Below are 57,671 nucleotides of genomic sequence, written 5' to 3'. Positions count from 1 at the left end.
ATACCTAAATCGAACGCTGAATTCTTGAAAAATGAGCCAATCATTGATGCTGCAAATTACAGTCTGAAAAGTGATGGGAAGCGGCTCAGGCCAATCATAACGTGGTTCATGGGGGTTCGCGAATATAGATTAAATGAATCTGCAATTCTGCCGCTTCTGAAATCGTTGGAGTATATGCATACGGCATCCCTCATTTATGACGATCTGCCCTCCCAGGATAATGCGTCCATCCGACGAGGGAGACCAACCGTTCACGAGATGTATAATACTGCTACAGCAGAATTGACGGCTCTTCTCCTAACCCAGATGGCTGTATTTGAACAAGCATCTCTTCAGGGCTTCAGTCCGAAAAAGGTTCTTCATCTAATTCAATATTCGTCCCGAATGACGGTGGATATGTGTACAGGTCAGGCAATGGATCTGGATTCTAGAGGAAAACAATTGACACTGGAGGAATTGAATACGATGTCCTTGTATAAAACTGCATTTGGATTTGAAGCATCCCTGATTATGCCTGCCATCCTCGCAGGTGCGGACGAGTTGGAGATGAATGCCTTGAAAAAATTCGCGCATCATGCGGGTATTGCATTTCAGATTAAGGACGACTTACTGGATGTAGAGGGTGAACTTTCTACACTTGGAAAGCATGCGAGCAAAGATGTTGAAAACAATAATTCCACCTTTGTATCCATTCTTGGGAAAGATGGTGCCAGACGGGAAATGTGGGATCATTATTGTCTGGCAATTGAAGCGTTGCAAGAAAGGAAACAGGATACCCCGTTTCTAAAGCATTTATTAAATTATATCGTGAAGCGGGATAGTTAATGGTTTGTGAAACATTTTTTTAGCAGGTGAGAAAGCATAAACTTTCGAACCTGCTTCACCAAGTACAACAATTGAGTTGTAGAAGTTTCTGCCAAGCGTTTTCTACAGCAAACCGGCCCTTGTCACTATTCGACTGTCAATTGGAAACTTATTCTCTAATTTCTTACATAATCATCTTACCTTTAGAGATTCTAGAAATAGATAGGAATTTTAGAGGAGCTGAAACCGATGGAAGTTTGTCCTTTATGTAATGGGTTTGAAACGGTTACCATTGAATGTTCAGGTTGTAGTTCGATCCTGGAGGACCAGGGGAAGATAACCGATTATTTTGATGATTATAGTGCCTATATGGATATTGATATAATGAAGCTTTTTGATGGAGATCCTCAGTCACTGGAAAGCAAAGCGTGTTTACATTATTTTTACTGTGCGAACTGTCAACAGGAGGAGACGAGGGCTATGAAGGGATGAAATGGAAGTGTAAGAATGGAAGGGAAGTTTTCCATCTCACTTAGATAATCTGTATTTGAAAAGATCCTTCATGACGTGGGGGTATTCCCAAGAAAATACAGTTTGTTTTCTTTTTCTCTGAATAATTATTCGATTTTTATCAAAAATAGCTATATATGTGTTGATAGGAGGATAATGGATGAAAGAGAAAATGTTATTGTCACTTCTCGTGACAGTGTTGGTATGTTGTGTTCAACTTACAGACCCCATGACGATTCTTGCTTATAATCCAGCACCAGAAAATGGTGATGTGTTCGAGCAAGGATTGCAGGAAAAAGACAAACGGAACATCTCGGTGGAAGATTTTCCTGAACTTGAAGGGGGACCAGAAAATCCGGAAAGAGTTGCTCCAACCCCAATTGATATGACAATCTTACAGGAACGGTATCCAGATACGTTTATCTTACGTGGGCCTGCTAATCAGAATAGGATTGCACTAACCTTTGATGATGGACCAGATCCCCGTTTTACGGATGAAGTACTAAATGTATTAAATCAATATAATGTACCTGGCACGTTTTTCTTCATGGGATCCCGTGCCATTGCTTATCCTGAAATTGTAGAACGGACAAATATTGAAGGACATGTCATTGGTAACCATACATACTTCCATCCTAACCTTGTTAAAGAAGCCGATATTCCAACATTGGAGCGGGAAGTAACCAGAACAGAGGACGTTCTTTTTGACATTATTGGTTATCGAACGAGTCTATTCCGACCTCCATACGGCTTTTTATATAATGAATTGGTTGAAAAGCTTGGCGAAATGCAATATCTCATTATCGGCTGGTCCGTCGATTCGTTGGATTGGCAGGAAGATCCACCAGCAGTCATCGCTGCAAATGTGTTGGATAATGTTCATCCGGGAGCGATTATTCTCATGCATGACGGTGCAGATTGGGATGGGGACCGTACAAATACAATCGAGGCTCTTCACCAAATAATCCCGACATTGCAAGAACAAGGATATGAATTTGTGACAGTACCGGAATTGCTAACTATTCCATTTGCAAAATGAAATGCAAACGAACCGATAGTGTAGACGCTGTTGGTTCGTTTTTTATCTTGTAAAGAATTTCTTCCTATTTCTTCCTGCTCGCGTTTTCGAATCGATTAGATAGTATCTAGTTGCATACTTGATTGGTGTTAGGTAGGAATAGGGACATTATCCGAGAGCTGGTTACAAAAGAAATTCCTGCAGTTATTTAACTAGGACTTAAGTATTGCGACAAATTACACAAAAAAGTAAAGTTTTTATGGAAAAATTACGAAAAATGTGGCAAAATAAGATAGAAAATACATTTTATGACGCTTTAACGGGTAGTAAACGTAATATCGATAAGCGAGTGAAAACCAAAACGTGAAGTCGGCGAGGAGGACCTTATGGTATACCTTGTCGTGCTAACATTCAGTCAGGCTACAAAGGTAAACCCCACTATAGGTGGAATTTAACTGGACGATATCAAAACAATCTCACCTCAAGAAACCGTTCAAAATTGTTTTTGTTCGGTTTTTTTATGCAATTTTTTTCCTAGTGGATGAAGCAGTGCAGGTAATTAAAATCACGCTATCGCGATAGCTTAGCTTGATAAATAGATAAAAAATGAATAGAAAGGATGGATGACGTTGATAATTAACCAAAAAGTAAGCTTCGAAAAGATTTTCGAACAGAATGAAAGTAGGATGTACTATCATTTGCAGTGCCTTTACATTTACGATCCTCATCAGGAATTTTTTATGGAGGGGTTATACAGTATGTGGATTGCATACAAGAAATATCAGCCAGACAAAGGGCAACTTTCCACGTATTTTAACTACCATATTAAAAACCACATCATTGAAACACTTCGCAAGAAAACGAGTCAATAGGAAGAAGATGAAGATTAAACGTTGTCCATTGAAATTTAAATCGTTATTCGTTGGCACTAGCATAGATGCCGAACTGTCATGTATCCATGGTAATCAAAAAGTATTAATCCTCCTGAATTTGCTCATGATATGTAAAGAGGAGGTGTGATATATGGCTCAGGATGTTCTGTGTGAAGTCAATAACTGTCAATATTGGGGACCTGGGAACAGATGTCATGCAAAAGCAATCTATGTAGTCAGTCATAAGGGGAAGCAAGCATCTAAGAGTGAAGAAACAGACTGTAAAACATTTATACCAAAAGTTTAATTATAGAGGGATCCGTGCTGGTTTCCTATGCCTATTTAGAACAACAAAGGATGTCACCGTAAAGCTTGGTGACATCCTTCGTTTTTTTCTAACGTTACGAACACGAAGGAACTGGGTATGTAAGTCATACAGCCTCAACGTGAAGTTTTCCTTATGCGATTTCCTTATGCGTATCCGTGACTAATTTTGCCTGTATTAATCGTTGTCTGACAGTTATGCCAATCCAGCTTGCCAAGTAGGCTTTGATTAAGCCGACTACAATAAATGGATAAACCCCTGCTGCAAGAGCAGTATTCCATCCGAGATCCAAAACGAATTTCAGCTGGATGGTACCGAAAAACAATGTGACAATCATACCAACCGTGTTTGCAATCATCGCCATGCGAATGGTGAATTTTGTTTTTTCCAGGATCAGTCCTGTAACATATGCCGCAGCAACGAAACCGAAAATATACCCTCCAGAAGGTCCCACAAGTACTTGTGGACCACCGCTGAAACCTGCAAACACCGGAAGCCCCACTGCACCGATGGCAGCATAGCAAACCATTGCCAATGCACCTTGACGGCTTCCAAGAACAGTAGCAGCAATACCGACCGCCAACGTTTGTCCACTAATTGGAATGAGAGGCAGTGGAATTTCAACTTGCGCCAAAATTGCCGTGATAGCTGCGAAAATAGAACAATTGAGAATGACTCTTAATCTTTTACTTTTATTATCCATGTTAAATTCCATCTCCTTAAATCATATTATGTAGTTTTCTCATTGTTTGGATTATAAAATAGAGAGGAATCAATGTCAACCATTATTTTTTATGGGGTGACGTATGTTGTTTTGAAATCAATAAATAAGGGAAGGGGTTAGCTGTAAAAAAAAAATTGTATTTTTTGTGCCATTAAATCGTATTCAGGTACCAAAACTAAACGAAATATTAGCATTAGTCTAGATTATCACTGACAAGACTAATGGAAAAAGTAAGGCGTCATTTATGATAAATAGGAAATACTAGTTGGTAAAATCATTCTTTACTAGGAGTTTGACTATGAAAAAAGGAATTGTCATTGTCCTCATGTATTTACTTATCTTATATATGGCTTTTTTAAATCGTGAGCATTTAATGGCATGGTTGGAATATAGCGATTTATCACACCTTCCGCTAATGTTTTTCCTTTCTATATTCTTCGGTGTTATTCCAGTTATTCCCTTTTCTGTTTTTGCCGGGTTAATGGGTGTGAAGTATGGCGTCTTGCTTGGTACGATTATTAATTTGACAGGAACCGTTGGGTCTGCATTCATTTTTTTTGTGCTTGCCCGTTATTTGTTCATAAAGCAATTTCAAGCCTATATAGAAAGGTTTAAGAAGGTAAAAAGGTTTGATTATATTATAAGTCAGAACGCATTTGTAGCGGTATTATTCAGCAGGTTAATTCCGATTGTCCCTCCGCCAGTTGTCAATATTTATTCGGGATTAAGCAAGATGCAATTGAAGCTGTTTTTAGCTGCCACAGCCATCGGGCAAATTCCCGGAATGATTGTTTACGCCTACCTGGGTAACCAGCTTTTAATCTCATCCCAGTCGATTATTTTAGGGATTTCCATTTACGGGGGTTTCCTCTTTATCGTACTTCTTACATATCTCTGGTGGTATAAGAGGATACATAGGTTGTCAAATGTACAGAATACGCGGTAAAACGAAAGGCTTACCATCTTGGCTAATTCAAGATGGTAAGCCTTTTTCCTGATTTGAATGCAACTATTACTCGGCAAAAATCGGGGAGTGACAGGCCCCATTATATGCGAGAGAGATGGGGAATAGACCGGATTGGATTAAGTATATCTAATATTTAATATAATCAGATAACTTGTAACATTCTCTTAAACAAGCTGTAACCACAAATCGTTTTTGCTGTGATAACATTAAATTTGTCAATAATAAAAGGGGGACTACATAATGAAAAAGTTAGTAGCCGCATTTATAGGGTTGATCATGGTTAGTATTGCTGCGACGTCCGTATCAGCATCTGAATATGAAGTGGAAAAGGGAGATAACCTTTGGAACATTGCCATTGACAATAAAACAACTGTCGAAGAATTAATGGAGATAAATGATCTGAAATCTTCTTTGATTCATCCAAAACAGGTATTGAAAATAGAACAGACTGCAATAGAATATTATATGGTGCAGGAAGGTGACACCTTAAGCGAAATTAGAAAAGCTTATGGTGATGATATATCGGTAAAAGATCTGAAAGAATGGAATGACCTTTCTTCAGACCTGATCATTGTTGGCCAGCAGCTCATAGTGAGTGATCCTGGTCCTGGAGTAAAGCAGGAGGCTGAGGATCAATCGGAGCAAACAGCAAGTGTCGAGAATCAAGTCACGGAAACAGAACAGGCTGAAGAGACCGTATCAAGCATGGAAAACAATGAGCAGGAGGTAGATACGGCTGAAGTAAATACACAGAATACAGAAGAGAAAGCTGCTGCTCAAACGCAGGAAACACAAACAGAGGAGCCGGCTGGCAGGACATTTTCTGTGGAGGCAACGGCTTATACTGCAGGTTGTAACGGATGTTCCGGAATTACAGCTACTGGTATCAACTTGAATAATGACCCATATGCAAAAGTAATCGCAGTCGATCCGAACGTTATCCCTCTTGGTACAAATGTTTATGTTGAAGGTTATGGATATGCTGTTGCAGGAGATACCGGTGGTGCTATTAAAGGGAATAAAATTGATATTCATGTGCCGACGAAAACCGAAGCCTATAATTGGGGCAGAAGGACGGTGAAAATAACTATTTTAGAGTAATTAGGAAGCATGGGGACAGTTCTTCTGATGGAAGCAGAAGAACCGTCCCCATGCTTCTTTTTTTTGACATAATTTGGACATAAAGGGCTTCAAACAAGTGATGTAAATCACAGGTTGAAAACGCTTAACAATCTATACTTAAATTAAAGATAAGAGAAAAGCCATACCGCAAAACGTGGCTGATTCATTCATCTTATCTAAACTCTAATGAGGTGAGGATCATGCATTTAAGTAAACGTTTTGTTGGTTTAGCCACTGGTCTACTTTTAAGTACAGTTATATTATCAGCCTGTAATAGTGAGGAAGCCCTGGAAGTGAAGGATACAGTTAGTGCAGAAGAAAGTGAAGTAGCCGTCATTGGACCGCATGAAGACTTGAACCAGCCACCAGTTGCACCTGGAGTGGAACGCGATGGTAGCGATGTCTATATTAACATGACCGCACAGATTACCGACATTGAAATTGAAAAAGATTATAACTACAAAGCTTGGACATTTAACGGTGAAGCACCAGGTCCTGTCATTGTTGTCAACGAAGGGGATACACTTCATTTCACATTGGATAATCTGGATCCTTTAATTCCGCATAGTATGGATTTTCACGCTGTCCATACAGCACCTGATACTGGCTTTGCAGATGTAGGTCCTAATGAAGAAGGAACATTTGTATATCAAGCAAACAGCCCTGGAGTATTTATGTATCATTGTGGAACCGCACCAGTTTTATCACATATTGCAAATGGGATGCATGGAGTCATCATTGTTAAACCTGCTGATGGTTACCCAACAGATGATGAAATTGATAGTGAGTTCGTCATTATTCAAAATGAATGGTACAAATATAATGACCTGAATGATATGACAAATGGTGTACCATCCCAAGTTGTATTTTCTTCAAAAGTGCTTCCTGATGGAGATCAGCCAAATACGGACGGAACCGTGGGAGCATTGATTGATGAACCGCTTTACGCAAAAGAGGGAGATAAAGTAAGATTCTATATCGCCAACATGGGACCAAATGAGTTTTCAAGCTTCCATGTTATTGGAACAGTGTTTGATGATGTGTATATAGATGGACATCCATATAACCATCAAAAAGGAATGCAAACAGTCGGTTTACCGGCAAGTGGTGGTGCAGTTGTTGAATTTACTTTAAAAGAAGCTGGACAGTATAAATTTGTAACCCATCAATTTAACCACGTGGAAAAAGGAGCAGCAGGGAAAATTATCGTTGAATAAATCCACCATATAAAAACGTTCCATATTGCTACATGGAACGGCTATAATAGAACCCTAAGAAGAGGGTAGGCATATGTAAAGAAATAATCCCTCACGGCCTGGCTAAAGGACGTGAGGGATTATTTTTTTGGAAGTAAGAAAGCATAAACTTCCATACTTGCATAAATGCAACGAAAGCATTCACCCAAATGCTTAGGCAATTGGCAAGTTGGACTTCAGCAGATAGAAACGCTACTCTTTGCGTAAATAGGCTTCGGCCTTGGTCTTTGTTTTCTTAAGAAGAAGGTTAAAAAAAGCCCCAGTCCCTAAGTCTGGGACTTTTCACATTCTCTTTATTTTACTTTTTCTAATTCTTGACTTGTCTTGCCTTCAAGCGACTTGGTAAATCGCCCGATTCGATTCATTGCTTCCTGCAGCTGTTCAATGGAAGTTGCATAGGAACAACGTATATAACCTTCTCCTGATGCTCCAAATGCATTTCCTGGAACAACAGCAACTTTCTCCTGTTGAAGTAATTCTTCAGCGAACTGTTCGGAAGTAAGCCCGGTTTTTTTAATTGAAGGAAATACATAAAATGCTCCACCTGGCGTATGGCAGTCCAAACCGATTTTATTCAGTGACTGGACAGTGAAATTTCTTCTTCGCCAGTAATTTTGCTTCATTTTTTCTACATGGTCGGAACTGTTCCGCAATGCTTCAATTGCTCCGATCTGCAGCATATATGGTGCACACATCGTTGTGTATTGGTAAATTTTAATCATGACGCTTATGAATTCACTTGGGGCGGATAAAAATCCTAAACGCCAGCCGGTCATGGCAAAGCCTTTTGAGAAACCATTGATTAAAATGGTTCTTTCATACATCCCCGGAATTGCTGCAAAGCTGGTATACTCCTGGTCATAAGCCAATTCAGCATAAATTTCATCGGAAACGACGAGAAGATCATGTTTTAGAACAACGTTAGCAATTTCTGTAAGTTCATCCTTATTTAAACAGGTGCCTGTTGGGTTATTTGGTGAACATAGCAAAATTGCCTTTGTCTTGTCGGTGATTGCAGCTTCTAGTTGTTCAGGAGTTATTTTAAATCCGTTTTCTTCCTTTGTGGCAATCCTTACTGGTACACCGCCTGCCAATGTAACAAGTGAAGCATACGAAACAAATGCAGGTTCAATCACTAGAACTTCATCCCCGGGATTCAAAATCGCCCGAAATGCCAAATCCAGTGACTGACTGGCGCCAACGGTAACAATTACCTGGTCTTCAGCCCGATAATCGACGTGGAATTTCCTTTTAAGATACGCAGTGATTTCCTCACGCAGTTCAAGCAGTCCGGCATTGGCTGTATAGGATGTATATCCGTCCTGTAATGCTTCCATAGCAACTTCACGAATGTTCCATGGAGTGACAAAATCAGGCTCTCCTACCCCAAGGGAGATGACGCCTTCCATACTTGCTGCCAAATCAAAAAACTTACGAATGCCAGACGGTTCAATATCAATTGCTGTTTTGGAAAGGTAATTTTGATAATTCATGCTCATGGAGAAATCACCATTCTGCGATCTTTGTCATCATTTCCTTCAACAATCACACCATCGTGCTTATATTTTTTTAACATAAAGTGGGTTGTTGTGGAAACGACATTTTCAATCGAAGCTAATTTATTGGAGACGAACAAGGCAATTTCCTTCATTGTCTTACCTTCAACAGTGACCGAAAGATCATATGTACCTGACATGAGATACAGTGATGTGACCTCTGGGTAGCGGTAAATTTGTTCTGCGACTTCATTAAAACCAACGTTTCGCTGTGGTGTTACTTTCACATCAATCATCGCTACAACCGTTTCGTTACCCTCAATCTTGTTCCAGTCTATGAGGGTAGGGTAACTTACAATTATTTTTTCGTCTTCCAATTTTTTTATAAGCTTTGTTACATTTTCTTCACTCGTCTGCAGCTGCATGGCAATTGCTTCTGTCGAGACTTTATGATTTTCTTCAAGTATCGATAAAATGTTCAATTCTTCATTATTCAGTTTCACGACAGTCCTCCTTCCAGTTTTCCAAGCCTTATGAAAAACTGTAATGAAAAGATTATATCACAATCCGGTGCCTGCCACTACCCGATTTTTGTCGAATCTTGTCGGTTGGTTAGGCTAAAATAGAAGGCGGCAGCTGCAATTGCGAATAATATTATTTTAACGATGGTTCTTAGTGGTACTTCCAGACGGTAGGGTGCTTTCGGCGCAATGTAGTAACTCCAAAAAATAGAAACGAGTAGCGGTGTTCCAATACCAAATAGAATTTTTACAAATCGTCCTTTGTTTAACGAAAATCCCCAGTAGGCAAATGCAACAAGGGATGCCAACTCCATTAAAAATAGGAAAGCATATACAATAATCATCCTATTCATTTCCTTTCTTTAGCGTACTTATTTTCTTTCATTGCATACTAAATCTAGCCAATCCTCTTCAGTAATTCACTTTCCATTTTTTTCATATATTCATCCAATTGTTTTGCAGGTTGATAAACCGTATTGCCATGACAAACCTCTAACTGTTTCGGATTCAGCTGCTCTACAACAACACTGCTTTTAACAGCTTCCTTCATATCCCCGGTAAACATTGGCATCGGTCTATGAAGTTTCCCTCTTTTGCTCGTGAAAAGGTCTCCTGCCAGTAACACTTGATCTTCTTCGTGATAATAGACAACATGGCCAGGGGAGTGACCTGGAGTCAATATCGGGTGTAGTCCAGATACAGATAGTAACCGGTCTTGTTCATCTGATTGCAGTGGTTGGACAATCCCCTTTGCAACATTCTTTTCGTATTTCTTTCGCCTTGGATAGAGCTGATTTCCTTCCATAAACGGTATTTCGATTTCGTGTGCATAGACTGGTACATTGTTTTCTTGTAAAATTTTCGTCAATGCACCAACATGATCGCCATGTCCGTGCGTAAGCAGAATACGTTTAAGTGGACCGCTGTCCAGCTGATTTATAAATTTCAATATTCCACTTGCCAAAAACGGCATACCGGCGTCCACCAGCGTAACACCATCTTCTTCCTCCACAATCCATACATGAATAGGAATAAGCACCCAGCTTTTTATGCTCCAAATATGCTCGGAAACTCTTTTTATTTTCAATTTTCTCCCGCTCCTCGTTTCAGTTTTTCTTCAAATCCGTAAATAAGTACTTCAACCGCCGTATCAAATGTTGGGGTTAATCGTTCAATGAGAACTTCGGTTGGTTCATGCTGAAAAGAATAGGTGCTTAAAATTCCATACAGGTTGTAGAAGTAGATGCGCGAGAAATCGAGTAATTGTTCAGTGTCCTGTATAGAAAGGCATTGACCGAGAACTTGTTTCATGAATGTAAAAATCCTCAGGCGCATTTTATTGATTTCCAAATCGGGATTTGCTTCATCCACCCTCGTTGACTTCGCATTAATAAAGATGTTGTAAATGTTTTTGTTCCGTAAACAAAAGTGTATAAATTCATTGCTAATTTTTTTGAGTTTGACCTCAGGAGTATCGGACCGTGATTGAACAATATGCTGCATCTTTTCATGCAATGCTTCAAGGGAGGGCTTGGAAAACTGGTGAAGCAACTCCTCTTTATCCTTGTAATAAAGATAGATAGTTGTATGAGAGCAACCGGCTTCTTTAGCGATTTCTCTGATGGAAATTGCCTCATAACCTTTTTCCGAAAAAAGCTTTCCTGCCGCATCAAGAATCACCTTCTTCGTTTCTTCTGATCGTTTTCTTTTCATAAATTTGTTCACTCATTTCTATATTGGTAATGCAATAAAACTAACCACTGGTTATAATATAACCAGTGGTTAGTTAGGTGTCAAGATTATTTTTCTAAATACGAATAGATTCGTTCCCTTTCTATTTATTAATTAGAGAATGATGCTAAATGCAGGCAAAGATGAAGGGGATTGCGATATCGGTTTTGGTTGTCGCGGTGAAACGGGATCGGAGGGTAGGTCCACAAGTCCATCAGCTGATATTCAATCATTCTATTAACGTAAAATATCTATTAATTTTAACGAGCTATTTAGAGATTAAAACTTTAGTATGTTACTATATGATTGCAGGAAAGTGAATTCCTCGTTTCTCAGGTATAAAAGTATAAACGTACGAACCTGCTTACGTGCAACGAAGGCATAGGCAAAGCGATAGTTGCACGTATGCACTAATATGACAACAAGATAGGAGCATATGCATTGGCCAGTTTTAATGAACAGTTTATCTATTCAATTATTATCATAGCAGTAGGATATATCTTGAAGAGATCCACTGTTATAAAAGAGACAGACGGGGAAAGTCTGTCCAGAATCATATTTAATATTACACTCCCAGCACTTATTTTGGTTACTTTTAATGATATAACGATTGAGTATTCTCTATTTATGCTGATTATAATTGCATTTGTCTATGGATTGTTTGCAGCGGTTTTGGGTCTGCTCGTATTCAGAAAACAGTCGAGGGACGCAAAAGGGATGCTAGCTATGATGGTACCGGGCTTTAATATCGGTCTCTTTGCATATCCATTAGTGGAAGGAATTTGGGGAAGGGAAGGGATCCAGCATTTCGGCATGTTTGATGTCGGAAATTCCTTTATTGTGTTTGGGGTCTGTTACTTCATTGGTAGTTACTATGCCGGCGAGGGCGCAAAGTTAGATTTTAAAACCATGCTCGGAAAGATGAGTCGTTCGATTCCTCTACTGACTTACATTTTTGTCCTTATTCTAAATTTAGCGGGACTGAAGCTTCCGGCGGTTGTGATTGAAACTGCAGATATCATTTCATTTGCAAATATGCCACTGTCCCTATTACTTCTGGGTATCTATTTAAACTTTACGTTTGAACGGAAATACATCAATCTCATTTTCAAATATATGGCGGTCAAGTATATTCCGGGTATCATTATTGGTGTTATATTGTTTATCTACCTGCCATTTGATGACATGTTCAAATACACGGTACTAATAGGCTTGATTTTGCCTACTTCGATGTCGGTCCTGCCATATGCTGTTGAGTTTGAGTATGATAAACGATTTGTCGGCACAGTATCCAACATCACCATCATTGCCAGCTTCGTCCTCATGTGGATCGTAGCCAATTTCATGATTTAAGAGGAGGTGCCTGTCACTCCCCGAATATTGTCAGTTTTTGTCGATAGTTTACGAGTATTACTGCAGTTAATCGTTCGACAATTTTCAACATAAATCGGGCTGTGACAGGCACTTATTTGATGATTCTTTTTATGGTTTCCATGTGTAATGCTTCATGGTAAAAGCTGAATAGGAATGTTTCGCCGACAGTGTGGAATGTTATACCCATTCTGTTCGTATAAGGTGTAAGGAGTTTTTCTTCTAGGCCACCTTTGAGAGTTTCCCGTATTCTTCGTTTCTGTTCAGAGAGAACAATTGAAATTTCCCTCAGGGACGGAGGTGTCTGTTGCCAATCAGCAGGCTTTGTTCCCGGGCTGAATAATTCCTCGTATTCCTCAGGAAGCCCCATTTTTTTCCCTAGCACTCCGTAAACAAGATTCTCCTGTACAAATGCAATATGACCAAAGTTCCAGCGAATGTTGTTATTAAAGCCATTAGGAACGATATCGGCATCCTGTTCAGGTATACTATTTATTGCCTTTTCTGTAATGCCCCGGACTGTATCCATATGACGAAATATGATTTGCTCCATCTGAATCTTCTCCTTTTATTCTTCTCTCTAGTACTATTCTCGAAGATTCTTAAATTCCCTTTATTTTTCTGAAAAGATTTACAAGCTCTTTTCGGAAAGGTTAGCCTCTTACTAATCTAGTCCTTAGTTTGTTAGAAATGATCTCGACCAAAAGAATAAGTACAACAAGACCAATTAAAATAGAGCCAACTTCCTGCCAACGATAGGAATTCATTGCAAAAATCAGTGGTGCACCAATTCCACCGGCACCGACAAGTCCAAGAACAGCGGCATCACGCAGGTTCATATCAAAGCGATAGATCATAATGGACAAGAACATGGCAAATAATTGGGGAATGATTCCAAATCTTATTTTCTCAAAGGTTGTACAACCGATTGAACTCATCGATTCAAGCACACTAGTATCCAAATCTTCAACCGTGTCAGCATAAAGCTTGGAAAGCATCCCGATGGAAGTGAGTGACATCGTTAGTACACCTGCAAAAGGTCCTGGTCCTGTCACTCGGATAAACATTAGACCATATACAATTGCAGGTACGGTACGGATCATAATTAACAGTATTTTTGTTACAGAAGAAATTGGGGCGGGCACGATATTGGATGCCGACAGGAAGGCGAGCGGAATGGCCAATATCGATCCGATTATGGTTCCCAGGAATGCAATTGCTATCGTTTCAATCAATAAATAGGCAACACCACTTGAAGTGAAATTAAACAGGAGCTCCAGATCGGGATTTAAAATTCCGAGGATAATATTGGAAGCAATTATCAATCCACTGCTGTCCAATTGTCTTAATTCCACTGTTGATAATGACCATATAAAGAGGATGCACAAAATTATGGATACGGAAAATAAATATTTATAGTTTTTTGGTTCTGCAAGCATTTGTTTTTCAACAGCATTCACTACTAGTACCCCCATCAATTCAGTTTTTTTCTAAAATGTTCGCTTATGTTTTCGATAATGAATACGGTTATTACGAGCATAAGCAGGATTATGCCGACATTTGGATAATTCCGCCAGCCAAGTCCTTCGTTTAATAGAAGACCAATTCCACCAGCACCTACATATCCGAGAATCGCGGCATATCGGACGTTACCTTCAAAACAGAATAATGCCGTAGAAAGATAATTTGGCAGAATCTGAGGGATTATGGCGTAGCGAAAAGCTTGAATTCTAGTTAACCCCATAGACTCCATCGCTTCAAAAGCTCCCATATTCACATTTTCGATTTGTTCATATAATAGCTTTCCTACATATGCCAGGGTAAATAAAAAGATGGCAACCGTTCCCGCCATTGTTCCCAAGCCAAAAATAAATGTAGCGATCAATGCAGACACAAGTGTTGGCAGTGTGCGTAAGATGCTTAATGAAAATTTGGCAACCCCAGAAACGGCTTTGTTCCTTGTGATGTTTGAAGATGCCATTACAGCCGCAGGGACAGCAGCTGTAGCTCCAAGCAGAGAGCCAAGCAGTGACATTTTAATCGTATCCATTAATGGCCCCCATAGATGGGGTAAATACTCCCATGTAGGTGGAATCATCTGACCGATAATCACGAAGAATTGACTCCAGCGGTCCATAAGAATTTTCATGTCAAAACCAGTAATATTGACAGACACAATAATTGAAATTGTTATGAGAATCACGATTAGCGGAGTGCGTGATCTTTTTTCCTTAATTATTTTCCCATTGGGCAAGGTTAGTTTTTTTGGAAGAAAGATTTTATCATACATGTTCAGACACTTCCTCTTTATGTACGTTCTGTCTATTTCCGTATATTTCACTTAAGATTTCATCTGTTACTTGTGTTGATTTCCCGTCAAAAACGATTTCCCCATTGCGGATGCCGATAATCCGATCTGCATATTCCAGGGCCAGTTCAACGTGATGGATGTTCATAATTACAGAAATATTCGTTTCCTGATTGATTTTTTTGAAATCATCCATTACTTGTTTTGCTGTTACGGGATCAAGGGAAGCGACAGGTTCATCAGCCAAAATGATTGCAGGATTCTGGGCAATCGTCCTAGCCAAGGCGACACGCTGCTGCTGACCGCCAGATAGCTGATCGACACGATTATATGCTTTATCCAAAATACCAACCTGATCCAATGCGGATAATGCATCGATTTTATTTTTCATGGAATATATTCCAAGGACTTTTCTCCAGAAGGGCATTTCCGGGACTGCAGATACGAGGACATTTCTGATTACAGATGTGCGTGTCACCAAGTTGAAAGATTGGAAAATCATGCCGATACCTCTCCGGAAACGGCGGATTTCTTTCCCCCTTAGGGAAGCAACTTCGACATTGTTTACAATCAACTTACCATCTGTAATATCATGCATCCGGTTAATGCACCGGATTAAAGTCGATTTTCCTGCCCCTGATAATCCAATTACCGCGACATATTCCCCTTGGTCAATTTTTAAATTAATATTATGTAGGGCCTTAACACCATTTGGATATTTCTTTTCTACATCGATAAATTCTATCATAGCAATTCTCCATTCCTTTTTTAGAAAACGAAGGCATTTTTATAAGCCTTTTCGCAGAATGCCTTCGTTAAATTAATCAGGCAAGTTTATACTATCCTGCCTATTAGAAAACTTAGTTGTAAACGAGCCTTTCTGCCTAAAAAAATGAGAACATCCCCTGGAATGCTCTCATTTTTTGGTTTTTAAGTTGAAAATGAATTATTTAGAACCAAGATCTTGAACAATTTGCTGGGCTGCACGTTCATTATCATAGTCAGAATCCACAGCTTCCTGATATCCTTCATGATTGTAGATTGCGATGACTTCTTTTCCTTCTTCTGTCTCTGAAATATTAATAAATGCTTTCTGTATTGCAGCTTTTAAATCGTCATCCATAATATCCGAATTTTTGCTGACGCTGATAGTATCATTGTAGATGGCTGGGGTCACACCAATCACATTTGTTTCATCCCAAATGGATTCACTGCGTCCGTAATCATCTGTCCATGTATCGACAAAATCCCGACGTGCATCAGCATATGTAACTAAAACATCAATTTGACCTTGAGCCAATCTTGCAAAAGAACTGCCGTAGGAATCTGCCTGTACAATGCTATCCAAATCTGTAATCGTCTGGTCAAAGTTTTCTTGCAACCATAATGCTGGATAAATATATCCGGCAGGGGAGGAGGATGACATGACACTCCACGATGCACTGTTTACATCTTCAAAGGTCAGCTCTTCACCGTTGTTCACTTTATCAGCCAGTTCTTGTCCTTTTTCAGAAGGCCCGGCGATGATCAATGCACGATAGGAAATTGCTTGAACGTCTGTTGGTTCAGTTGGTTTGTTATCGTTCCAATCTTTTGCATCATCGGAGTCATTATTCAAACCGGCTCTTGTGGATGTAAGGATTACTTCTGCACCGTCATCGTAAAGTACATAGGTTCCACCGGGAATTAATCCGATGTCAGAAGTTCCAGCTGAAAGTGCTTCCCCAACTGCTTCATAGTTTGTTCCGACTGTGATATCAACTTCATTAATATCATAGCCTAATGTAGCTAATTCCTCTGTTAACAATCCTTTTAAAGGTTCTGTTGCAGTGACAATTTCATCTGGATCTCTTGAAGGAACAAATCCAATGGAAAGTTTATCGATTTCAGTATTTGAACTTTCACCCTCTTCATTGCTATTGCTTTCTTCCGAAGTGCCCTCATCTGCACTGGATGCAGCATTAGATTCTGAATCTGTATCCCCACATGCTGCCAGCAGAACAACAAGCATAAGCATACCAAGGAAATAAAATAATCGTTTTGTCATTTCTCTTTCTCCCTCCGTTGTGTTGTAAAAACAATTACCGTGTAAGTATAAATTATTAGTATTAATATTCTGTTAATCATTTGTAAAACATTATTAATAAAGGTGAATTCTTACATATAATATGAACGCATGTAAAAGCTGTTGTACTATAATCATTCATCCCATCCTGTTATAATAAATTCTATACTGTTTAGAAAGTAGATGATTTGTTTGGCAGATACACATGTTTTTTCCAAGGGTGAAGAGATTGCGAATGCAGTTACCCATGGGATAGGAGCTATTTTAAGTCTTATAGGTTTAGTAGTATTGATTGTAGCCTCAACGATGCATGGCACTGCCTGGCATGTTGTGAGTTTTACGATTTTTGGGACGACAATGTTCCTTTTATATGTATCCTCGACGATGGTACATGCACTGTTACCCGGCAAGGCAAAAGATCTATTTGAAATATTTGACCATTCTTCCATCTACTTATTTATAGCTGGTACCTATACACCATTTACATTTCATATTATCCAGGGAACTCTTGGCTGGACGATGTTTGGAATTATTTGGGGACTGGCAATCGGGGGAGTTGTCTTTAAAGCTTTCTTCGTGAAAAAATATCTATTTACATCTACAGTGATTTATGTAGTAATGGGTTGGATCGTTGTGATTGGCTGGAACCAGATTATTGAAAATTTACATAGAAATGGCGTTATCCTGCTTGTAATTGGTGGACTATTCTATACGGTTGGAGCTGTCTTTTATGTATGGCGGGGGTTTAAATATCATCACTTAGTTTGGCATATTTTTGTTTTAGCTGGAACGACTGCACATTATTTCTGTGTCCTGTTGTATTTATTACCTTGAAAGAACGGCCAAGCCGGCTTCGTTTCCCGACGGCATTTGTGAACTATGGCATTTTCCGTTTAACTATGTCACTTTTCCAGTGAACATCGGCATTTCGTAGTTCCAAGGACAAATACTCCGTAATCCAACAATAAAAAATCCATTGACATGTGCATCGTTATCCATTAATATTATTTTCAGCATGAATAAAGTCTATCTTATTAATAGCCGTTGAGACGAGGGGTCGAAGATACGGTGGCAAACCAGTTTGGATCGAAAAATCCGAATATGGGGCCCAACCTGAGCGCAGAGCTTTTCAGTTCTGTGAACAATAAGAGGATAAGCAGCTGATATTAAATCGAAGCTTTCCTTAGGTTGTAGGAGAGCTTTTTTTGTGCCTAAAAAAGGAAATTTTTAGGAGGTCTTAATATTGGCAGAGAAGATTTTATTCACTTCAGAATCTGTTTCAGAAGGACATCCGGATAAAATTGCAGATCAGATTTCTGATGCTGTACTGGATGCAGCACTTGCACAGGATCCATTTTCCAGAGTGGCATGTGAAGTGTTTACAACGACAAATACGGTTATCGTAGGCGGTGAAATCACCACTGCGGCCAATTTAAATATTGAACAAGTCGCACGGGATACCTTAGTCGAAATTGGATATACCGATGATCGCTTTGGTATAGACGGGCGTACTTGTGATGTACACGTATTGGTTCACACGCAATCACCGGATATCGCAATGGGTGTCAACTCATCAAGTGACACAAAGGCAATCGGTGCTGGTGATCAAGGCATTATGTTTGGGTATGCAACCGATGAGACTCAGAGCTTGATGCCATTGCCGATTGAACTGGCACATTCACTAGTGAAAAAAGCTACCGAACTAAGAAAAAGCGGTGAATTCAAATGGGCACGTCCCGATATGAAGTCACAAGTAACCATTGACTATACAAATTCTGACAAGCCGAAAATCGACACGATCTTAATGTCCATTCAGCATGATGATGATTTTGATAAAGAAGTATTTGAAGATTTTGTTATTGAAAATATTATTAAAGAAACGGCAGTTGCGTTTCATTTAAATAAAGCATTCCGGATATTGATCAATCCAACAGGACGATTCGTAGTAGGCGGTCCACACGGTGATGCAGGTCTGACAGGACGTAAAATCATTGTAGATACGTATGGTGGTGCGGCTCGACATGGTGGTGGTGCATTTTCCGGTAAGGATTGCACGAAAGTCGACCGTTCCGCAGCTTATGCCGCTCGCTATGTCGCTAAAAATATCGTTGCAGCCGGATTGGCTAAAAAATGTGAAATCCAGTTGTCTTATGCAATTGGAGTGAGTGAACCGATTAGTATCGCGATCGAAACATTTGGAACTGAGAAGGCTTCACATGAGCAGCTATTGCTTTCAATTCGTGACATTTTCGACTTATCTCCAGCAGGTATTATCGACATGCTCGACCTCCGCAAGCCGCAATATAAACAAGTAGCAGCATATGGACATTTTGGCAGAAGTGATCTTGATCTACCATGGGAAAGAACGGATAAAGTACAGCACCTTAAACAGATGCTCGAAACCGATAAACTTGCAGGAGTCGGCCAATGATCAGTGGTCTTAAGGAACTTCTTGCCAAAAGCAGTCCCATGACAGATCAGGATAAGATGCCGTTATTTGAAGCTTTAGTCCAATATGCGAAAACAGATGTTACACCATTTGATGTCCCTGGTCATAAAATGGGGGCCAAAATGAATCCTTTGAAAAAAGTCCTTGGTGAAATGACGATGCGGATGGACGTTAACTCTATGAACGAGCTTGACCTGTTAAGCCATCCACAAACTGTCATTAAGGAAGCCCAGCAGCTCACAGCAAAAGCTTTTGGCGTAGACCACGCCTATTTTCTTGTGAATGGGACGACGATTGGCATACTCACCATGATTATGGCTGCCTGTAAACCGGGTGATGCTTTGATTGTGCCGAGAAATGCCCATAAATCGGTGATGGAAGGGATCGTATTAAGTGGAGCAAAACCAATATTCGTTCAACCGGAAATAGATTACTATTTTGGTATATCCCATAGTATTTCAGTTGCAAATGTAGAAAGAACAATGGAGGAGCACCCAGAAGCGAAGGTCCTGCTTGTCACCTATCCAACGTATTTTGGTTCCATGAGCGATTTGGAGGAAATTTGCCGTATTGCCCATGAAAAAGAAATAACAGTCATTGTAGATGGGGCGCATGGAGCACATCTAAGGTTTATGCCAGGTGAAATGACAGATCCGATTTCTGCTGGAGCGGATGCGGTAACGGTAAGCATGCATAAGACGGGTGGTTCTTTAACACAAAGTTCCCTGCTGCTTATCAAAAATGACAGGATTGCACAACGGACGATCCAAAAGGTGCTGAACATGCTGCAGACAACCAGTGCAAATTATTTGCTGATGGGCTCTCTAGATGTGGCCAGAAGGGATCTGGCAATGCACGGAAAGCAACGGTATTCGGAATTAAAGCCGATTATCGAAAAAGCGGTAAAAGCAATCGAGTCAGGTTCACGCTATGAAGTATTGAAAGCTGATTATGTGAAAGAACAATTCCAGCAAAGCTATGATTGGACGAAATTAGTTATCCGGGTTAATGGTGTGGGTTTAACCGGATTTGAAGTATATAGCCTGTTAAAGGAAAAATACGGTGTCCAAATGGAACTCGCAGAAGGTTACGTCATTATGGCCGTAATCACCAGTTCCGATACGGAAGAATCCATTGGCAGACTTGTATTTGCCTTAAAGGAAATTGAAAAAAGTTATGGTAAACGTAATGTCGTGATGTCAACGCAAGTAATAAATGATCAGGTGAATGAACTTGTATTATGCCCAAGAGATGCATTTTACGCAGAACAGGAGTCGGTTTCCATCGATGATGCTTATGGTCGGATCAGTGCAGATACGTTGATGATTTACCCACCAGGCATACCGCTTGTTATACCAGGTGAATTGATTTCTGAAGATGTGATTCAGCAATATCATTATTATCAGGAAACGCTGGGAAATGTGCTGACGGACACGAAAGAAGCGAACCATATTACAGTTATAAAGGAGAATGCATAATGGGAATGGATATTACAGCATTAGGGAGACACGTGTTGATTGAGTTTTATGGCTGCCCAAGTGATATTATCGAAGACAATGCCTTGATTGAAAAGTTTATGCGAGGAGCAGCAGATTACTCAGGAGCAACCATCGTTGAATCGGTTTTCCATCATTTTAACCCATATGGAGTTTCAGGGGCGGTCATTATAGCAGAATCGCATCTGACTATCCATACGTGGCCGGAATATGGTTTTGCTTCTGTTGATGTCTATACTTGTGGTGATTCCGTTAATCCTTGGAAAGCAGCAGACTACTTATCTGAAAAACTGCAGGCCAAAAAAACCGAATCATTTGAAGTGCCGCGTGGTATGGTTGATAAAATCCGCCAATTCGCGGAACAAGAAATCGTAGAAGTTAAAGTGAAAGCCCAAGAATTAGAAGGTGTGAAGTAATGAATTGGTATACGGAACAGTGGAGTCAAAATTGCAGATTTTCGATTGCTTATGATAAAGAAATATACAGTGAAAAAACGGCATTTCAGCAAATCGACTTTTATCAAGGGGAAGAATTTGGGACATTTTTCACGTTGGACGGTTTAATGATGGTAAATGAAAAAGATGAATTTATCTATCATGACATGATTGTGCATCCGGCATTTGCAACGAATCCCGGGATCAAGAAGGTACTGATTATTGGTGGGGGAGATGGCGGAACGGCCCGTGAAGTGCTGCGTTATTCCAGCGTGGAAGAAGTAGTGATGGCAGAAATCGACGAGCGTGTTTTTCGTTTATGCCAGCAATATTTGCCTGTCACTGCAAGTGGTGTGGAAGAAGACAGCAGAATGGAATTGCGTTTTGAAGACGGATTGGAATATGTAAGAAATGCAGCAGATCAATCCTTTGATCTAATTCTAGTTGATTCAACAGATCCGATTTCGGTTGGTGAAGGTCTATTTACAACGGAATTCTATAACGAATGCTATCGTGTATTAAATAAAGATGGTATTTTGATCAATCAGCATGAATCACCGTATTTTGCTGAATACGCCGAGAACATGAAGAAGGCTCACCGGAAAATTAAAACTATTTTTCCGATAACACATGTTTATCAATACCATATGCCAACATACCCTTCAGGTCACTGGTTGTTTGGATTTGCCTCGAAATCGTTTGATCCCCTTAAGGACATGGATGCGAATACCTGGAACGATTTTGGAATTAAAACGAAGTATTATAATACGGACCTTCATAAAGGAGCCTTTGGTTTGCCGAATTACGTGAAGGAGGCACTAAAGTAGTGAGGAATAAAGCACGCAACATAAGTACCTTCATAGGCTGTGAAAAGTCATACGAAGAAGCGGAGATTGTCCTGTTTGGCGTACCATTTGACGGCACGACAAGTTTCCGTCCGGGAACCCGCTTTGCAATGCAGGCAATCCGCCCAGACTCCTATGGGCTAGAAACCTATTCCCCATATCTGGATAAAGACCTCGAAGATGCTGCAATTTTTGATGGTGGCGATCTGGAATTATCCCTCGGAAATACTGCAAAAACAATGGAGCAGATTTTAGATTATACGAAGGAAGTTTTACAGGACGAAAAAAAATTCCTGATGGTAGGTGGAGAGCATCTTGTAAGTTTGCCTACTATTCAGGCTGCTTATGAAAAATATCCCGATCTGCACCTTATTCATATTGACGCGCATACAGATCTCAGGGAAGATTATTTAGGTGAAAAACTTTCCCATGCTTCTGTCATTCGCCGGTGCCATGAGTTTCTAGGTGACGATCGGATTTTCCAATTTGGAATTCGCTCTGGATTGAAGGAAGAATTTGAGTGGGCAAAAGAGCATACGTATCTTGAACGTTTTTCGTTGGATACGTTAAAAGAGAAGATACGTAATCTGGTAGATGTTCCTGTTTATATTACGATTGATTTAGATGTTCTGGATCCGGGTATTTTTCCTGGAACTGGAACTCCGGAACCAGGTGGGATTACGTATCGTGAATTATTAGATGCAATCAGTCAGCTTCAGGAATTGAATCAGATTGTAGCTGCTGATGTCGTGGAATTATCTCCGACCTATGATGCATCCGGAGCATCAACAGCTATTGCCTGCAAAACGATTAGAGAATTACTTCTAACGTTAGCAGAATAAAAATCTTAGAAAATAGCGCCCAATAATAGCATCATAGTTACCATTATTTTAAGAAAACATACCGAACAGAAACTGCACTCCAATGTTGGCCACTAGCTAACATTTGGGTGCAGTTTTCTTATAGCTAAATTTTTACAAAAGAACAAGCTTATTATCAATTAGAATTCTTACAGTCTTCGTTAACGATTTACGACGGAGCCTTTTTTCATCGTTATAAAGAAATATTGGATACGACTTTATTTTTACAGAAAAAATCAAGTGGAAGGTCAAAAACTAGCGAATAATAACGATCACAAAGATGATTAGACTTTGCTAAGAAAACGAAAATTGTAAAAGCGAGCGCAGTTCTTCATGACTGCGCTCGCTTTTGAATTGGTGAAGCTAGTTGATTCTTCCAGACAGATAGGAGCAGTTTTGTAACTTATAAACAGAATTATATTAAATTTACTAATATATTTTAAAATCGAAAATATACTAGTAAAAGAATTGGGTAGCCTGTCATAATCCTCAATTACCTGTACGGAATGGAGTGTTTGTATGAAAAATGACCCAGTATTGGAAGTTGACCAATTGCAGACATATTTTTACTTGCGTGATAATAAAGTAGCAAAAGCTGTTGATGGCATTTCTTTTTCTATATTACCAGGAGAGACGGTAGCTATCGTCGGTGAATCTGGAAGTGGGAAAAGTATTACTGCACTCTCTATTATGAAACTCATCAATAAACCAGGACGCATCGTGGAAGGGAAGATTTTACTGGACGGAGAAGAAATCCACCGACTATCCCCGAAACAAATGACGAAAATTCGTGGGAATGATATCGCGATGATTTTTCAGGAACCGATGACTTCATTAAATCCGGTGTACACCATTGGAAACCAAATCGTTGAAATAATTAGGAAACATCAAAATAAGAGCAAGAATGAAGCGATGGAAAGAGCGATTCAGCTTTTGAAAACGGTTGGTATACCAAGGGCTGAAGAAATTATGAAAGAATATCCTCACCAGTTATCAGGTGGAATGAGGCAGCGTGTCATGATCGCAATGGCAATTTCCTGTGATCCTAAACTGCTGATTGCCGACGAACCGACGACTGCCCTGGATGTAACGATACAAGCGCAAATTCTTGATTTAATGGTGGAAATGAAGGAACGATTCCAGATGGCTGTCTTGCTTATTACACATGACATTGGCATCGTATCGGAATATGCAGATCATGTGCTTGTTATGTACGGCGGGCAAATTGTGGAACAAGCCTCGGCTCAAGTTCTGTTAAAGGATACCAAGCATCCATATACAACAGGTTTGCTTGAGAGCTTGCCGAATATCGATGAAGATGTTGATCGACTTGGAACGATAAAAGGTACTGTTCCGCCTGCATATGATTTTCCGACGGGATGCCGATTTTCTTCCCGTTGTCCGCATGTCATGGAAAAATGCAAGCTTTCCAATCCAGAGTTAATTGAGGTAGATAAAGACCATTTTGTCAGGTGTTACTTATATGAGCGCAAGGAGGGACAATGACGATGGACGCAGCAAACGATGCACTCGTAAAGGTAAAAAATGTTAAAAAGTATTTTCCTATAAAGGGCGGAATCTTAAAGAGGACAATTGGGCATCTGAAAGCTGTCGATGATGTATCTTTTAGCATCATGAAAGGTGAAACACTGGGAATTGTCGGGGAATCAGGTTCGGGAAAATCAACATTGGGACGCGTCATGCTTCGTTTGTTGGATCCGACAGAAGGAAGCATCTATTTTAATGGGACAGATATTTCACATCTTAACAGGAGAAAGATCCGACCACACCGTCGTGATATGCAAATTGTGTTTCAGGATCCTTTTGCATCGTTAAATTCAAAAATGAGTGTGGCGGAATTGATTGAAGAACCATTAATCGTGCAAAGCTCTCTAACCAAAGCGGAAAGAAAGGAACAGGCCATTGAAATCATCGAAAAAGTTGGGTTGCGAGCGGAGGATCGGTTAAAGTATCCACACGAATTTTCAGGTGGTCAAAGACAGAGAATCAGTATAGCAAGAGCACTTGTTACTCGGCCAAAGTTCGTGATTTGTGATGAGCCTGTTTCTGCACTGGACGTATCCATCCAAGCTCAAGTATTGAATTTAATGAAGGATTTGCAGGACGAATTGGGATTAACGTATTTATTTATCGCACATGATTTAAGTGTTGTGAAACATATCAGCAATCGTGTTGCGGTGATGTATCTCGGCCGCATCGTTGAAATTGCAACTAAAAAATCACTCTATAACAATGCATATCACCCCTACACACAGGCATTACTGACTTCCATACCAGTCATTGACCACGGGCAAAACGATATTCCTAGGAAAACCAAAATAAAATTAACCGGTGATTTGCCGAGCCCTTCAGACCCACCATCCGGTTGTACATTTCGCACAAGATGTCCCATGGCACATGAGCGCTGTTCACTGGAACGCCCCGAACTGATAGAAAAAGATGCCGGACATTTTGTTGCTTGTCATTTGTACACGGAATAATGGTTACGACATCCAATTTTAGGAGGTGATAAACAATACGTAGACACTTTTAACAAATAACGTATCGTCGGACCTAGCAAAAATATTTTGAGGGGGAATGAAATTGGTTAAACGTAAGTATGGAATCGCTATTCTTGGTTTCCTTTTTCTGCTTAGTATGTTGCTCTCAGCCTGTAATAATGAAACTGCAGACCCTACAGAAGAGGAAAAAGAGGATCCTGTTGGTCAAGAAGAAACAGAGGAAGAGCCAGAAGATACAGACGAAACGGAAGAAGAGGCCACGAATGACAGTCCGCAAATGGGCGGGACGCTAACTGGTGCAATGGACACTGCTCCTGCCGGTGTGTTCAATCCAATCTTCTATCAGGAAGCATATGAAGCGAATATTTTGGATTTCACCCATGAAGCGCTTGTGAGTCAGAATGAAAGTCTTGAATTTGAAGCGAACCTTGCAAAAGATTGGACCATTAATGATGATCATACGGAAATAACACTGACACTTGAGGAAGGTGTAACTTGGCATGATGGTGAGCCATTTACAGCTGATGATGTCGTTTATACTTACAAAGCAATAGCTTCTCCAGGATATATTGAAGCTGGTGGGGTGCGTACCGAATATGCAAATAAATTAGTAGGTTATGAAGCATTCAATAGTGGGGAAACAAATGAATTTGAAGGTGTTGTTGCAGAGGATGACTATACGGTTACGTTTAAATTTACGGAGCCAAATGTAACGATTTTGAAAGATGTGTCATTTTCAATCATTCCCGAACACATCTTCGGAGATATCCCGATCGCGGATATACCTTCCCATTCTGCAACACTTGATCCGGGAGCGGTAATCGGAACCGGACCATTTAAGTTCCAAGACATGCTTGAAAGAGAACAATATGTACTGGCTAAACATGCAGATTATTGGAAAGGCGAGCCCTATTTAGATCAAATTGTCTGGCGGATTGTCGATCAGTCTGTCATGCTTGGTCTGCTGGAAAATGGGGAGATAGATTTCATCTCCGATCCAAATGGTGTCCCGGCTGCAGACTTTGAAACGGTTGCGGCATTGGATCATATCGAAATCATTGAGCAGACCGACTTTGGCTATCAGCTGATGGGCTATAAGATTAACCATCGTACAGATGCAGATGTGGATAGTGGAACACTGAACCAGGATAACTGGGTTGCAAATGAGGATATGAGTGAACAGCTTGTCCGTCAGGCGATGGCGTATGCAATTGATCGTCAGGCCATCGTTGATAATTTGTTATATGGACACGGTTCCGTTATTAATGCACCGATTGCCCAGCAGTTCTGGGCCTATGATGAAGATGCTGTAACGGCATATAGTTATGATCCTGATCAGGCCAATGCATTGCTTGATGAGGCAGGATATGTCGATACAAATGGGGACGGATACAGAGAAACCCCGGATGGAGAAGAGTGGGTCGTTAACTTGAACTATCCAACAGGAAATCAGTTGAGAGAAGCATCCGCGCCGATTCTTGCACAGTTCCTAGAAGCAGTCGGAATCAAAATTGATCTGAGACAGCCGAAAGAAATGTCTGCGTATGTGGAAGATTTGACAAATGATAACTCCGACTGGGATCTTTACTTGATTGGCTGGAGCCTGGGAAGCGGAGATCCGGACCCATCCGGATTGTGGAAATCAGGAGCTGCTTACAACTTCTCCCGCTGGAACAACCCGGAATCAGATCAATTAATCGAAGAAGCTATGCAGGCACCAGATGCTTTTGATCAAAGTTATCGGGAAGAGAAATACAGTGAATGGCAGTCGGTATTCTCTGAAGATTTACCAGCCTTGCTTCTATATGCACAGAATAAAATTTACGGCTTTCATGAAAGATTAAATGGCGTTAATCCAATGCCATATAGATTTATTAATGATCCTCACTTATGGTGGGTATCCCAGTAACACGTATCCTAAATCTTTAAAGAGCGTGCGTTAAGGGCGCATGCTCTTTCTTTTACTGATGAAATATATGTCAAGGTGGGAGAACGATGTATAAATATATCATCCGTCGAATTCTTATTTTCATTCCTATGCTCTTTGCATTGACAATCATTGTATTTGGAATGGCCCAATTAGCTCCAGGTGATGCCTTAACAGGGGTTTCGCTTTCTGACCCGAATATTGATCCCGAAGTGTATGAGATTCAACGGGAAGCATATGGATTAAATGATCCGATACCCGTTCAGTATTTTCGTTGGATCAGTTCGGTTGCCCAAGGTGATTTAGGTAATTCGCTAGTGTTTAATGGACGTTCCGTTGCTGAGCTCATTCAGGCGAGACTGGCTAATACAGTCTACCTCGGACTGTTTTCCCTGGCGATTACGATCATCGTGGCCATTCCAATAGGTATTTACTCAGCAAGACGTCCTTATTCATTACTTGATTACAGTGCCACTGGTTTTGGTTTTATTGGACTTGCTATTCCGAATTTCTTTTTCGGATTGATAGCCATTTATGTATTATCAATTAAATTAGGCTGGTTTCCTGCACAGGGTACACTTTCCACACCTGGTATGACCGGTATGGAAGCTTTTATTGATCGTATTCACCATATGATATTACCAGGAATAACACTTGGTCTGGCGGGGACGGCAACATATATGCGTTATATGCGTTCAGAAGTGTTGGATGTACTTGGCAGCGATTATATTCGTACTGCAAGAGCAAAAGGGATGTCAGAGAGTAATATTCTTTATAAACACACCCTTCGTAATGCGCTTATTCCAATCATTACATTAATGGGGTTCGAAATAGGTGTACTGCTGAGTGGGGCGGTTATTACGGAACAGGTTTTTCAATATCCGGGGCTTGGCACGTTGTTTTTAAGCTCTGTCACAAATCGTGATTATCCAGTAGTAATGGCGATTGCAATGATTCTGGGAATTTTGATTCTTGTAGGAAACCTGCTTGCAGATATTTTTTACAGTATTATTGATCCAAGAATCAGATACGATTGAGGTGAAATCATATGAATCCAAATCTGCAAGAATCAGAAGCCAAAATGCCTGACATGAATCGAGGGAAAGGGCAAAATAAAAGCTATAGTCCATTTCAATTGGGTATACAGCGTTTCATGAAAAACAAAATGGCGGTAGCAAGTGTGATTGTTTTGTTTTTAATTGTTATCGTATGTGTCATGGCTCCTGTATTTACAAATATAGATCCTGAAGAAACAAACCTTCTTCTAATCGAAAAAGGTCCAAGTGATGAGCATATTTTAGGCACAAATGGAGTGGGCCAGGATAATTTTTCACGTCTTCTCTATGGTGGCCGTGTTTCGTTGATTGTCGGTTTCAGTGCCATGTTTTTCACACTAATTATTGGTGTCGTACTCGGATCACTTGCTGGATATTATGGCGGTAAAGTTGATAATCTAATTATGAGGGCAACCGATATTGTACTCATGTTACCGTTTCTCGTATTGGTGCTGACGATAATGGCGCTAATTGATAAAGTAACGATCGGTTTATTTGTCACTATTATTGCATTGACATCCTGGCCAAATCTGACGAGGATCATACGCGGTACCTATTTGTCATTGAGAGAACAGGAATTTGTCCTAAGTGCCCGGGCAATCGGGGCGACAGATTTCAGGATTATATTTAAACATTTTATTCCAAATGCAATTGGACCGATTGTCGTAAATGCAACGTTAATGATGGCTTCTTATATTATTATTGAGTCAGGCTTGAGTTTTATAGGTTTCGGCATTCCAAAGCCGACACCGACATGGGGTAACATGATCTCTGAAGCTCAAAATATACGAATTTTGCGCAATCATCCCCATGCCTGGATACCACCTGGCTTAGGAATACTGGTTACAGTGCTGTCTATTAACTTTATTGGAGATGGTTTAAGGGATGCTTTTGATCCAAAGAGTAATCGAAGGTAGATTTACGGAAAAAAGTGTTATTTGTCAGCTAATTAATAAAGTAATTTAACTACCATGAGTGGGATCAGAAACCTTCGCTCATGGTAGTTTCTTTATTTTTTCATAAATTTTCTTACATATGGTCGGATTCCAAAGTAAATTTTTTCTATTTGATGGACAGTCTCAAAAACCTGATCGATATCCACTTTTCCGACTCGATCTTGAATCGTAGTTATAATATCAGGTTTCCTTGGGGGATATTGCTGATGCATTGGTTGTCTAGGCCGATCTGGAAACATCATAAACAGGCACCTCCTTTATAAACGGTTCTCTCTACATCCTATTCCATAGGAAGCATTGTTGAGGATTGTTATTGCCTATTTTACGCTTGCTTTGAACTATCTAATTTTATATGCATATTTTAATTGGAGAAAAAGATTAGGGGGGGTGCTGAAATGGTCGTCGTTCAAACAGACAAATGGCTGCTCGATTGCTATGACGATCCAATTAGATTATGTGAAAAGCTTGAAGTTTACTTCGGAGGGATCTCTGCCTTCGAAATCTATGATTACTTGACCATGCATGGGATGTACCGTCCTTTAAAAAGAGGAATAGGAAATATAAAGAAATTACGGAACAATAATGTTTGGGAGGTCGTACAGGATGGGATAGAGCGGCTTCAGAAGAAATGGGACGGACCGGATATCCCAGTTTTTATATTCCCATCTGACTCAACGAATCGGGAGCTGATTCGGAACTTTAATGGGAAATCAGGTTTGGCATATAAAGATAAACTTTTATTATTTCTTTCTCCAAATAACGTGAAAAAGGAGATTGAAGCATTGCTGACACATGAATATAATCATGTTTGTCGATTGAATCAATACGAAAAAGATGTGAATGAATACGTTTTGTTGGATACGATTATTTTGGAAGGATTGGCAGAACAAGCTGTGGATGAACAGATTGGAACTGATTATTTAGCTAGCTGGACTACGTTTTATACGAATAAGCAGCTAAAAGATATGTGGCAAGATCTGATATTCCCAAATCGTCATGTTCCAAAGGAGTTTCCGGAACATGATGAGTTATTGTACGGGATTTCACCATATCCTAAAATGGCAGGTTACAGTACTGGCTATTATTTAATTAAGCAATATGTGAAGCGTTATCCGTTCTCATGTAAGGATCTACTTTCGGTGCCTTCTGAGCAAATTATAAAAGGAATGAAGTAAAACAGACGAAGTTATTTTCGTCTGTTTTATTTTCTTATGAGATAAGAAAGTATAAAATTTTGGCAGCAATTAATTCTTACACCTAAACGGCCACGTCCAGCTCCAGCGCCCAGGGACTAGCGAGACTTCCTTCACCTCCGTACGATAAGTCAACATCGGCTCCCTACGGTCACCGTGTTTCCTTTATCTCCTACGTAGGAATGTTCAACAAGTTGAACCACCCCAAAGTACGGGGCGCAGTCCGTACGTCCCTAAACGGGCGCTTGCGCTTTTGTTCATTGTCTTCCAGTATAAATACAACAAAGCCTCTCACCTAATAGCTTGGTGACAACCAAGCTTTCTAATAATATTTATCTACCAAAAGAAAGGCAGTAAAACGAGGGTAGCGATTGCTCCGATTGCAATGCCTGCAACAAAACGAGATCTGCCATAGCCATAGCCATATCCGTACCCAAAGCCAAATAAACCTCTATCCCGACACATCGGCTGTAAATATACTCTACTATCATCAACATCACGAATGATCCCTCTGTGAATTCTTCCATCATGTGTTCTTATCTCAACAGCTCTGCCTCTGTTTCTATGGCATACTGCATGAAAATGTTCAAAGGACATCTTTTCACCTCCGAATGATTCTACTTGGTATATAGGAAAGTATAAAACTTTCCTATATACATAAGTGCAACTAAGGCATCCGCCCAAAGGCTTGGCGTTTGACAAGTTTTCTAAAGCCACAGGATAGTATATGCAACGGCTCAAATAGCTTAACGGACATATATATCAGGGTATACGTTGATTTTACAGAGAATTAAATGGGTTATCGTCATGAAAAAAGATGGTAGGCTATTTAAAGTAGAATCAAAGCACATTTTATTGCAGGAAAGAAAGTATATGCTTATTTTTTTGCATAAGCGTGGGCTTAACGTTTTGCTACGTTTTCTTACATACAAATTCAGAGATATTCAGGTTATTTTCATTTATAAATGAAAATAAGGTTTACATGGGGAGGAAAATAGTTAACAATAGGTGTATTATTTTGCATGAAGCGGGGAGTATATAGTAATGGAAAAACTGCAATTTCTTACGTATGAGGAAATTCAAACAAAATGTGAACGATTAAGCGATGTGTATGAAATAGATGAAGAAAAGTTTTATCGGGTAGTAGAAAAATGGGCTGATGAGAAGACGACGACAGAAAAAAAGCTGTTAGCCAGTTTCGAAGAGTTGCTTCTGGTTGTGAGTAATGAGATAACTAGTATGGAAGAGGTACTTGAAATGAAGCCTACATGCAGGATGGGTTGTGCATTTTGCTGTTATTTTCCAATTATCATTAATGAGATGGAAGCAAAACTGATGAAGAAGGCAATCGAAAATTTTTCGGAAGAGAGAAAGGAAGCTGTTACGTCCCATCTGTCGAGGTATTATAGGAAATATGGGGAGAAGCTGGACCGAATGCCTGCTTTGGATACTGATACTGACGATGATTTTAAATCGACGTATATCAAAAGCCAGATTCCCTGTGCGATGTTAAACACGGAAACAAATCAATGTATGGCGTATGAGATTCGTCCAATCCCATGCCGTACGTATATGAATTATACAGATCCCTTGGTTTGTGCAGGCAATGAGATGCCAAAGGAAACTGTTAGCTTTGAATTTTTATATGAACAGTACATGGGAGCTCTAAATGAATTTATGCGATTTTTATATGAAGATGGAGACACAGATTTTATTGATTATCCGAATGATGTATATGCAACTGATTATTTGGCGAATTGGTTCAAAACAAAGCAAGTATAAATTTATCCAATCAGTGACAAACAGAAAGGCAAGCCGATTCATTACAGGCCTGCCTTTATTTGTTGCCTATTCATTACGAATTAACCGCGTCGTCCGCCTCTTCCGCCGCGTTTTGATTCCGTGCTGCGTTTGAGAGTATAAAGATTTTCTTCGCTGGCTTTTAAGAAATTAGCCATTTTATCTTCAAAACTTTCCTTTGGTTTATAATTCCCTTTTGGACGGGTGTCTCTGGAGTTTCTGCTGTCTCTCCCTTGACGTGTTGGACGCTGGGAATAGCCTTCAGGTCTGTCTATTGCTTTTTTGATGGAAAGGGAGGTTTTACCATCCTTTTCACTGATTACTTTTACTTCAATTTCGTCTCCTACAGTAAGATGATCATTTACATCCTTTACATAGCTGTCAGCTACCTCGCTAATATGTACGAGACCAGTTGTGCCACCGGGTAATTCTACAAATGCTCCAAAATTAGTGATGCCTGTAACCTTACCTTTTACCTTACTTCCTACTTCGATTGACAAAAATAGTTCCCCCTCATTATTTATAAGACCAATTTATTATACCAAGGATAGAACGCAATATCAATTGGAGGAAAGAGGAAAAAGGTTATTTTCCTCGAATTAGCGGACATTTTGCTCTCCTCTTCAAGATTTCGGTAGAGGCAAAGAATTGTAAATATAGGCTTAACTTATCGTAAAAGAATGATTCCGTTCACGGGTTTTAAGAGTATCCTCTTGTGGTATTGACAATAAGGGGAGGTAGAAGTTAAGTTCTGTTTTATTAGCGACGAAGGTTGTCACCAAAAGACTTGGTGACAACCAAGTTATCTAACCAATCGCCTGCGCTTTTTGCACCTAATGCGTGACGTTTCTATTTTTCTTTTTTCTTAGTCCTTCATTGGATGTAATTCTCCAGATTAGTACCTGTTATTAAAAGTTGGTATTATTTCATTTTCCCTGTATAATCTGTATTAAGATATGAGGGGAGCGGATTGAACATGGAAAAGAAAAAAATTGCATTTGTAACAGACAGCACGGTATACCTGACAGAGGAATTGCGTGCGCATCCTGATATATATGTTGTACCAATGGTTGTCATTTCAGAAGGAAAAGAATATGAAGATGGTGCTGCATTGTCGACTGACCAGTTATATGACATCATTCGAACGAATAAAGAGGTGCCAAAAACCTCTCAACCTTCCGTTGGCAAATTTAAAGAATTGTATGAGCAGTTGAAGAAGGACTATGATCATGCGATAGCGATTCACGTGTCTTCCAAATTAAGTGGAACAATCTCCAGTTCCACAGCTGGCAAAGACCAAGCAGATTTTGATGTGGAAATTATTGATTCTTTATCACTTTCTTTTGCACTTACCATGCTTATCGAAAAAGGCATTAAAATGGCAGCTGAGGATGTAGATGTGAGAGATATTGCAAAGAACCTAAGGGAGGAAGCTGCCCATTCAAAAAATTTAATATTGCTTGGGAGTCTGGAACAGCTGTATAAAGGTGGAAGAATGTCCGGTGCACAATTTCTGTTGGGTAACCTCCTTAAAATTAAGCCGATTCTTGCTATCAATACAAGTGGGGAACTCGGAGTATATGAGCGTGTTCGTTCCGAAAAGAAAGCAACAAATAGACTTGTATCCTTGTTAAAGGAATCGTGCACGGAAAACAATGTAACACAGGTAGGAATTATGCAGGGAAATGTAGTAGAAAAAGCAGAACAATTAAAGCAAAAGATTCAACAGGAAATACCAGGGTTGAAAATTATCATTGGAGATATCAGTTCATCCCTTGCAGTGCATGGGGGAGAAGGAACCTTGGCAATGTTTTGGCATCCTGAAAAATAATATTCCAAAATTTTGGTTCATAAAAAAGATAGCTTTCTAACCCTCTATCATAATATAATAGAGGCAATACGAATTAGAGGAGACAATATATGTCCAGCGAAAAGAAATTAAGCACGAGAGAAATTGTACAACAGCAGCTCGAAAGGAAAAAACAGGCACAAGTCAACAATAAAAATAATAGCAATATAAATAGTCCTGCACAGCGCATGCAAAGTCAGCAAACAAAAAAGCCGAGTAATACACGCAGAAAAATGGGCAGTTAATAGATAACATATTAGAAAAATTGGTTGTCACCAAGCCTTTCAGTGACAGCCAAGTTGCTCTTATGCAAGGCTTGGTAAGTTCATCCTTTCTAATCTGCAAAAAAAGTACCGCTTGTAACTATACAAGCGGTACTTTTTTTGCGGATAAGTACGAAGTCTTCGTACAGTACTTATTGAGCGTAAAGGGCCATTCAAATTCTCTTGAACGCGTATCTACTATATGAATTTATTGAAGTTGTTAAGCAATGAGTCGAGTTCCTGACTGCATGCTATCGTCTCGTTGGAGGACAGGCCATTTCTTTCGGCGAGCGTGAGCATTTCGTTTCTTTTTCTGACAATCATAAGCACAATGGATTCTCTATCTATCTTGGTTTCTTCTGTTATCATTTTTTCACCTTCATCTTAAAGTAAAATTAGCACGATATGAATTATCTCAAAAAACAAACAAAAGGTAAATAGTTTCGACAGATGTAGACAAAAGGTTATACGACCAGTCAAATAATTTAATAGGTTAGCTAGTTAAAGGACGTTCGAAAAGTGGATCTTAACCATGCTTATCGGAGACAGCCCTCGTTCCACGTATGCAGGTTTGTCAGTTTAAACTTTCCTATTTGCCAAAAAAGAATTAATCCCCTTCAAACAAAGTGAAGGGGATTAATTCTAAGCAAGTTTCATTATTTAGAAAAATAAAAGCTGAATGATGATTGGTCCAAAAATAAGTAAGGCGTCAATAGCTTCAAAAGCTGGTGTTATCCCGTAGGCTTCATCGGAGTATTCATCTTCATAGTATTCGTCTTCATACATATATAAATCAATTGCATACTCCAGATCCTCGATATATGCATAGTCTTCCAATGTTTCGTGATAGTCATTCAGTAAAGTCTCTAATTCCTCACGTGATTCAAAACCATAAAAATCAAGCAGTTCCTGGAGGTTAACATCGTCAATCGGTGTTTCTGTCCAACCGTTTACATAATAATCGATCGTGTACCAGAGATCCTCAGTGAAAACAATCCATTCACTTTCCAGTACATCCTGCCCTTCTAAAAGCTCTCCATTTTCATAGAGAAGATCATGAAGCTCTTCACGGGTCATATTAAAGTCTTCGAGTACAGGTTGAATCGATTCGTCCGTAAGTGGCAATCCGAGCTCATCCACATACCAGAAGTCTTCCAGGTACCAGTTCTTACTTTCAAGATATTCAATATATTCTTCTTCCTGCCAGCCAATACCTTCCAAAAATTCCTGGAATTCCGGTTCATCTGCCTCAATTGCAAAAGCCGCACCTGGTAAAACGCTGATTACAATAATAATGGCTATAAGTAACGATGCTAAACGTCTCATTGCTTTCCTCCTGTATTCTAATTATCATATCAAGAATATTATAATTAGAATACAGGGAAAAAGCTATCTATTTTTCAACGTACATTTAGACAAGCTGTGTAAGAAACATCGTAGCAATACCGAAGTAAATAAGTAAAGAAAGAATATCATTAATGGTGGTAATAAGTGGACCAGAAGCTACGGCAGGATCTACATTTAACTTATATAAAACCAATGGAATGATCGTACCTGTCAATGTACCAATAATTAACGTGAGAAGCAATGAGCCACCAACAACGATTCCTAATGTAAAACTTCCTTGCCATACATAGGCGATAATGGAAATGAGAATGGCACAGACAATACCAATCATAATTCCTACCCATAATTCACGAAAAATAAGTTTGATAGCTTGTTTAAAATTGAGGTCTTCCGTAGTTAAACCTCGTACGACGACTGCTAAGGATTGTGTGCCTGTATTACCGGTCATTCCGGCAATCATTGGCATAAAGAAGGCCAAGGCAACGACCTGTTCCAATGTGTCCTCAAATCCGCTAATGATACTGCCGGAGACGACACCGATAAATAATAATAAAATAAGCCATGGTAGACGGCGATAGGCAGCAACCACTGGTTTTGTATTAAAATCGATTGCTTTACCGGAAGCGGATAATTTTTCAATATCTTCATTTGCCTCCTGATAGACAACATCCATAATGTCATCGATTGTAACGACACCTACCAATTTATGATCTCCCTCAATAACCGGGATGGATACGAAATCATAGCGTCTCATCAGTTTCGCTATTTCTTCCTGATCTGTATCGACATTTACTGTAACGACCCTGCTAAACATAATATCTTCAATTTTGTCCTGCATTTCTCCTAACAGCAAATCTTTGTAGGATACAACACCGACCAGCTTTTTCTGATCGTCAATGACATAGAAGTAGTTTAGATACTCGGAAAATTCGGCGAAATGTTTCAGCTTGTCGACAGCTTCCCGGATCGTGTAACTCTGTGGGACCCAGACGAAACGGTTGTTCATAATTCTTCCTGCTGTTTCCGCAGGGTATTTCATCAGATTTTGTACAATATCCAATTCTTCCTGTTTCATTTCAGACAATAGTTCTTCGATTTTCTCGGGTTCTAATTCACTTATTAAAGAGGCGACATCGTCATTTTCCATCAGGTCGAGAACTTTGGTCGATTTCTCGACTCCTAATTTATGTAGGACATTCAATTGCTCCTCTTTATCCAATTCCTGGATCAGATCTGTCAATTGTTCCAGCGTCAAATAAATAATGAATTTGTTTATGTGCTTTGATGGTATTTGGTTATACTGATAAGCGATATCATAAGGCTGTAATTCATCAATAATGGCTTGAAACTTCGTCTTTTTACCGTCTTTAAGGGACTGAATGATTGCGAGTAAAATTTCATTTTCTGACATGCTTAGGGACATGTTAAGTTACTCCTTCTCCAAAAATAAACTACAATTTAGGGAGTCCGATTTGCTGACAGATTCACAAGGATTCCGGCAGATATCATTGTTATTACCAATGAAGAACCGCCATAGCTGATAAAAGGCAATGTAATCCCTGTAATCGGGAGCATACCGGATACTGCACCCAAATTTAAAATAGCTTGTGTCATGATTTGAAATGTTATACCGATAGCGAGCAGCTTGGCAAACATATCTTTATTGGCTTTTGCGATATGAATGCCGCGAAACATAATGATAAGATACGATCCGATGACAACTGCCAATCCAATTATACCAAGTTCTTCCAAAATAATGGACATTATGAAATCCGTATGGGCTTCTGGAAGGTATCCTAGCTTTTGCACACTGTTACCAAGTCCATTTCCCCATATTCCTGCTGTGCCAATAGCAACATAGGAGTTAACCAATTGGTAACCATGACCTGCGGGATCTTCAAAAGCGTGCAGGAAGGAGGTGAGGCGCTGTAATCGATACTCTGTTGTAAACGCAAAGTAGCTGATTCCTAATATACCTATACTTCCCATTAAAAATAAATGGATTCTTTTAACCCCAGAGCAAAATACGATCAGTCCACAAGCAACCAATATTAACGCGGCAGAGCCAAGATCAGGTTGACTTAATATTAATAAGAAGACAGAGGCCAAGATAACAAGCGGCGGCAATACCCCTTTATTAAATTGGTTAAAATACTTCTGCTTTTTTGCATAAAAATAAGCAAAATAGATAATCATGAAAAGCTTTACGACTTCAGTTGGCTGATACACAAACGATCCAATCTGAATCCATCGCTGCGAATTGTTTCTTTCCACTCCAATTCCAGGTATTAATACAAGAATCAGGAGAACAAGTGAGGTAATCACAAGGATTGGGCTCAGTTTCCCGTAAATTTTATAAGGAATAATTGCAGCTGCTACAAACAAAACAGTTCCCATAATAAACCAAACGGATTGTCTCATTAGGAAAAACGCGGGATTTTCATAATGAATGGCTGCTATCGGAAAACTGGCACTATATACCATCATAATACCAAAACAAGTTAAGAAAAAGATGGTAAAAATTAATAAATAGTCCATCTTTTTAAGTTTATTTACTATCATGTTGCCCTCCTATTGGAGATTTAATTTAAGTCTAAGTGGTTTTGTTGCTGAACATATAATCTTTTGACCTTAAATGAACACTGATCACTAATCCTAAAGCCATCATATTCGTAAATAGGGCACTTCCACCATAACTGAGAAACGGTAAGGCAAGACCTGTAATTGGCATTATCCCAATGGTCATTCCTATATTTTGAAAAACCTGAGATGCAATCAGACCAATAACTCCAACACAAATATATACGCCAAATAGGTTATTGGCTTTGAGAGCAATGGTGATAATTCGATAGATTAATAGAAAGTATAAAAATATTAATATACTCGCTCCGATAAAACCGAACTCTTCACCGATGACAGCGAAGATAAAGTCCGTATGTGCTTCCGGAATTTTACCATTTTGCACTTGAACCCCTTGATTAAACCCAGCCCCCGTAATCTGACCGGACCCAATGCCAAGCATCGATTGCTGTAATTGATAGCCGTAGCCCGATCCAAACTCTTGGGGACTGAGCCAACCGTAAATTCTGCCTAATTGATGTGGTTTGAAAATGGTTGTGAAAATATCAAAATATACTCTATACAAAAATATTAAAAATCCTAGCATAGCAGTCATGGAAATTAATAATAACGAAATCATTTTTGAAGAAATACTGGAGATGAAGATCAACGTTATGGAAACAGCGGCTATCATCAGAGCGGAACCTAAATCAGGCTGAACTAAAATCAGTACGAATGGAACAACTGTCAACAGGATTGATTTTATTGTAATTGGAATACTTTTTTTAAAAGAGATTCTATCTTTACCAATCCTACTCAGTGTGGCAGCCAACGCCAGGATTAAGAAAATTTTCATAAATTCGGACGGTTGAACTTCAATAAAGCCTAAACTAATCCATCTTTGAGATCCGTTTTTCGTTGTCCCGAAGAAATGGACAAGCAATAATAAGCCCACTCCTGCGGCATATAATGGAAGTGCCCATTTTTCCAGTAATTCATAATCAAACAATGCGACACCGATCATAATGGTGAAGCCTAAGATGTACCAGATCACTTGTCGTATGACAAAGTAGTAGGGATCTTCAGGATTATATTGGCCGGAACCACTATTGACGGCCAGTAAACTAAATATAAACAGACAAATAATAATGGATAGTAATGTATAGTCAATTCGTAATGGTCGTTGCAGCATAAGAAATTCCCCATTTTTGTGTAATTAATAAATAGTTAAATTATTTTAATCGTAATAATTGTAAAACCGTTTGGACGACAATCGCATCATCCAAATAACCAATCGGAAAAATATAATCTGGAATGACATCGACGGTAAAAATAAAATAAAGCAGTGCACTTCCCATTAATGCTAGTTCATATCTCGTCCCATTCCGATCTTTGAATTTATCGAACATCTCTTCCAAATGGCGGATATAAGGACCGATGCTACCTACTTTATTCAGTTTCTCTTTAAAGTCTGTCAAAATCGTATGTTTTCCTTGTTCTGTTTGGCTATATTCCTGATAGTTCGCTATGTGCTGTTCAATTTTTTCCATTGAAACATCTTCCTGGTAAAGGTTGGAAGTTTCCAACATTGCCGTTAAGGTGCGAAACGATGCTTGTGTCTCGGATGGGAGCTCTTTGTCAATATTATCTATAGGATAACCGGAAGCTTTCATTAGCTTTGTTACAGGAACATCCAGACATTGTGAAAACTTCTGCATATGGTTTAGATTTGCCTTTCGTTTTCCATTTGCAATCCGGGAAATCGTGGCAGTATCGATACTTGTTAGTTCACTGAGTTTCCGCATGGAGAGTGCTTTTTCTTTGAGTAATTGTTTTAATAGTGTTCCGAATTCATTATTACTTTCCATGCCGATTACCTTCCTTTTATGGAATGAGATGATGTTGTCATTAAAATAAATCAATTAGTAAAAAATATACCTAAATGTTGACGTTTTGTCAATTTGTGTTGACGTAATTGACAATACTTACAAGTTAAACGTTACATTTTAGTGAAGTTTCTTTTGTCAAGATTAAAATATAATTTTCGATAAATAGACATATTTATTTGACAAATTAGTGAACGGGATGAATAATATAAAGAAAAGGGGATGATGTGCGTGGATGTAAATGTAAAATTACTGAAAGTAACATCGTATATATGTGCTACGCTACTTACAATTGGATCACCATTATTTCTTTATGGCTATTTTGTAAACGCTTCATCAATTGTGACTGGTGTTGGCATCGGTATGGTAATGGGGGCTGTCTTTATCTTTATTATGGGGATATTTCTCGTTGCGACTGAAGAAACAATTGAAAAGGGTAAAAAGCGGAAGAAAGAACTATTTTCATAATACGTAACATGTAAAAGTGTGCGGTATAAGTATGACAGACATCAGAAAGAAGGCCACCTTGGTAAGGTGGCCTTCTTTGTAGAGTAGTAAAATATAAAACTTTCCTATCTATTTAATTGCAACTTGGATGTTTTTTCTGTAAAGAGCATCATTGACTTTAATCTTGTGGTCCTACTGTGTCACCGCATTCACCGATGAATGTCTGTGGAGAAACATCTGCAGTATACGTTGTTGTGAATACAGTAACATCTGTTCCTGTTGCAGTGAAGACAACTTCTGCTGTGCCAGTATCTGGGATAATTGTATAAGTGAAATCAACAGTATAGTCTCCATCAAGCACATTTCCTGCTGCCATTGCTGTGCCGTTCTCCATTATGGCAATAATATCATCAACACAACTAATCGTTCCTCTTCTTCCTTGTACGAAGTTAATGGTATTTCCTGAATCGTCACCTGTACCTACAAAGGTGAGGTTAAAGTTATCTACGTTTGGATTGCAGTTTGGTCCGCCGGTAAAGCATTGTATTGCTGTTAAGTTGATCGTACCGGTAAATGTGGTGTCTACTCCCTCGGGATCAGTAACGGTTACGGTAGCATTCACATTGGAAGCGCCCAAACGATACTTACACGGGCATTCATCTGGCGGAAATACTTCTTCCAACAAAAATTCTAATAGGATCTCTTATTTGATAATCAGTCGTAACAGCCTTTCTAAATCAGGTGGACTGAAATTAGGTGAAGCAGAAGCCGCACTTAACGTATTTGCCAGTGCATTTTCCATATTTACTACAGATCCGAGAAAATTTTCTTGCTCGACTTGTTGGGCTTGTTGGGCCATTAATGACTCATCCATTCTTAAGTTTTTTTTACATACAGAAATTCACTAGAGAAAGCACCTTTTCAGTTGCTTTCACTAGTGCAGCTGTGTGTTTTTAAACTACTAAATTAGTCGGTATTTCTTGGGAATTCATCCAGAAGAAACTCGAGGACAATTTCCTTTTTGATAATTAATCTCAATAGTCTTTCGAGCTGTCCAGGGCTAAGATTAGGTGCGCTTGAAGCGGCATTTAATGTGCTGGCTAATGCATCTTCCATGTTTGCAACGGCTTGGAGAAAGGAATCATAAGACGTCGACATATTATCACCTCCTGTCTTTACTAGCATATTCCTTCAAATTTTACGTGTATAAGCTAGTGTCTTGTTAGAAATCGAGACGACGAAAAATAATAAACATGCTCAGTAGCTGGCTTTGTTCGCAAGTAATAAAGTATAAACTTCCTTCCTTACATAAGTGTAACTAAGGTATAGGCTCAAAGGCTTAGGCAGTTGCCAAGTTTTCTAAAGTAGCTCGGAGCTATTAATGAAAATTTTCTGTGGTAATTAGAATTTAATGCATAAAAAAACGCCTGGAATAAATCCAGACGTTTTTGTGCTTAATAAAATTGTTGTTAACTTATAAATATCCCCAGATCATTGCCAAGAGGGAACCTAAAACGGTAACGAGACCAAGGAACCCGCCGTAAAACAAGGTTGTATAGATTGCATTTTTATCTTCACCTTCACCAGCATGCATGAAGATGATTAGCTGAACGCCTGCCTGAACAAATGCCGTAACGATAAGAATCGTCATTCCTAATTGAAACGACATTTCAAGGAAGTAGACACTAAGTGCTACAACCGTCAGCAGCAGGGAGAAAATAAAACCATTGACTTGTTTCATCGGAAATAGTTCTCTCATGTTACATCATTCCTTTCAGGTAGATAAAGCTGAAAATGAAGATCCACATGACGTCAAGGAAATGCCAGTACAGCGAGAATATAAATGATTTATTGGCCGTTTGGGGAGTGAGGCCTTGCTTTTTAATTTGAATAAAGATGAATATTCCCCAGAACAAACCGAACATCACGTGCGCACCATGTGTACCAAGTGTCGTTAACAGAATGCCAGTGAAGGCACTTGTTTGCAATGTTGCACCAACATGATAATAATGGATAAACTCATAGATTTCTACGCCAAGGAAGGCCGCTCCAAGTACAAGGGTAATGGCAAAGAATCCAAGCATTGCCTTTGTACGCTGGATGCGCATCGCATGAATGGCGAGACCGATTGTAAAACTGCTTGTTAGAAGCAAGATTGTTTCAATTAATACAGGTGTTATTTCAAAAATTTCCGCACCACTAGGTCCATTTCCAATTCTGTCTTCATAGACAAAATAGGAGGTGAAAAGTGTTGCAAAGAGCATGATTTCAGCACCGAGGAAAATCCAGAAACCTAGTATATTAATGCGGTTTTGTTCTGTACTGTATTCAAGATGCTGTGTAGAATCTATTTTCATTCGTTAGCACCTCCAAATTTATCTTCTGTTTCCTTAATCTCTTCCACTGGAATATAGCGACCATCATCCTGTTTAAATGAACGGTATGCCATACATCCTAGAATAGCCAATCCGGAAATGATCACACCCGACCAGATGAAGAAGACGAATGAGAATCCAAATACGAAGAACAGTCCAGCCATAATGATTGGCCATCCAGTATTGTTTGGCATGTGGATTTTTTCAATTTTGTTTTTGAAAAGTTTGTGTCCACGTTTTTTGGCATCCCATAAAGCTTCGGAAGAAACTACTTCCGGTGTTACGGCAAAATTATATTCTGGAACCGGGTTATGTGTAGCCCATTCCAATGAACGTGCGTTCCAAGGGTCGCTTCCGATGTTTCTTGGAGAGTTGCGGAAACTGTAATAGATGTTGTAGACGATAATCGCAAAACCGACTGCAAGTAATGCTGCACCAATGAAGGACAGCATGCTCAATGGAGCAAAACCAGTAGCTTCAGAGTACGTATACATACGTCTTGCCTGTCCGTCCAGCCCCGTTATATACATAGGGAAGAAGGCGAGACAGAAACCTACAACGATAAACCAAAATGCCCATTTTCCGATTCTTTCATTCAGCATGAAGCCGAACATTTTTGGCCACCAGTAGATGAGACCTGCAATCATGGCAAATACTACACCAGGAATGATTACATTATGGAAGTGAGCTACTAGGAACATCGTATTATGATATTGGTAATCTGCACTTGCAATAGCCAACATGACTCCGGTAACTCCACCAATTGTGAAGAGCGGAATAAATGCTACGGAATAAAGCATTGGCGTCGTAAATCGTATTTTCCCTTTCCACATCGTCAGCAGCCAGTTAAATATCTTAATACCTGTCGGTACGGCTATGGCCATCGTTGTAATGGAAAAAATGCTGTTTGTCATGGCATCTTGTCCCATTGTAAAGAAATGATGGACCCATACAAGGAACGACAATAGGGAAATAACTACCATGGATGCAACCATTGATGTGTAACCATAAAGATTACGCTCGGAGAATGTTGCGATAATCTGACTATACACACCGAAAGCCGGCAAAATCAAAATATAAACTTCAGGATGGCCCCAAATCCAGAACAGATTGGCCCACATCATATCCATTCCGCCGTTATCTGTTGCAAAGAAAAATGTGCCAAGTTGACGGTCAAATGTACCCATCAAGAGGGCAATAGTCAAGACAGGGAAAGCGAAAACGATAATGGCGTTTGTAATCAGTGCTGACCAGACAAACATTGGCATTTTCATCAATGTCATACCTGGTGCTCGCATCTTCATTATCGTTGCGATAAAGTTAATCCCGGAAATGAGTGTACCGATTCCGGATATCTGCAGTGCCCAATTATAGTAGTTTACACCGACAGATGTGCTGAAATCAGTGCTTGCCAGCGGATAATAATTGGTCCAACCAGCATCGGGTGATCCGCCAATAACAAAGGAAATGTTAAATAGCATTGCACCAGCAAAGTATAACCAGAAGCTAAGTGCATTTAATCTTGGGAAAGCGACATCCCTTGCTCCAATTTGGAGAGGGACAACAAAGTTCATTAAACCGATAATAAAGGCCATCGCCATGAAGATGATCATGACTACGCCATGCGTGGTAAAAACTTCATTATAATGTTGTGCATCCAAAAATGTGTTTTCAGGTACGGCTGTCTGCAGTCGCATCATGACCGCATCCGCGCCACCGCGGAAAAGCATGAGTAGGGCAGATATAATATACATAATTCCGATACGTTTATGATCGGTAGTTGTTAACCATTCATTCCATAGGTAACCCCATTTTTTGAAATAAGATAAACCTGCAATAATTGCGATGATTACGAGACCAATGGCAACCATGGAAGCATAAATCATCGGACTTGGATGAGGAACGGCGAATCTTTCAAAAAATTCCATGTCTAGTTAACTCCTTTCGAGAGTCTTTTAGTTTGTCTAATTACATATGTTGTTGATTCGTAGTGATTAGTGATTTTCATGTTCTGTTTCTTCACTGTCGGAATCGTGTTCATCGTCGTGGTCATGGGTTTCCTCTTCTGAATCGTCGGGGGAACCATGATGATGTCCGCCATTTTCTCCTTCTGGTGCGGGAGCGAATTCTAAGTGAGTTCCTGTGAATGTCATCTGACCAAGATGACCAGGTTCTAATAATTCATTAAATGTTTCTTCTGTCAACGGGTCTGCAGTTGCATGAATGTCATCTACCCATTGATCAAATTCAGTCTGTGGCATTGCAGTAACATTGAATGTATTTTCCGCAAAACCTTCCCCATTAAAGTTCGCGTTTCTTCCCATGTAATCACCTGGTACTTCAGCAGCTAGATGTAATGTGTTGACCATGTCAGCCATCGCATATTTTTGACCGGCGAGTTGTGGTATCCAGAAGCTCGTAATTGTTCCGTGAGAGTACAATCTGAATTCCACTGCTTGGTTTGTCGGAATAAACAGGTAGTTAACCGTCTCTATGTCCTGTTCCGGGTAACTGAAATGCCATTTCCAGTTTGAGGAAGAGGCGTATATAACGAGAGGTTCCTGATCTTCATAACCTTCAGGTGTTGCTTCAACTTGATAAGTTGAAATAATCGAAACGACAGACAAGAAAGCTACAATTAGAATTGGTATCCCAACGATAATTCCTTCTACGTATTTGTTTCCTTCAATATGTGGAGGCTCATAATCGTCCGGCTGTTTTGAAGCACGATATTTGAAAAGCATATTCGTTAGCATCACCAGCACGACAACAACAACAATTGCCATCGTTATGATCGAAATCCAAATGACGTTTGCGGTTGTTGCAGCCTGTGGTCCTTTAGGGTCCAGGACTAATAACGGCTCACAACCCGTTAACACTGTGGCAATAGTGATAATAATTGTTAAAAAAGTCCATTTTAATTTCATCTATATACCCCTTTCTTTGTTGGCAGACAGGAAAGGATGAAACTCTCCTATCTGCATAAGTGCAACGAAGGTTGTCACCAAAAGTCTCGGTGACAACCAAGTTTTCTACGTTGTAGATGAGTATTGTTTCAGTTACTTAAATGCTCAGAACATAACATATATAGTAATCTCAGAAATTCTAAAACACAACACTATGAGAAATTATTCACAAAATGTTCATGAAGATTTGTAGATTTTATGGATTAGGTACCAAAAAGTGGATTTCACGGAAAATTGTATGTGATTGAATGTATATATATATGGAGATGACTGGACTTGTCCATATATAAATTACGGGAGTGACAGGAAACACTCCCTACTGCTGTTTTATTTTGCCGCGAATTTCTCCATCGGGATGCTTCATGGAATGGACATTGACATATGCTTTTCCAGCGCTCATCTGGTCAACAAATTCCGATAATGCTTTCCCTTTGAGTGGTCCAATAAGGTCTTTGGCCGTTAGGAAACCTTCTATTAATATTTTGTTTGAATGTATAGCTTGATCATTTAGTGTTGATAGAAGGATAACGACAGGACCGCTTATATTTCTGCGTCCTAAATGAATAGTTGCCTGTAGAAAATCTTTTAGGTTATTTACTTCTAATCGAAAACGAATTTTCTTTTGATCACTGCTGACACTGAACATGGCAACACCATCAGCATCCGTGTATACAGGTGGTGCTTCTTGAGAACCGGTTATATCGGCAATAAAAAAATAATCATTATACATGTTTATCCTCCTTCTTAATGTATTTTATTTCGAACCATGCAAATTGCTTGTATTGCTATCCCTACAATTGTTTATACTTAAAAAATTGGCTAATAACTACCATATCGAATACGAAAAGAAAAAAAGAAAATTTGTACCTGTCCATTCGTCAAAAATCGGGAAGTGACAGGCACCAATTATGATATAATTTTGGGTGGAGGTGATTGTTTGGATCCGTTAGAGATTTTAATGAACCTTGATCAAGTCGTTCCTTATTATAAGCCTGTTATAAGTGCTGATAGTCAAATGGTCGCTGGCTATGAGGTGATTGCGTATTTTCAGGAGCAAGATGGCAGTTTGCAGAATATGGACTGGTTTTTTGATGATACATCGATACCAGATGATTTCCGCCTTGAAGTGAATAATCACATTCAGCAAAAAGCAATCAATAAACTGATGAATTCGGAGCAGCACATTAACCTGATGTTTTATTATGATGCTGACTTACTAACCAGGGATAAGGGTGAGGCATTATTGTCCATTTTGCATTCCAATCAGGAAAATGGTCTGGATTTACATCGAATTATCATCGAAATAAAAGATACGTATGTAACCGAAGAAGTGGATACACTAAACAATTTGCTTAAATATTTGAAAACCCTAGGTATTCAAATTTCACTTCATGCGGAGCAACCGAATGGGAGTCTGAACAGACTGGCTACAGTAAAACCGAATATCGTAAAAGTTGACGCGGGATTTTTGAAAGATGATCTCCTACCCCATTTATACCGGGATGTGTATCATTCACTATCTATGCTATCTCGAAAAATAGGTGCTGCGTTATTGTTTAAAGGAATCTCTTCCTATAATCAGCTCAGCTATGCATGGCGTAATGGTGGGCAATTTTATCAGGGTCGTTATTTAAAAGAACCTCAACTGGATTTTGTCGCCATTGACAGTTGTCAGGAAATCATCACCACGAATTTCCGTCAGTTTGTAAGTTTCGAGCGCAGAAAGGTGAAGGCACAGCTTGCATTAATGGATCAGCTCCATCTGCAGTTCAAAACAAAGCTTTCGACAGTTAAATCAGAAACCCCTTATGATGAAACAATTCTGGCAGTTGGAAATGCCTGCAGTGATTTTGCTTTCCGTGTATACATTTGTAATGAAGAGGGAATTCAGTTATCCTCCAATGCAGAAAAGAATGAACAGGGTCATTGGGAACTGCTTCATGAAGGGCGAAATAAAAACTGGAGTTGGCGACCTTATTTCTTTGAAAATATTATGCGGATGAATGTAGAGAAGAAAGGGCTGCTATCTGATTTATATACGGATATAGAAAAAGGTGAGCTTATCAGAACATACTCTTATCCCATCTCAGAACAATTATACGTTTTTCTGGATATTCCATATGAGTATCTTTATGAACAGGAAGGCTTGCTATAAAATGCCGGCTGCTTACCATGTATATCGGTCATGCTTTGGAGGTTTTCTCCAAAGCTTCCACCACCATACCTCATTTTGGAACCCTATAACTATCCTCAGCATGATAAACTATTATCATACAAGTAAAAATATCTATTACTACATTATATAGATACTTCAACTTTCATAGCGTGGAATTGAAGCGTAAGCTATGGCGAAGCAGGAGCCTGGCGATAACTTGCTCAAGTTGCCCTTGTTTAACAGTTTGCAATGAGCAGTCTCTAGTACATCAAAATCACTAGGCTCTTTTGATAGCTTTGTTTTTTATAATTGTATTTGATATAAACTGCGAAGTAATTGCCATAGTTGATAATGGAAGCAAGTTACTTTGTGTTTTACAGATTTTGCGTAGTAACAGACTTATAGTTACCAAGTAGATGATTTTTGATAGACGTTCTAAGTTTAACCCAGTTACCTGTTAGAACTTATTATTGAGCGAAAGTTGATTAGACAATAAAAAAGGGGAGATGTATATGAAATTTTTCCATACAGCGGATTGGCATTTAGGAAAACTTGTACAAGGTGTATATATGACAGAAGAGCAGCGCTATGTCCTCCAGCAGTTTATTCAAGCTGTTGAAGAAGAAAAGCCGGATGTAGTCATTATTGCAGGTGATCTTTATGATCGGGCCGTTCCACCTATCGAAGCCGTCCATTTATTGGATGAGGTTCTGGAGACAATCGTATTGAAGTTAAAAACGCCAGTTATCGCAGTAGCGGGTAACCATGATAGCCCAAGCAGGCTCAATTTTGGGAGCAGCATAATGAGAAATAACGGTTTTCACATTATCGGTAATTTTACAAAGGACATGAAGTCAGTCGTTTTGCATGATGATGATGGAGAGGTGCATTTCCACCTTATTCCTTATAGTGACCCAAGCATGGTCCGTACGGTTCTGGAGGACGAAGCGATTCGTTCGCATAATGATGCCGCCAAAAAAATCGTGGAGCAAATCAAAAAACAGATGGATCCAAAGTCGAGGCACGTTGCCGTTGGACATGCTTTTGTTACGCCATTTGGAGAAGAGGAAGAGAATACAAGTGATTCGGAACGTCCGCTGTCCATTGGTGGTGCAGAATACGTAGACGCCCATCATTATATGCCTTTTCACTATACAGCATTAGGTCATCTGCATCAGGCACACCATGTATTGGATGAAAAAATCCGTTATGCAGGTTCACTCCTTAAATATTCCATATCTGAGGAGCACCACAAAAAAGGCTTTCAGATTGTCGAAATGGATGGTGATGGCAATATTTCGTTCGAGAAACGTCTGTTGACACCGAGAAGGGATATTCGGACGGTGGAAGCGACACTGAAAGATCTGTTAACACATGATTTAAACGAAGATTATGTTTTCGTGAAGTTACTGGATGAATCACCAGTTCTATCACCGATGGAAAAGGTCAAATCCGTTTATCCGAACGCCATGCATGTGGAGAGGAAAAATGATACATTGTCTCCTTCTTTAACGGGCGGTGAAAATTCTGTGAGCCGCAGCAAAATGAGCGACTTAGATCTGTTTAGAGCATTTTACAAAGAAGTGAAAGGCAATGAGGCATCAGAGGAAGCTGAAGCTATTTTCATAGAAGTACTTGATGATTTACTGAAAGAAGCAAATGAAACAACTACAGATACGAAGAAAAAAGAAGCCATTTCAAAATAGACTATTGGCAGAAAGGAGAAATACCTTTGAAACCACTCAAATTAACGATGACAGCGTTCGGGCCATATAAAAATACGGAAATAATTGATTTTAAAGAATTGAACGAGACGAATCTTTTTGCCATATCAGGAAATACTGGAGCAGGGAAAACGACGATTTTTGATGGAATAGCTTTTGCTTTATATGGAAGTGCCAGTGGTACAGACAGGGAAGATAATAAGATGCTTCGCAGTGATTTTGCTGATGACAGTGTCCATACTTCCGTTGAACTGGAATTTGCGTTGAGCAATCGTGTTTACCGTGTATTTCGGCAGCTGGGGCATGTGAAAAGAGGCAATAAATCCAAAACAGGTGAGCGGTATGAATTTTTTGAGAAAATTGACGGGAAAGAGGTTCCATGTGTTGAAAGGCAAATTGTTTCGGAAATTGATAAAAAGGTTGAAGCGATTATCGGTCTGACACAGGATCAGTTTAAACAGATTGTGATGCTTCCACAAGGTGAGTTTCGTAAACTATTAACCTCCGAAACAGAAAACAAGGAAGCTATTTTACGGCGGCTCTTCAAAACAGAGAATTATAAGCAATTAAATGAACTATTAAGAAACAAGAAGAGCATTGTCGAACATGATTTTAATCAAGTGAACCAAACACTTGATCATTATATTGGAAATATTTCCTCAGTCCTGCCAATTCGGTATGAATCGTTATTGTCCAATGTCCTATCTGCTGAGCATTATAATGTCCATCAGGTTGTTGCCGGCTTGGAGGAAGAAGCCAATTTTTACCAGGAGCAAATTACTGGGGATGAGAAAAAATATAAAGAGGCATACAACGCACATGATCAGGAGCAGAAAGCCTATCATGAGGCAAAGGCATGGAATGAACGTTTTCAGGAGATGGACCGAAAAGAGAAGTTGCTAAAGGAACTGGAGCTTAGGGTTCCTGAATTTGAGAGAAAAGAAAAGAAGCTTGAAGCCGCTGAACGAGCAAGTACCATTGAGATGTATGAAAAGCAGGCAGGCGAATGGCGTAGGGAAGAAAAAATAAAAGAAGATACATTGGAGAAAGCTGCAGTTCTGAAAAAAACGGCAACAGCCAATTTGCAACGTACAGAAATCACTTATAAAGAAGAAGAAAATAAAAAAGAGCATAGGGAAGAAGCTGGAAAAAAGCTTGATCGACTGCAAGATCATTTACCAGTTGTAAGGGATATTGATAAACAGAAAAAATACTTAGCTGACCTTGCCGGCAAAGGTAAACAAACACATAATGACCTGGAAAAAGTTAAAACTAGAATGAATGAGAAGAATTTGCAGTTTGATACCTACAAAGAACAGATCAATCAGCTCGATCAAGCCGTCAGCCAATTGCCTGATAAACAGCAAAAATTATCGGAAATGCGTGAGCAGGCAAAGGTTTTAAAGAACTATCGTGAATTGCGTAACAAGCAGGACAAACTGACTAAAGATGCGACTTTGAAAGAGAAGGAATATCTCATTGCCAAAGAGGGGTATATCAAACTAGAAAAAGCATGGCTCAATAACCAGGCTATTGTGTTGGCGAATCATTTACATGATGGGGAAGCTTGTCCTGTCTGTGGTAGTTTGGAACATCCGCAAAAGGCGGTAACCGAAGAAGATCTCGTTACGAAAGAACAATTGGAGGCTTTTCGAAAAACCCTTGATGAAAAGGATACAATGTATCGGAATGCAGCTGCTGATGTGAAAGCGAATTTGTCCCAACTTGCAGATGTGGAAGCAGAAGCGGCCGAATATGCAGTGCATTCGAATAATATTCCAACGGTATTCCATCAGCTCGTTGAATCAGGAAAACATGCCGCAAAAGAGGTGGAGGAGTTAACTGCTTCCCGTAATCAGTTAACGAAACTAAAAGAAGCACAGGAAAAATTACTGGCTGAAATCAAGCAATTGGAGCCAGAACATGAGAGACTTAATAAAATGTATCAGGAGCAGAGGACTACCTATAAAGCTGAAATGGCAGTTTATGAAGAAAGATTGCGCAACATTCCAGAAGCAGTAAGGGTGTTGACTGAACTGGAGAATCAGATTCATGAAGCAAAAACCTACAAATCAAAACTGGAACAAGCATGGGAAAATGCACAGAAACAATTCCAAAAAGCAAAAGAAGAACAAACCATAGCAGTAGCCGAAATGGCACATGCGAAAAGCCAATTAAAGGAAACAGGAAGCAAGCGGGAAAGTGCAGAGAAGCAATTTAAAGCTGCACTTGTTGATGCCAGCTTTGCAATGGAGGAAGCATATCAACAAGCAAAGGTATCTGCAGCGGAACGCAAAATTTTAAACGAGGACATCAAGCAATTCAATCAACAGCATGCAACCATCAAACAGCAGGCTGCTGAATTGCAAGCTGCTTTAAAAGAGAAAACCCGGATTGATTTAGATCTGCTTAGCCAAAAGTTGGCAAAGTCAAAACAGAATTATGAGCTGGCCTGGCAGCAGTTGAATCGTTCCAAGGAACATTATCAGGAAGCGACAGATTTAAAAGCCAATATATTGAAAGTAGATGAACAGGTGAGGGAAACTGAAAAACAACTCCGTGTGATTGCAGATCTTTATGATGTCATTCGGGGACAGAACAACCGTAAAATTTCCTTCGAACGTTATTTGCAAATCGAGTATTTAGAGCAGATTATTGATGCTGCAAACAGTCGCCTGAAAGATTTATCCAATGGACAGTATTATTTAACGAGAAGTGACAGGCAGGAATCTCATGGAAGACAAAGTGGGTTAGCACTTGATGTATATGATTCTTATACTGGACAAACCCGAGATGTAAAAACATTGTCCGGTGGAGAGAAGTTTCATGCTTCCCTATCGCTTGCTCTTGGTATGTCAGATGTTATCCAAAGCTTTCAGGGCAATATATCCATCGATACCATGTTTATTGATGAGGGTTTCGGTTCATTGGATGAAGAGTCATTAACGAAAGCAATTGACACCTTAATTGATTTACAACAATCCGGTCGTATGATAGGGGTAATTTCGCATGTTCAGGAGCTGAAATCAATGTTCCCTGCAACACTGGAGGTTATGAAGACGAAAGAAGGGTACAGTAAGACGAGATTTGTTGTGAAGTGATGAGTTGAAATGGAGAATCACGGATATCCAAATGAAGAGATGTCCGTGGTTTTTGGCTATTACCAAGTCGGGGAGTGACAGTGCTCGCCCCTTATGAAGGAGAGTATGATCGTGAGAGTTAGAATGGAGTTATCCTATAAAACGCCTAAGGGATCTGTTGCGACATTTAGTTCTGATGAGATGAAAGCTGCACATGCGATATTAATTGCGGAAGATCTTATAAAAACTGGTCGTGCCAAAGAGTTACATTTTATCGATAGTCACGAAAATTCATGGACAATAAAGGAACTGAAGAAACTTATGGAAGGGATTCAAACCGAACCACATCATATAAAAGTTTATTTCGATGGTGGCTTCGATTTGAAAACGAAAAACTCCGGATTGGGTTGTGTTGTTTATTATGAGCAGAATAACAAGTCCTATCGCCTTCGGAAAAATGCACGTGTTCAGGAGCTTCAAACGAATAATGAAGCAGAATATGCCGCATTGCATCTCGGGTTACAGGAATTGGATCTGCTCGGTGTCCATCATATACCAGTCACGTTTGTTGGAGATTCCAAGGTTGTCATTAACCAAATGAATGGCGAATGGCCGTGCTATGAGCAAGAGCTGGCAATATGGATTGACCGGATCGAGAAGAAATTGGAAGAACTCGGAATCTCACCCGAATATGAAGTTGTTTCACGTAAACTGAATCGCGAAGCAGACCAACTGGCATCACAGGCATTGAACGGAACGGAGATAACAAGCACAATGGAACAACCCGGGAAATAATAGGAGATATGATTGGAATAGGTTTCAGATTTTGTTAAGAAATGAAGATAATCGAATGTGAAGAAGTATTTCTTTTGCAGTCCTTCACTTGCATGGATCTGTATAAATAATGTAGGGCATTTTTATGAAGTGATATGGAATGCATACAGTCTTAGTTGCTTTTTTATAGGGTGTTATATTATTATTTAGATATTGAATTTTTTAGCAAGTGAGAAAGTAAGAAAGCATAAACTTTTTTACTTTCATAAGTACAACGAAGACATACTTCCAAAAGGCTTAGACAGTTGCCACGTTTTTAAGAAAAAAGTGTATTTGTGAACCCTATCACTAAGCTCAAAGGTTATACATGGTTTCCGGATTTTTTAGCAGGCAAGAAATAGAACGTAAGTATCCTGCATGCGTGCATGGGAGGCTGTCACCGAAAGGCTTGGTGACAACCAAGAATCTAATAATGCACGACTAAATATACATAAGTAGATAAGGAGAATAACGTTGAAAATTGGAATTGATAAGATTGGTTTTTATGCACCGCATTTATACGTGGATATGAATAAATTAGCAGAAGCAAGAAATGTAGAACCAGAAAAATTTACTATCGGAATCGGTCAGGAAAAGATGGCAATCGCTCCAATTACTCAAGACCCGGTTACGTTGGCAGCAAATGCTGCACTTGGCATTCTAGATGATGAAGATAAAGCAAGTATTGACTTTGTTATTTTTGGAACCGAATCCGGAATCGATAATTCAAAATCTGCGGGTGTGTATGTGCACCGACTATTAGGGTTAAACCCTTATGCCCGGAACATCGAATTAAAACAGGCATGTTATGGGGCAACTGCTGCGATTCAAATGGCAAAAGGCCATGTGGCATTGAATCCGGATAGTAAAGTTTTAGTGCTCGCATCCGATATTGCAAGATATGGTCTGCACACTTCTGGAGAATCAACTCAAGGGGCGGGGGCAGTTGCATTGCTTATCAGTGCTGAACCTAAAATAATGGCACTTGAAGAACATAGTGCGTATTTGACAGATGATATCATGGATTTTTGGCGTCCAATCTATTCGGACAAGGCCTTTGTTGACGGGAAATTCTCCAATGAGCAATATATAGTATTCTTCCAGAAAGTCTGGGAAGCTTACAAAGCAAAAGCTGGACTCGGTCTTGCTGATTTTGAAGCAATTTGTTTCCACTTGCCATATACAAAAATGGGGTTGAAAGCATTACGAACGATTTTGGACCAGGGTTCTGAGGAAGATCAGGAACGTTTATTGGCGAATTATAAGGTTAGTACCATCTATAATAGAAACGTTGGCAATATATACACTGGATCGTTGTACTTGAGCTTGCTTTCCCTGCTTGAACAAAAAGAAGATTTAAAAGATGGTTCACGCATTGGTCTGTTCAGCTATGGTTCTGGTGCAGTAGGTGAATTCTTTACAGGCATTCTGCAGCCGGACTACCGTAATTACTTGAATATCGCTCACCATTCGAACTTATTTGAATCAAGAAAAGAAATTACTGTTTCCGAATATGAGCGAATTTTTGAGGAAACATTGCCGGTGGATGGCTCGACAGTTGAATTGGGAATTGCTAATGATCCAGCTGCAATTTGCTTATCTGGAATGCAGGATAATATGCGATTGTATGTTAATAAGCTCCATAAAACTATGTAAATGAATCGTTGTTAGACCAGATTGCATGAAAAAAGTGCAATCTGGTTTTTTAAGTAAGCCTCTAGTCCATAATCTTCGTTTCAAATCCTGACGAAGCTTGCAAATCATTTTGGCTTGTCACCTATGATTTGTATTCTGCAGTATAGGAATTTTCCCCGGCATGAACAGAAAGAAGTGTATTTGCATAACCAACAAGCCGATTAACAATTTCGTCTGCAATGGCATATACAAGTGCATGTAATTTCGGATCATACAATGAAGGGTCATCAAAAATTATCGTTGTATTGATAAAGATGTTCTGATTACCCCAGAGGTTATAATGCACGATTGCTTTTCCAGCTGCTCCACCAGTTTTCTTATCCTTAAATCCTGGTAAAAAAATATACCATTCTTCAGCAGTGGAGGAACGGAAATTTTTGGTGAATGTTAGGCCGCTTATTTCCTCTTCGATGCGTTTTTTTAATGCTGGATCGATAACTTCAACAACTTTATTTTTATCCATGTTACGATTACCTGCTTTCCTTGAATACAAATGCTTCAAAAGTTAAACCATACCTTCAGGGTTCAACGCTTTTTCAATTTCACGTGTTAGTAAATTTTTCTCCTGAAGGATTTGTTTTATGGTTATATTCTTCTCATCAGCCTGTTTACCGATTTCCGCAGCTCGATCATACCCCATAATAGGACTTAAAGCAGTAACTAATGCAAGACTTTCATGCATGTATTTGTTGCAAATCTCCTCATTACCCTGGATACCACTGATACATTTCGTTACAAGGGTTGAAATGGTGTTAGATAACAATTCAATTGACTCAAGAAATGCATGGGCGATAAAGGGCATCATCACATTGATTTCCAGTTGTCCGGCGATACCAGCTGTGGCTATTGCTGCCTCATAGCCAATGACCTGACAGCAGACCATATGTGTCATTTCAAGGATAGCGGGATTAACTTTCCCTGGCATAATTGTTGATCCAGGTTGGACAGATGGTAAAGAAATTTCCGCTAAACCTGTCCTTGGACCTGAAGCCAGTAAGCGTAAGTCACTTGTAATTTTGATTAAATGAATGGAAAGTTCCTTTAAGGCAAGCATTGTCCGGATTGGCGCATTCGTATTTTGCATAAATTGAAACATATTTGGTGGTTCACGGAAAGGTAAATTCGTTCTGTTGGATACTTCTTTAATTATTTTAGGAATGTATGCAGGTGGTAAGTTCATTCTTGTTCCGATTGCATTCCCACCCAATCCGATTTCATATAATGGATCTGCAGTAGCCTGGATGTGTTCGTACATGGTTTTGATTGTTTCCGCATAAGCGGAAAATTCCTGTCCTAAGCGCATCGGAACTGCATCGTGTAAATGTGTCCTTCCTGATTTTCTAATCGGCATCAACTCAATGGATATTTTTTCAAGCGCTTTATGCAGGTCTTTAATGGATGGCAGCAATTGTTGGTTCATTAATTCCAAGGCTGCGATATGAATCGCTGCATGAAAGGTATCATTTGTTGATTGTGTCAAGTTCACATGATCATTTGGATGAACCCGATGTGATTCCAATGTGCCATCCAATATTTCAGAAGCCCTATGTGCAATGACTTCATTTATATTCATGTTTTGTGATGTGCCGGCTCCTGCCTGGTAAATATCAACGACAAATTGATCATCCCACTTGCCCTGAATTACTTCTTCAGCTGCCTTAATGATTGCTTCACCGGTTGTTTTGGAGAGCATTTCCAGCTCCATATTTGTTACGGCAGCAGAAGCTTTAATAATTCCCTGTGCTTTGATGAATGATTTTGGAAGACGCTTCCCGCTGATTTGGAAATTATCGATTGCTCGTTGCGTTTGCGCGCCATAATAAGCTGTTTTCGGAACCTTTATTTCTCCAAGTGAATCTCGTTCTATCCGATATTGATTGGAAGA

The 57,671-nt window shown here is 39.5% G+C and carries 60 protein-coding genes (2 of these 60 cut by a window edge); 30 read left to right on the top strand and 30 right to left on the bottom strand.

Annotation, left to right across the window (positions count from 1 at the left end; all coding sequences use genetic code 11):
• From MN204_RS16115 to MN204_RS16095, 5 genes are all read left to right on the top strand, one after another.
• Positions 1-825 carry the end of a polyprenyl synthetase family protein gene (locus MN204_RS16115; protein WP_249872186.1) on the top strand. It extends 1,557 nt beyond the left edge of the window, so the window shows 825 of its 2,382 coding nt (coding positions 1,558-2,382); the start codon falls outside the window, past its left edge; its stop codon occupies positions 823-825.
• Between the two features lie 228 nt (positions 826-1,053).
• On the top strand, positions 1,054-1,296 hold the full coding sequence (locus MN204_RS16110; RefSeq protein ID WP_249872114.1) for a hypothetical protein: 243 nt from the start codon (positions 1,054-1,056) through the stop codon (positions 1,294-1,296).
• A 178-nt stretch (positions 1,297-1,474) separates the two neighbouring features.
• Positions 1,475-2,353 carry a polysaccharide deacetylase family protein gene (locus MN204_RS16105; protein WP_249872113.1) on the top strand — a complete coding sequence of 293 codons (879 nt, stop codon included), beginning with the start codon at positions 1,475-1,477 and terminating at the stop codon, positions 2,351-2,353.
• Between the two features lie 602 nt (positions 2,354-2,955).
• Positions 2,956-3,204, top strand: coding sequence for a sigma factor (locus MN204_RS21505; RefSeq protein ID WP_368858675.1), 249 nt, complete (start codon positions 2,956-2,958; stop codon positions 3,202-3,204).
• A 151-nt stretch (positions 3,205-3,355) separates the two neighbouring features.
• Positions 3,356-3,511, top strand: coding sequence for a DUF1540 domain-containing protein (locus MN204_RS16095; RefSeq protein WP_249872111.1), 156 nt, complete (start codon positions 3,356-3,358; stop codon positions 3,509-3,511).
• A gap of 151 nt (positions 3,512-3,662) precedes the next feature.
• On the opposite strand, the gene MN204_RS16090 is transcribed toward MN204_RS16095, so the two are convergent.
• Entirely contained in the window at positions 3,663-4,232 is a 570-nt protein-coding gene (locus MN204_RS16090) for a biotin transporter BioY (protein ID WP_249872110.1), read from the bottom strand.
• 319 nt (positions 4,233-4,551) lie between these two features.
• Here MN204_RS16090 and MN204_RS16085 point away from each other — a divergent pair, with 319 nt between their 5' ends.
• The 3 genes from MN204_RS16085 (at position 4,552) to MN204_RS16075 (ending at position 7,559) form a co-directional block, all read left to right on the top strand.
• A complete protein-coding gene (locus tag MN204_RS16085) occupies positions 4,552-5,199 on the top strand; it encodes a TVP38/TMEM64 family protein (RefSeq protein ID WP_249872109.1) in 648 nt (215 codons plus the stop codon).
• 261 nt (positions 5,200-5,460) lie between these two features.
• Positions 5,461-6,321: a 3D domain-containing protein gene (locus MN204_RS16080; RefSeq protein ID WP_249872108.1), complete on the top strand. Its 861-nt coding sequence runs from the start codon at positions 5,461-5,463 to the stop codon at positions 6,319-6,321.
• 221 nt (positions 6,322-6,542) lie between these two features.
• Entirely contained in the window at positions 6,543-7,559 is a 1,017-nt protein-coding gene (locus MN204_RS16075) for a multicopper oxidase domain-containing protein (protein ID WP_249872107.1), read from the top strand.
• A gap of 332 nt (positions 7,560-7,891) precedes the next feature.
• Here MN204_RS16075 and MN204_RS16070 read toward each other — a convergent pair whose 3' ends face one another.
• The 5 genes from MN204_RS16070 to MN204_RS16050 form a co-directional block, all read right to left on the bottom strand.
• The gene (locus MN204_RS16070; protein ID WP_249872106.1) at positions 7,892-9,097 is read right to left on the bottom strand and encodes an aminotransferase; all 1,206 of its coding nucleotides are present in this window, start codon (positions 9,095-9,097) and stop codon (positions 7,892-7,894) included.
• Positions 9,094-9,597, bottom strand: coding sequence for an Lrp/AsnC family transcriptional regulator (locus tag MN204_RS16065; RefSeq protein ID WP_249872105.1), 504 nt, complete (start codon positions 9,595-9,597; stop codon positions 9,094-9,096). Before MN204_RS16065 ends, MN204_RS16070 begins: the two co-directional genes overlap by 4 nt.
• A 77-nt stretch (positions 9,598-9,674) precedes the next feature.
• Positions 9,675-9,959 (bottom strand): YrdB family protein, encoded by a 285-nt coding sequence (locus tag MN204_RS16060; RefSeq protein WP_249872104.1) that lies wholly within the window; start codon positions 9,957-9,959, stop codon positions 9,675-9,677.
• 53 nt (positions 9,960-10,012) lie between these two features.
• Positions 10,013-10,702 carry an MBL fold metallo-hydrolase gene (locus tag MN204_RS16055; RefSeq protein WP_249872103.1) on the bottom strand — a complete coding sequence of 230 codons (690 nt, stop codon included), beginning with the start codon at positions 10,700-10,702 and terminating at the stop codon, positions 10,013-10,015.
• On the bottom strand, positions 10,699-11,328 hold the full coding sequence (locus MN204_RS16050; RefSeq protein WP_249872102.1) for a TetR/AcrR family transcriptional regulator: 630 nt from the start codon (positions 11,326-11,328) through the stop codon (positions 10,699-10,701). Before MN204_RS16050 ends, MN204_RS16055 begins: the two co-directional genes overlap by 4 nt.
• 459 nt (positions 11,329-11,787) lie before the next feature.
• On the opposite strand from MN204_RS16050, the gene MN204_RS16045 reads away from it, so the two are divergent.
• Complete coding sequence (locus MN204_RS16045) at positions 11,788-12,699, top strand: AEC family transporter (protein ID WP_249872101.1); 912 nt, start codon at positions 11,788-11,790, stop codon at positions 12,697-12,699.
• A 112-nt stretch (positions 12,700-12,811) separates the two neighbouring features.
• Here MN204_RS16045 and MN204_RS16040 read toward each other — a convergent pair whose 3' ends face one another.
• From MN204_RS16040 to MN204_RS16020, 5 genes are all read right to left on the bottom strand, one after another.
• Positions 12,812-13,270 (bottom strand): DinB family protein, encoded by a 459-nt coding sequence (locus MN204_RS16040; protein WP_249872100.1) that lies wholly within the window; start codon positions 13,268-13,270, stop codon positions 12,812-12,814.
• 100 nt (positions 13,271-13,370) lie between these two features.
• A complete protein-coding gene (gene phnE, locus MN204_RS16035) occupies positions 13,371-14,177 on the bottom strand; it encodes a phosphonate ABC transporter, permease protein PhnE (RefSeq protein WP_249872099.1) in 807 nt (268 codons plus the stop codon).
• Between the two features lie 14 nt (positions 14,178-14,191).
• Positions 14,192-15,007: a phosphonate ABC transporter, permease protein PhnE gene (gene phnE / locus MN204_RS16030; RefSeq protein WP_249872098.1), complete on the bottom strand. Its 816-nt coding sequence runs from the start codon at positions 15,005-15,007 to the stop codon at positions 14,192-14,194.
• A complete protein-coding gene (phnC, locus tag MN204_RS16025; RefSeq protein WP_249872097.1) occupies positions 15,000-15,773 on the bottom strand; it encodes a phosphonate ABC transporter ATP-binding protein in 774 nt (257 codons plus the stop codon). The genes phnE (MN204_RS16030) and phnC overlap by 8 nt, the downstream gene beginning before the upstream one ends.
• 198 nt (positions 15,774-15,971) lie before the next feature.
• On the bottom strand, positions 15,972-17,072 hold the full coding sequence (locus MN204_RS16020; RefSeq protein ID WP_249872096.1) for a phosphate/phosphite/phosphonate ABC transporter substrate-binding protein: 1,101 nt from the start codon (positions 17,070-17,072) through the stop codon (positions 15,972-15,974).
• A gap of 210 nt (positions 17,073-17,282) precedes the next feature.
• Between MN204_RS16020 and trhA the strand changes: the two genes are divergently transcribed.
• The 11 genes from trhA (at position 17,283) to opp4C (ending at position 29,595) form a co-directional block, all read left to right on the top strand.
• Positions 17,283-17,924: a PAQR family membrane homeostasis protein TrhA gene (gene trhA, locus MN204_RS16015; protein WP_249872095.1), complete on the top strand. Its 642-nt coding sequence runs from the start codon at positions 17,283-17,285 to the stop codon at positions 17,922-17,924.
• A gap of 406 nt (positions 17,925-18,330) precedes the next feature.
• Positions 18,331-19,521 (top strand): methionine adenosyltransferase, encoded by a 1,191-nt coding sequence (gene metK, locus MN204_RS16010; RefSeq protein ID WP_249872185.1) that lies wholly within the window; start codon positions 18,331-18,333, stop codon positions 19,519-19,521.
• Complete coding sequence (locus tag MN204_RS16005; RefSeq protein WP_249872094.1) at positions 19,518-21,017, top strand: aminotransferase class I/II-fold pyridoxal phosphate-dependent enzyme; 1,500 nt, start codon at positions 19,518-19,520, stop codon at positions 21,015-21,017. The genes metK and MN204_RS16005 overlap by 4 nt, the downstream gene beginning before the upstream one ends.
• Before the next feature lie 11 nt (positions 21,018-21,028).
• Entirely contained in the window at positions 21,029-21,451 is a 423-nt protein-coding gene (gene speD / locus MN204_RS16000; RefSeq protein WP_368858677.1) for an adenosylmethionine decarboxylase, read from the top strand.
• Positions 21,451-22,296, top strand: a complete 846-nt coding sequence (gene speE, locus MN204_RS15995; protein WP_249872093.1) for a polyamine aminopropyltransferase — start codon at positions 21,451-21,453, stop codon at positions 22,294-22,296. The genes speD and speE overlap by 1 nt, the downstream gene beginning before the upstream one ends.
• Positions 22,296-23,156 (top strand): agmatinase, encoded by an 861-nt coding sequence (speB, locus tag MN204_RS15990; RefSeq protein WP_249872092.1) that lies wholly within the window; start codon positions 22,296-22,298, stop codon positions 23,154-23,156. Before speE ends, speB begins: the two co-directional genes overlap by 1 nt.
• Positions 23,157-23,693: 537 nt before the next feature.
• Positions 23,694-24,680 (top strand): ABC transporter ATP-binding protein, encoded by a 987-nt coding sequence (locus MN204_RS15985; RefSeq protein ID WP_249872091.1) that lies wholly within the window; start codon positions 23,694-23,696, stop codon positions 24,678-24,680.
• Positions 24,681-24,682: 2 nt separating this feature from the next.
• Entirely contained in the window at positions 24,683-25,675 is a 993-nt protein-coding gene (locus MN204_RS15980; protein ID WP_249872090.1) for an ABC transporter ATP-binding protein, read from the top strand.
• A gap of 97 nt (positions 25,676-25,772) precedes the next feature.
• Positions 25,773-27,605 (top strand): peptide-binding protein, encoded by a 1,833-nt coding sequence (locus MN204_RS15975; protein ID WP_438804713.1) that lies wholly within the window; start codon positions 25,773-25,775, stop codon positions 27,603-27,605.
• An 86-nt stretch (positions 27,606-27,691) separates the two neighbouring features.
• The gene (locus MN204_RS15970) at positions 27,692-28,660 is read left to right on the top strand and encodes an ABC transporter permease (RefSeq protein ID WP_249872089.1); all 969 of its coding nucleotides are present in this window, start codon (positions 27,692-27,694) and stop codon (positions 28,658-28,660) included.
• A gap of 53 nt (positions 28,661-28,713) precedes the next feature.
• Positions 28,714-29,595 (top strand): oligopeptide ABC transporter permease, encoded by an 882-nt coding sequence (opp4C, locus tag MN204_RS15965; protein WP_438804715.1) that lies wholly within the window; start codon positions 28,714-28,716, stop codon positions 29,593-29,595.
• 92 nt (positions 29,596-29,687) lie between these two features.
• Here the strand turns inward: opp4C and MN204_RS15960 are convergent, their stop codons facing one another.
• Positions 29,688-29,876, bottom strand: coding sequence for a hypothetical protein (locus MN204_RS15960; protein WP_249872088.1), 189 nt, complete (start codon positions 29,874-29,876; stop codon positions 29,688-29,690).
• 153 nt (positions 29,877-30,029) lie between these two features.
• Here MN204_RS15960 and MN204_RS15955 point away from each other — a divergent pair, with 153 nt between their 5' ends.
• Entirely contained in the window at positions 30,030-30,809 is a 780-nt protein-coding gene (locus MN204_RS15955) for a DUF2268 domain-containing putative Zn-dependent protease (RefSeq protein WP_249872087.1), read from the top strand.
• Positions 30,810-31,163: 354 nt separating this feature from the next.
• On the opposite strand, the gene MN204_RS15950 is transcribed toward MN204_RS15955, so the two are convergent.
• A complete protein-coding gene (locus MN204_RS15950) occupies positions 31,164-31,424 on the bottom strand; it encodes a hypothetical protein (RefSeq protein ID WP_249872086.1) in 261 nt (86 codons plus the stop codon).
• Positions 31,425-31,871: 447 nt separating this feature from the next.
• On the opposite strand from MN204_RS15950, the gene MN204_RS15945 reads away from it, so the two are divergent.
• The gene (locus MN204_RS15945) at positions 31,872-32,609 is read left to right on the top strand and encodes a YkgJ family cysteine cluster protein (RefSeq protein WP_249872085.1); all 738 of its coding nucleotides are present in this window, start codon (positions 31,872-31,874) and stop codon (positions 32,607-32,609) included.
• A gap of 80 nt (positions 32,610-32,689) precedes the next feature.
• Here the strand turns inward: MN204_RS15945 and MN204_RS15940 are convergent, their stop codons facing one another.
• The gene (locus MN204_RS15940; protein WP_249872084.1) at positions 32,690-33,127 is read right to left on the bottom strand and encodes a S1 domain-containing RNA-binding protein; all 438 of its coding nucleotides are present in this window, start codon (positions 33,125-33,127) and stop codon (positions 32,690-32,692) included.
• A gap of 476 nt (positions 33,128-33,603) precedes the next feature.
• Between MN204_RS15940 and MN204_RS15935 the strand changes: the two genes are divergently transcribed.
• Together MN204_RS15935 and MN204_RS15930 are read left to right on the top strand one after the other, a co-directional pair.
• Positions 33,604-34,458, top strand: a complete 855-nt coding sequence (locus MN204_RS15935; RefSeq protein ID WP_249872083.1) for a DegV family protein — start codon at positions 33,604-33,606, stop codon at positions 34,456-34,458.
• An 89-nt stretch (positions 34,459-34,547) separates the two neighbouring features.
• Positions 34,548-34,721 (top strand): hypothetical protein, encoded by a 174-nt coding sequence (locus MN204_RS15930; protein ID WP_249872082.1) that lies wholly within the window; start codon positions 34,548-34,550, stop codon positions 34,719-34,721.
• Positions 34,722-34,937: 216 nt separating this feature from the next.
• On the opposite strand, the gene MN204_RS15925 is transcribed toward MN204_RS15930, so the two are convergent.
• From MN204_RS15925 to MN204_RS15900, 6 genes are all read right to left on the bottom strand, one after another.
• The gene (locus MN204_RS15925) at positions 34,938-35,108 is read right to left on the bottom strand and encodes an aspartyl-phosphate phosphatase Spo0E family protein (protein ID WP_249872081.1); all 171 of its coding nucleotides are present in this window, start codon (positions 35,106-35,108) and stop codon (positions 34,938-34,940) included.
• Positions 35,109-35,399: 291 nt separating this feature from the next.
• Entirely contained in the window at positions 35,400-36,065 is a 666-nt protein-coding gene (locus MN204_RS15920; protein ID WP_249872080.1) for a processed acidic surface protein, read from the bottom strand.
• 85 nt (positions 36,066-36,150) lie between these two features.
• Positions 36,151-37,509, bottom strand: a complete 1,359-nt coding sequence (gene mgtE / locus MN204_RS15915) for a magnesium transporter (protein WP_249872079.1) — start codon at positions 37,507-37,509, stop codon at positions 36,151-36,153.
• Between the two features lie 35 nt (positions 37,510-37,544).
• Positions 37,545-38,648 carry a putative lipid II flippase FtsW gene (gene ftsW, locus MN204_RS15910; RefSeq protein ID WP_249872078.1) on the bottom strand — a complete coding sequence of 368 codons (1,104 nt, stop codon included), beginning with the start codon at positions 38,646-38,648 and terminating at the stop codon, positions 37,545-37,547.
• A gap of 31 nt (positions 38,649-38,679) precedes the next feature.
• A complete protein-coding gene (gene rodA / locus MN204_RS15905) occupies positions 38,680-39,837 on the bottom strand; it encodes a rod shape-determining protein RodA (RefSeq protein WP_249872077.1) in 1,158 nt (385 codons plus the stop codon).
• Positions 39,838-39,877: 40 nt separating this feature from the next.
• The gene (locus MN204_RS15900) at positions 39,878-40,513 is read right to left on the bottom strand and encodes a DUF1232 domain-containing protein (protein WP_249872076.1); all 636 of its coding nucleotides are present in this window, start codon (positions 40,511-40,513) and stop codon (positions 39,878-39,880) included.
• 249 nt (positions 40,514-40,762) lie between these two features.
• On the opposite strand from MN204_RS15900, the gene MN204_RS15895 reads away from it, so the two are divergent.
• Positions 40,763-40,999, top strand: a complete 237-nt coding sequence (locus MN204_RS15895) for a hypothetical protein (protein ID WP_249872075.1) — start codon at positions 40,763-40,765, stop codon at positions 40,997-40,999.
• A 157-nt stretch (positions 41,000-41,156) separates the two neighbouring features.
• Here MN204_RS15895 and MN204_RS15890 read toward each other — a convergent pair whose 3' ends face one another.
• The 8 genes from MN204_RS15890 to MN204_RS15855 all read right to left on the bottom strand — a co-directional run bounded on the left by MN204_RS15890 (position 41,157) and on the right by MN204_RS15855 (position 47,049).
• Positions 41,157-41,663 (bottom strand): hypothetical protein, encoded by a 507-nt coding sequence (locus tag MN204_RS15890; protein ID WP_249872074.1) that lies wholly within the window; start codon positions 41,661-41,663, stop codon positions 41,157-41,159.
• Positions 41,664-41,681: 18 nt separating this feature from the next.
• Positions 41,682-41,837 carry a hypothetical protein gene (locus MN204_RS15885; RefSeq protein ID WP_249872073.1) on the bottom strand — a complete coding sequence of 52 codons (156 nt, stop codon included), beginning with the start codon at positions 41,835-41,837 and terminating at the stop codon, positions 41,682-41,684.
• A 107-nt stretch (positions 41,838-41,944) separates the two neighbouring features.
• The gene (locus tag MN204_RS15880; protein ID WP_249872072.1) at positions 41,945-42,136 is read right to left on the bottom strand and encodes a hypothetical protein; all 192 of its coding nucleotides are present in this window, start codon (positions 42,134-42,136) and stop codon (positions 41,945-41,947) included.
• Positions 42,137-42,452: 316 nt separating this feature from the next.
• The gene (gene qoxD, locus MN204_RS15875) at positions 42,453-42,737 is read right to left on the bottom strand and encodes a cytochrome aa3 quinol oxidase subunit IV (RefSeq protein WP_249872071.1); all 285 of its coding nucleotides are present in this window, start codon (positions 42,735-42,737) and stop codon (positions 42,453-42,455) included.
• Position 42,738: 1 nt separating this feature from the next.
• Positions 42,739-43,335, bottom strand: coding sequence for a cytochrome aa3 quinol oxidase subunit III (qoxC, locus tag MN204_RS15870; RefSeq protein WP_249872070.1), 597 nt, complete (start codon positions 43,333-43,335; stop codon positions 42,739-42,741).
• Positions 43,332-45,281, bottom strand: coding sequence for a cytochrome aa3 quinol oxidase subunit I (gene qoxB / locus MN204_RS15865; protein ID WP_249872069.1), 1,950 nt, complete (start codon positions 45,279-45,281; stop codon positions 43,332-43,334). Before qoxB ends, qoxC begins: the two co-directional genes overlap by 4 nt.
• Before the next feature lie 66 nt (positions 45,282-45,347).
• The gene (gene qoxA / locus MN204_RS15860; protein ID WP_249872068.1) at positions 45,348-46,280 is read right to left on the bottom strand and encodes a cytochrome aa3 quinol oxidase subunit II; all 933 of its coding nucleotides are present in this window, start codon (positions 46,278-46,280) and stop codon (positions 45,348-45,350) included.
• Between the two features lie 355 nt (positions 46,281-46,635).
• Positions 46,636-47,049, bottom strand: a complete 414-nt coding sequence (locus tag MN204_RS15855; RefSeq protein ID WP_249872067.1) for a CHRD domain-containing protein — start codon at positions 47,047-47,049, stop codon at positions 46,636-46,638.
• Between the two features lie 207 nt (positions 47,050-47,256).
• Here MN204_RS15855 and MN204_RS15850 point away from each other — a divergent pair, with 207 nt between their 5' ends.
• The 5 genes from MN204_RS15850 to MN204_RS15830 all read left to right on the top strand — a co-directional run bounded on the left by MN204_RS15850 (position 47,257) and on the right by MN204_RS15830 (position 55,747).
• Positions 47,257-48,474: an EAL domain-containing protein gene (locus tag MN204_RS15850; RefSeq protein WP_249872066.1), complete on the top strand. Its 1,218-nt coding sequence runs from the start codon at positions 47,257-47,259 to the stop codon at positions 48,472-48,474.
• A 512-nt stretch (positions 48,475-48,986) separates the two neighbouring features.
• On the top strand, positions 48,987-50,180 hold the full coding sequence (locus MN204_RS15845; RefSeq protein ID WP_249872065.1) for an exonuclease SbcCD subunit D: 1,194 nt from the start codon (positions 48,987-48,989) through the stop codon (positions 50,178-50,180).
• A gap of 26 nt (positions 50,181-50,206) precedes the next feature.
• Entirely contained in the window at positions 50,207-53,299 is a 3,093-nt protein-coding gene (locus MN204_RS15840; RefSeq protein WP_249872064.1) for an AAA family ATPase, read from the top strand.
• Positions 53,300-53,410: 111 nt separating this feature from the next.
• Positions 53,411-54,073, top strand: coding sequence for a ribonuclease H family protein (locus MN204_RS15835; RefSeq protein ID WP_249872063.1), 663 nt, complete (start codon positions 53,411-53,413; stop codon positions 54,071-54,073).
• A 492-nt stretch (positions 54,074-54,565) separates the two neighbouring features.
• Positions 54,566-55,747 (top strand): hydroxymethylglutaryl-CoA synthase, encoded by a 1,182-nt coding sequence (locus MN204_RS15830; RefSeq protein WP_249872062.1) that lies wholly within the window; start codon positions 54,566-54,568, stop codon positions 55,745-55,747.
• Positions 55,748-55,868: 121 nt separating this feature from the next.
• On the opposite strand, the gene MN204_RS15825 is transcribed toward MN204_RS15830, so the two are convergent.
• Both MN204_RS15825 and MN204_RS15820 read right to left on the bottom strand, forming a co-directional pair.
• The gene (locus MN204_RS15825; protein WP_249872061.1) at positions 55,869-56,249 is read right to left on the bottom strand and encodes a hypothetical protein; all 381 of its coding nucleotides are present in this window, start codon (positions 56,247-56,249) and stop codon (positions 55,869-55,871) included.
• 42 nt (positions 56,250-56,291) lie between these two features.
• A protein-coding gene (locus tag MN204_RS15820) for a class II fumarate hydratase (RefSeq protein WP_249872060.1) crosses the window boundary here: on the bottom strand, positions 56,292-57,671 show its 3' portion. It continues 6 nt past the right edge of the window; the window shows 1,380 of its 1,386 coding nt (coding positions 7-1,386); the start codon falls outside the window, past its right edge; its stop codon occupies positions 56,292-56,294.

The sequence above is a fragment of the Oceanobacillus saliphilus genome (assembly GCF_023522835.1).
Classification (GTDB): Bacteria; Bacillota; Bacilli; order Bacillales; family Amphibacillaceae; genus Oceanobacillus; species Oceanobacillus saliphilus.
This window is presented reverse-complemented; position numbering and strand designations above follow the sequence as displayed.

Excerpts from the sequence above, each read along its gene's own strand:
- MN204_RS16110 (WP_249872114.1), top strand. The coding sequence starts at position 1,054 with ATGGAAGTTTGTCCTTTATGTAATGGGTTTGAAACGGTTACCATTGAA.
- MN204_RS16105 (WP_249872113.1), top strand. The coding sequence starts at position 1,475 with ATGAAAGAGAAAATGTTATTGTCACTTCTCGTGACAGTGTTGGTATGT.
- MN204_RS21505 (WP_368858675.1), top strand. The coding sequence starts at position 2,956 with ATGACGTTGATAATTAACCAAAAAGTAAGCTTCGAAAAGATTTTCGAA.
- MN204_RS16095 (WP_249872111.1), top strand. The coding sequence starts at position 3,356 with ATGGCTCAGGATGTTCTGTGTGAAGTCAATAACTGTCAATATTGGGGA.
- MN204_RS16090 (WP_249872110.1), bottom strand. The coding sequence starts at position 4,232 with ATGGATAATAAAAGTAAAAGATTAAGAGTCATTCTCAATTGTTCTATT.
- MN204_RS16085 (WP_249872109.1), top strand. The coding sequence starts at position 4,552 with ATGAAAAAAGGAATTGTCATTGTCCTCATGTATTTACTTATCTTATAT.
- MN204_RS16080 (WP_249872108.1), top strand. The coding sequence starts at position 5,461 with ATGAAAAAGTTAGTAGCCGCATTTATAGGGTTGATCATGGTTAGTATT.
- MN204_RS16075 (WP_249872107.1), top strand. The coding sequence starts at position 6,543 with ATGCATTTAAGTAAACGTTTTGTTGGTTTAGCCACTGGTCTACTTTTA.
- MN204_RS16070 (WP_249872106.1), bottom strand. The coding sequence starts at position 9,097 with ATGAGCATGAATTATCAAAATTACCTTTCCAAAACAGCAATTGATATT.
- MN204_RS16060 (WP_249872104.1), bottom strand. The coding sequence starts at position 9,959 with ATGATTATTGTATATGCTTTCCTATTTTTAATGGAGTTGGCATCCCTT.
- MN204_RS16050 (WP_249872102.1), bottom strand. The coding sequence starts at position 11,328 with ATGAAAAGAAAACGATCAGAAGAAACGAAGAAGGTGATTCTTGATGCG.
- MN204_RS16040 (WP_249872100.1), bottom strand. The coding sequence starts at position 13,270 with ATGGAGCAAATCATATTTCGTCATATGGATACAGTCCGGGGCATTACA.
- phnE (WP_249872098.1), bottom strand. The coding sequence starts at position 15,007 with ATGTATGATAAAATCTTTCTTCCAAAAAAACTAACCTTGCCCAATGGG.
- phnC (WP_249872097.1), bottom strand. The coding sequence starts at position 15,773 with ATGATAGAATTTATCGATGTAGAAAAGAAATATCCAAATGGTGTTAAG.
- MN204_RS16020 (WP_249872096.1), bottom strand. The coding sequence starts at position 17,072 with ATGACAAAACGATTATTTTATTTCCTTGGTATGCTTATGCTTGTTGTT.
- MN204_RS16005 (WP_249872094.1), top strand. The coding sequence starts at position 19,518 with ATGATCAGTGGTCTTAAGGAACTTCTTGCCAAAAGCAGTCCCATGACA.
- speE (WP_249872093.1), top strand. The coding sequence starts at position 21,451 with ATGAATTGGTATACGGAACAGTGGAGTCAAAATTGCAGATTTTCGATT.
- MN204_RS15985 (WP_249872091.1), top strand. The coding sequence starts at position 23,694 with ATGAAAAATGACCCAGTATTGGAAGTTGACCAATTGCAGACATATTTT.
- MN204_RS15980 (WP_249872090.1), top strand. The coding sequence starts at position 24,683 with ATGGACGCAGCAAACGATGCACTCGTAAAGGTAAAAAATGTTAAAAAG.
- MN204_RS15975 (WP_438804713.1), top strand. The coding sequence starts at position 25,773 with ATGAAATTGGTTAAACGTAAGTATGGAATCGCTATTCTTGGTTTCCTT.
- MN204_RS15970 (WP_249872089.1), top strand. The coding sequence starts at position 27,692 with ATGTATAAATATATCATCCGTCGAATTCTTATTTTCATTCCTATGCTC.
- opp4C (WP_438804715.1), top strand. The coding sequence starts at position 28,714 with ATGAATCGAGGGAAAGGGCAAAATAAAAGCTATAGTCCATTTCAATTG.
- MN204_RS15960 (WP_249872088.1), bottom strand. The coding sequence starts at position 29,876 with ATGATGTTTCCAGATCGGCCTAGACAACCAATGCATCAGCAATATCCC.
- MN204_RS15955 (WP_249872087.1), top strand. The coding sequence starts at position 30,030 with ATGGTCGTCGTTCAAACAGACAAATGGCTGCTCGATTGCTATGACGAT.
- MN204_RS15950 (WP_249872086.1), bottom strand. The coding sequence starts at position 31,424 with ATGTCCTTTGAACATTTTCATGCAGTATGCCATAGAAACAGAGGCAGA.
- MN204_RS15945 (WP_249872085.1), top strand. The coding sequence starts at position 31,872 with ATGGAAAAACTGCAATTTCTTACGTATGAGGAAATTCAAACAAAATGT.
- MN204_RS15935 (WP_249872083.1), top strand. The coding sequence starts at position 33,604 with ATGGAAAAGAAAAAAATTGCATTTGTAACAGACAGCACGGTATACCTG.
- MN204_RS15930 (WP_249872082.1), top strand. The coding sequence starts at position 34,548 with ATGTCCAGCGAAAAGAAATTAAGCACGAGAGAAATTGTACAACAGCAG.
- MN204_RS15925 (WP_249872081.1), bottom strand. The coding sequence starts at position 35,108 with ATGATAACAGAAGAAACCAAGATAGATAGAGAATCCATTGTGCTTATG.
- MN204_RS15920 (WP_249872080.1), bottom strand. The coding sequence starts at position 36,065 with ATGAGACGTTTAGCATCGTTACTTATAGCCATTATTATTGTAATCAGC.
- mgtE (WP_249872079.1), bottom strand. The coding sequence starts at position 37,509 with ATGTCCCTAAGCATGTCAGAAAATGAAATTTTACTCGCAATCATTCAG.
- ftsW (WP_249872078.1), bottom strand. The coding sequence starts at position 38,648 with ATGATAGTAAATAAACTTAAAAAGATGGACTATTTATTAATTTTTACC.
- rodA (WP_249872077.1), bottom strand. The coding sequence starts at position 39,837 with ATGCTGCAACGACCATTACGAATTGACTATACATTACTATCCATTATT.
- MN204_RS15900 (WP_249872076.1), bottom strand. The coding sequence starts at position 40,513 with ATGGAAAGTAATAATGAATTCGGAACACTATTAAAACAATTACTCAAA.
- MN204_RS15885 (WP_249872073.1), bottom strand. The coding sequence starts at position 41,837 with ATGGCCCAACAAGCCCAACAAGTCGAGCAAGAAAATTTTCTCGGATCT.
- MN204_RS15880 (WP_249872072.1), bottom strand. The coding sequence starts at position 42,136 with ATGTCGACGTCTTATGATTCCTTTCTCCAAGCCGTTGCAAACATGGAA.
- qoxD (WP_249872071.1), bottom strand. The coding sequence starts at position 42,737 with ATGAGAGAACTATTTCCGATGAAACAAGTCAATGGTTTTATTTTCTCC.
- qoxC (WP_249872070.1), bottom strand. The coding sequence starts at position 43,335 with ATGAAAATAGATTCTACACAGCATCTTGAATACAGTACAGAACAAAAC.
- qoxB (WP_249872069.1), bottom strand. The coding sequence starts at position 45,281 with ATGGAATTTTTTGAAAGATTCGCCGTTCCTCATCCAAGTCCGATGATT.
- qoxA (WP_249872068.1), bottom strand. The coding sequence starts at position 46,280 with ATGAAATTAAAATGGACTTTTTTAACAATTATTATCACTATTGCCACA.
- MN204_RS15855 (WP_249872067.1), bottom strand. The coding sequence starts at position 47,049 with ATGTATAATGATTATTTTTTTATTGCCGATATAACCGGTTCTCAAGAA.
- MN204_RS15845 (WP_249872065.1), top strand. The coding sequence starts at position 48,987 with ATGAAATTTTTCCATACAGCGGATTGGCATTTAGGAAAACTTGTACAA.
- MN204_RS15825 (WP_249872061.1), bottom strand. The coding sequence starts at position 56,249 with ATGGATAAAAATAAAGTTGTTGAAGTTATCGATCCAGCATTAAAAAAA.